Genomic DNA, 47,467 nt, shown 5'->3' on the forward strand with positions numbered 1-47,467 from the left:
CCGGCATGCTCCGCATCCTCCCTGGGATCAGAGCCTGCACCGCACCCGGGGCGCATCACCCGTTAGCTTGGGGGTCATCCCGTCGCCTGATGGCGTCTCGATCACACCGTGGCGGAGCCGCATCCCTCGTCCGATCCGCCGGCCGAATTCGCCAAGCTTGCGGCTCCGGCGCGGTGTGATAGCCATCAGTCAGGCGACGGGATGACCACCAAGCGCCCTCACCCTGCCAACGCAACCCCGCCTGCGCTATCCCGGCCATCCCGGAGCCTGCCTGCCCGGCCAATACCGCTAAGTTAGTACGTTTTACCTGGTCAGGGCGTTACCGGAGGCTCTGTTCAGTCGTTCCCGCCGGTTAGGCGGTTCTCCACTTGAGACAGTCGCCGTTGCGGTTGAGGGGAATCTTCAATTGAGGCAACTGTTCTGTCGGGGTGTGACCGCTCTGTGGGCGACGCCTCCAAACGCCTCTGAGCTGCGGAAACTCGCCTAAACTTAGCGGTATTGCCTGCCCGGCGAGGGCATCTTTTCCTCTTGCGGCGGCTGTGGGGCCGCCTGGCCTCCGTCGAACCGCCACGCGGGACCGGCGCCAGCCGCACGCCCGCGTCTGGCGGTTCGACAGGATGAGGGCCGGATCAGCGGCCCCGCAGGGGCCGCCTTGACCGTGGAGAGCGACGAGATCGCGGGCTGGCACCGGGCACAATCAAGACACGCTTCAACAACATCCGGGCGGTGTTTCGCGGTGCGGTTCGAGACCGACTGATCGCGTCCGATCCCACAGACGGTGTTCGGCTTCCCCGTACCCGTCGTTCCGAGGCTGCGATGGCCCTCCCCACGCCCGAACAGGTCAGGGCTCTACTGGCTGCGGTTGATTCGAAGTTCAAGCCCTTCGTCGCGCTCTGCGCGTTCGCCGGGCTCCGGCTCGGTGAGGCTACCGCTCTCCGGCTCGCAGATTTCGACTTCGACCAGGGCAGCATCAGGGTTGCTCGGCAGGTCCAGCGCGAAGGTCGCGGCGGTGTGGAGATTCGAGCACCGAAATACGGGTCAGAGCGTGTGGTACACGTCTCAGACGACCTGCTGGCGTTGATCGAGGACTATGTCGCCATGCATCGATCGACGGGTGAGCCGGACTCGTGGCTGTTTGAGGGCGAAAGCGGAAATCCACCTCATCAGAACACCGTGGGCTACTGGTGGCGGCTGACTCGCAAGGCGGCTGGATGCCCGACGCTCCGCCTGCACGACCTTCGACACTCCTTCGCCTCGGGGGTCATTGCGGAAGGATGTGACGTCGTCACCGTTCAGAGGGCACTCCAGCGCGACTGTGACACTCAACACCTACGCGCATCTGTGGCCGAGCGCGGAGGACCGAACCCGGCTCGCGTCTGCCCGGTTGTTTACGGACGTTGTGGGTCGCTCTGACGATCCACTGACGCATCCGGAAGTCGCGTCGGCGCCTGACCTGGGCGAACAGCCTCGGTTCAGACGTTGAAGCGGAACTCGACCACGTCGCCGCGGTTGGCGAATGTTTGTTGACCTCGCGCCCCGGTGGCTCCGTAGCTCGCCCGTGACGGAGTCCGGGACCTCGGCCAACTTCCGCTCCTTATGCACGCCGTTGGGGCGCGTCCGATCCGCGGGCCTGGCCTCGATCGTGGACCGCGTCACGGACTTGCAGGTCGGCGCTACGGGCCAGGACCGCCGCGAGACCTCGAGGGCGTCGGCGGCGTCCACGGCGAGGCGCTGTGGAGTCGAACGTGTGCTCGCCTCTCGATCAATGCGGGCGGTCAGGAGACTTCCCTGCTCAACTTGCCCAGCCATTCGACGAGCAGCTGAGTCTCGGTGGCGCCCAGGATGTGTGGATGTGCAGCGGCAACCTCGATCGCCGCGTTGAGGGCGTCTCCCTGTCCGGTCGCCGTGCCGGTGATCGCCGCCATCACTCCCTCGCGCACAGCGTGGCTCAACTCCGGGTCCGGCTGCGCAAGGATGATCTGGCGCAGGGTGACGCCGATGTTCGAGACGAGGACATGGGCTGCGGCCTGATCCGGCGACACCGCCAGGCGACCCTGATCAGCGGCCCGCGAGGTGAGCCCTTTCAGTATCTCGTTCGCTCTCGACTGGCCGGCGGGCGAGTGGCCCGGGCTGACCTTGCCGTACATGAGGGTGTAGAAGCCCGGGTTGGTCAGGCCGAATGCGACGTGGGCATCCCATCCGGCCCGTATGTCCTGGATCGGGTCTCCTGAGGACTCCATCGCCGCCTTCTCGCCGAGGTAGAGGTCGAAGCCGTGCTCGACGACGGCGTCGATCAACCCCTGCTTGGAGCCGAAGAAGTGGTACAGGGTCGGCATCTTCACGCCCACCGCGTCGCATACCGCGCGCAGGGAGAAGTCCTCGCCGGGCGAGGCGGCGATGAGGTCAGCGGCAGCGGAGATCAGCCTCTCCCGTGTATCACTCGACGCCATTTCCATAATGTCGCTATAGTACCGTATGTAGCCACGCTACATTGATACATACTGGTGACACAGAGGAAGCACGATGACCGAGCACACTCTCGCAGGAAAGAACGTCCTCATCGCCGCGGGCGCGAAGAACCTCGGCGGCCTGATCGCCCGCCAGGCGGCCGAGGCCGGGGCGAACGTCGCGATCCACTACAACTCCGATTCGACGCGCCCGGACGCTGAGCGGACCCTTGCCGCTGTCGAGGCCGCCGGGGTCAAGGGCGCGATGTTCCAGGGTGATCTCACCGTCCCGGCCAACGTCGAGCGGCTGTTCGCCGATGCGGAGGCGGCGATCGGGAAGATCGACGTCGCCGTGAACACGGTCGGCAAGGTGCTGCGCAAGCCGATCGTCGAGACGACTGAAGACGAGTACGACTCGATGTTTGACATCAACTCCAAGGCCTCGTACTTCTTCATCAAGGAGGCCGGCAGGAAGCTTGCCGACGGCGGGAAGGTCATCACAATCGTCACCTCGCTGCTCGCGGCGTTCACCGACGGGTACTCGACCTATGCCGGCGGCAAGTCCCCTGTGGAGCACTTCACCCGTGCAGCGGCGAAGGAGTTCGCTGAGCGGGGCATCTCGGTCACCGCGATCGCGCCGGGGCCGATGGACACCCCGTTCTTCTACGGGCAGGAGACCCCTGAGCGGGTCGAGTTCCACAAGTCGCAGGGCATGGGGAACCAGCTGACCAAGATCGAGGACATCGCACCCATCGTGCGCTTCCTCGCGACCGAGGGCTGGTGGATCACCGGGCAGACGATCTTCGCCAACGGCGGCTACACCACTCGCTGACAGGGAGGGATGAGATGACGGACCTGACGATCCCCGAGCCCGTGTCGTCGTTCATCGACGCCGTCAACCGACACGACGAGGCGGCGTTCCTCGGAGCGTTCACCCCGGACGGCGCGGTCGACGACTGGGGCCGCGTGTTCACCGGACGCGACGAGATCAAACGATGGAGCGACAAGGAGTTCATCGGGGCGCGCGGCACGCTCGCCGTCGAGGAGGTCGACGTCGCGGGCAGCACGATCACCGTCGTCGGCGACTGGCGTTCGAACTACGCCAACGGACGCTCCACGTTCATCTTCGACATCGCAGGCGACAAGCTCGCGAAGATGACCATCCGCGAGGGCTGAGAACGCTTCTTCGTACCTCGAGCGGGCGTCTAGCATCCGGACGCCCGCTCGAGGTGCGCCACCACAGCTTTTCCCACGACCCGGAGGTATCCTTGATGGCCACCGCTGCACTCGCCCGCCCCGGGCACCGCCGCTCCGAGGTGGGCCCCGTCGAGCTCTTCTTCGACCTGGTCTACGTCTTCGCGATCATCCAGCTGTCGCACCTGCTGATCGAGCATCTCTCCTGGGAGGGGGCCGCACAGACCGTCGTGGTGTTCGCCGCGGTGTGGTGGGGTTGGAACTACACGACCTGGGCGATGAACTGGCTCGACCCCGGTCGCACACAGGTCCAACTGCTTTGCGGAGTGCTCATGCTCACGGCGCTGGGCATGTCCATCGCCATCCCACGTGCGTTCGAGGATGCGGCCTGGCTCTTCGTCGGCTGCTACCTGCTCATGGGCGTCATCCGCCCGGTCTTCATGATGATCGCGTACCGCGGTCACCGTCTCGCGGCCAACTACCGGATGCTGCTGCTGTGGACCCTCCTGGCGGGTGTGTTCTGGGTGCTCGGGGCGGCACTGCCCGCAGAATCGAGACTCGCCCTGTGGGTGGTTGCGGTCGTGGTCGACTATGCCGCGCCCCTCGCGCAGTACCGCATCCCGGGGCTCGGCTCCGCTCCGATGGAGCACTGGGACACCGATGCCGACCACCTCGCCGAACGCAACCGCCTCGTGTTCATCATCGCGCTCGGAGAGTCGATTCTGCTCATGGGCGGCAGCATTGTCGCCAGCGGACAGCTCACTGGATCACTTGCCTTGAGCGCAGTGATCGGTTTCGCGTCGCTGTTCGTCCTCTGGTGGAACTACTTCGCACTCGCAGGCCCGGAGACTCGCGGCGGCGATTCCTCGACGGCGGCACTGCGTTCGGCGTATGCGTACGCTCACGCGCTCATGGTCCTCGGCGCAATCCTCGTCGCGGTGTCGATCGAGCTGAGACTCTCGCACGACCACCTCACCCCTGCCACCGTCCTGGTGACATCGGCCGGACCGCTCGTCTACCTCGTCGGCAACATCCTCTTCCTCCGATCCCGCTTCGGACGCCTCGCCCGATCCCGCTTCATCGCCGCCGCAGTGCTCATGGTGCTGACATTCGTCGCGATGCCGCTGGCCAGACACCTCCCAGTGAGCGCCTTCAGCGTCGCCGTGCTCGCCGTGACCGCCACCCTCGCAGCACACACGGCCTACACCGCGCGACGCCAGGCGCAAGAGGACTCTCCACAGCAAACTTGACCGGTCATTCAAGAATGGCTGTTCTTGGAGCATGGTCGGGGTTGCGCAGTTCGATCGGCACGAGATGCTGCTGTCCTCCGCGCGCACCTTCGCCGAGCACGGCTTCGAAGCGTGCAGCGTGAATCGACTTGTGGACGTGAATCGCCCTGGGTTTCGTTCCGTTCTTCGAGCAAGGATGGAATGCGATGAATCAGAAGTACTCGCCCGAGATGCGCGAGCGCGCGCTGCGGATGCTCGCCGAGGCCAAGCTCGAGCATCCGAACCTCATGTCCGCGGTGCGACATGTCGCGAGCCTGCTCGGCATGAGCCCGGAGACGCTGCGCGTGTGGCACCGCCGCCGCGAGATCGACGCCGGGCAGCGCCCCGGCGTGCCGACCGACGTCGCCGAGGAGAACAAGCGACTTCGCCGTGAGAACGCCGAGCTGAAGAAGGCGAACGAGGTCCTCAAAGCCGCGAGCGTGTCTTTCGCGAAGGAACTCGACCGTCCCTGACGAGCATGATCCGCTTCATCGACGAACACAGGGATCAGTTCGGGGTCGAGTTTCTCTGCCGCGTCCTCCGCGACGCGGTGCCGAGGTTCCTCACCTCGCGCGGGTATCGCGCGGCGAAGACGCGCGTGCCCTCCGTCGCCGGGACGCTGCGCGCGGAGGTGCTGCCGTTACAGGCGTTGAACATGGCCGCGTGGGGCGCGCGCGGGTCGCTCGATGACCTCGTCCACCACGCCGATCATGGGTCGAACTACCTCTCGGTCGTCTACACGGATCGCATCAACGAGATCGGCGCGACCCCGTCGACAGGGAGCGTCGGTGACAGCTACGACAACGCCCTCGCCGAGGCCGTCAACGGGCTCTACAAGACCGAGCTGATCCGTCGGAAGGGCCCGTGGCGGACGGTCGAGCAGGTCGAGCTCGCGACGCTCGAGTACGTGTGGTGGTGGAACAACGCTCGTCTCCACGGCGAGCTCGACTACCGCACGCCGGTCGAGGTCGAGGAGGCGTACTACGCTGGCCTCGAATCAGCCCAGCCAGCGCTCGCTGGACAGGGAAGCAGGTAGGAACGAAACCCAGGGCGATTCATTACGTGCAGGCCACGTCGGATGCCGCTGAGGTGCTGTCTGCAATAGGGCATCGTGTCGTGCGTGTGCGGCCCACCGAAGAGGCCAGGAGGGTCGGCTCCGTCTTCGGCGCGATCGCCGGGGCACATCTGGCCAGGCTCCTGAGCGATGGAGAAGGCCTCGATCCGGACGTGCTCGAACCGGTGACTGCAGAGGTCGTGCGGGCGGGGCGGAGCATGACAGCCGTCGAACTCCTGCGTGTCCTGACGGAACTGCACGCTCTCAGCTACGCCTTCGCCGATCACTTCTCGGGCGTCGACGTCGTCCTGTCCCCCACGACAGCTCAGCCTCCGCCGCTCATCGGGACGATGAGCACGGACCGCCCCGCAGCGGTGCACTTCGCAGAGCTCTTCTCGGTCTCTCCGTTCGCTGGCATCTTCAACGTCACCGGGGGTGCCGCTCTCTCCGTCCCGTGGGGCCTCGATCAGCGTGGTCTGCCTGTGGGAATCCACCTCGGCGCCGCCATCGGTGACGACGAGCTCATACTCACGCTGGGGGAACAGTTGGAGAACGCTCGCCCCGATCTGACGCGACTGCATCCGCCGGATGCTTGTGGGCCCGGGAATGGGCGACTCCAAACAACACAGGACAGGCCGGCAGACAGAGCCGGCAAGTAGCCCGCCATCGACGCCGAGAAGGTCACCGCGATGACTCTCTGGCAAGTGCATCCCGACATGCGCTGAGCAGTGCGTGGAGCTCGTTGCGCTGCTCCTGCCCGAGGTGCTCGGTCATGGCGCCGACGACGTCCGACACCGCGTTGTCGGCGCGTGCCAGGATCTCGGTTGCCGCGTGAGTGAGCATGGCTCCGCGTTCACGACGCGGGCCGGGCTCGGGGGCCCGCTCAACGAGGCCCTGCCTCTCCAACCCTTGAACGAGCACGTTCATCGACTGGCGCGACACGAAGGTGCGCCGAGCCAGCTCTGATCCGGTGATGCCGGGCTCTTCGTGCAGGTTCCGCAGGCAGGCGTACTGAGAGACGCTGAGCCCGAGTGGACGCAGCACCTCATCCATCCGCTGGTTCAAGACGGCCTGGGTCTCCTTGATCAGCACGCCCAGCTGATCCGGAGACACGTATCCTCCCGACTTCATGTCAACAGTTTGACACACAATCCAGTCAGTGTCAGTATGTTGACACCCCGATGATTGGAGAAACTCATGAACAGCACGACCAGCGGCCCGGACTTCGTCTCGTTTCAGGTGCGCGATCTCGAGGCCTCCGCAGCGTTCTACGAGCACACCGTAGGCATGGTGCGGCTGCCTGCGCCGAACCCGGACGCCGCGGTGTTCTCGGCAGGGGACGCGACCTTCGCAGTGCGCGTCCCATTGCCTGGTGTCGACCTCGACGCCATCCCTCAACCGGGCGCCGGCATCGGCGTCTGGTTTCGCAACGAGGACGCGGCTGGCCTCCACGAGCGCCTGAGCACCCAGGGCGTGGTGATCGTGCAGGAGCCACTCGAAGGACCGTTCGGCACGCAGTTCTCCTTCCGAGACCCCGACGGCTACATCGTCACGGTGCACTCGAAGGGCTGATCCGCCGGTCGGCGCCGGCCGGCGCGCTCGCGGTCGGCGCCGACGCGAGAAGCCGCAGCGCGTGCTCCGACGGGCTTACCGTCTCAGCGCGGTAGACGAACACCGTCTGTTCGGGGTCGTCTCCGGGCGTGAGCGCCTGATAGGTGATGGTGAGCTCGCCGAGGAGCGGATGGCGGTAACTCTTGGTGCCGGCGCTGCGTCGGTGGACGCGGTTGCGCGCCCAGATGCGTCAGAAGTCGGGGCTGTGGATCGCTAGCTCGCCGACCAGGCGGCCGAGCGCCGGATTATCGGGGTGGTCCCCGGCGTCCATGCACAGCATCGCGGCGGTATCGGCCGCGACCTGTCCCCAGTCGGCGTACAGGTCTCGTGCATGCGGATCAAGGAAGACGAACCTGGCCTGGTTGCGCTCGGACACGGGCATGCCCTCGAAGTCCGCGATGAGCAGGCCGGCGAGGCGGTTGTGCGCCAGAACGTCCAGGCGTCGGCCGAGGACGAAGGCCGGTCGCAACGAGGCCTCGAACACGTCCAGGAGCGCCCGTGTCTCCGGATGCAGCCGCTGCGGTTTGTCCGAGCGCGGACGGGCTGGCCGCTGCCTGGCGATGGCGTGCATATGCATGCGCTCGGCGTCGTCGAGCTGAAGCGCTCCGGCGATCGCGTCAAGGACCCTCTGGTGATGCGCTCTTGCTGCGCCCCTGTTCCAGGCGGGTGTAATAGTCGACGCTCACGCCGGCCAGTATCGCGAGCTCCTCCCGCCGCAGCCCCTCCACCCGGCGACGCCCGGCAGCATCGGAGATCCCAGCACGCTCGGGTGTCAGACGACCCCGTGCTGCGCGAAGGAAGTCCGCCAGTCGGGGTTCCGGGTGCTCGGGCATGTGAGCCGCTGCACCGCTTCCTGCCGCGCCGACCAACGAGCGTCGGCGGCGGCGCGTCGCGACCCAGCAAGCGCCTCCTTCGAGCGCCTGTTGGACCAGTAGGTGCCGATGCCGGCGACGACCAAGGAGAGGCCCGAGATGATGAGGGCGGCGATGTCCATGAGCTGATCATTTCATCGGCGAGACCGAACGCCCGTTGTACGACTCATTGCAGAAGGCCTGCCAAGTTCGCCGATCACGGAGGCTCGGCACGCGCCTCGGTGCGCCCGACCGAGCCTTCGAGTGCTACTTGCGAGGCGACACCCGCCACGAATATGAACCCGGAAAAACTGTGGCCCCGAGAGTCCGGACCCGAAGGCCCGACTAGTCACCGGGGCGTACGCCTTCGACCCTATCAGTGCCGGCTACTCGGCCGGTCCTCCGCGACTTCAGGTTCTGCAGGTACCCCTCGGCCATCGCCAGGGCCACCTCGGCCTGCACGAGCTCATGCTCGCCCTCGCGGATCCGGCCCTCAGGCACCATTTCCTGATTGGCTGTCGGCAAAAGCAGACCCCACGGGACAGGCGGGGCGACTCGGCCCTCATGCACTGGCGGCGCTTTCGTTGCCGGCGTCATGAGCTCGGGTCAGGCCTCAGGCGCTGTTGCGCGGGTCGAAGCTCGCGTCCCAGTACGGCTTCGGGCACCCGTCGGCACTCGCCCCCTCGCGCAGTTCGAAGTGCCACGGTTCGTTGTCGAAGATCTGGCACAGGTCGTAGCGCGCGCCGTTCTCCTGGAGCCACGCGGCGGCATCCCAGTAGCCGATGTCGATGGCCTCGCCGGTCGTGTGCGCCGATCCCTCGGGCGTCGCGACCCAGCGGGCGGCGGCCGACTCGGACCCGTGCTCTTGGACCGCCTCCTCATAGAGGCGCTGCTGATGCTCGACCGAGCGCCAGCCGCTGTTGACGAAGAACTCGATGCCCTCCTCGGCGGCGTCGGCGGAGGCCGCCCGCACGGCCGCGACGAGGTCGGGATCGAGGTTCGTGATGCCGGGATACGTGTCGTCGAGCGTCGCCTCTTCCGGCAGGGTCCCGTCGGCGAACCGCGGATCCGCGGAGTCGGGAGCCGCCCCGCAGGCGGCCGCGCCGAGCATCACTGCCACAAGGGCACTGGCAGACAAGATGCGCTTCGTGAATGTCATACCCCCAGCTCACGCAAGCGCGTGTTGCGAGAGCGTATGCCGTTTTCGATACGCGGACGATATGTGCGCGTTCGTACGATGGGCGCATGCGCGTGCTGATCGTCGAAGACGAGCCCCTCCTCGCCGAAGCGGTCCGTGACGGGCTGCGCCTGGAAGCGATCAGCGCCGACATCGCGCGCGACGGCGACTCGGCGCTCGAGGCGCTGTCGGTCACGGAGTACGACATCGCGCTGATCGACCGCGATATCCCAGGCCCATCCGGCGACGAGGTCGCCCGCCGGATCGTCGCCTCAGGGGAAGGACCGGCGATCCTCATGCTGACGGCCGCCGACCGGCTCGACGACAAGGAGACCGGCTTCGAGCTCGGAGCCGACGACTACCTCACGAAGCCGTTCGCGATGCGCGAGCTCGTGCTGCGGATCCGCGCCCTCGCCCGACGCAGAGACCGACGGCGACCGCCGATCCTCGAAGCCGCAGGACTGCGCGTGGATCCCTTCCGCCGCGAGGTCTACCGTGACGGCCGCTACGTCGCCCTCACCCGCAAGCAGTTCGCCGTCCTCGAAGTGCTCGTCGACGCCGCCGGGGGCGTGATCAGCGCCGAGGAGCTGCTCGAACGCGCATGGGATGAGAACGCCGACCCGTTCACGAACGCCGTGCGCATCACCGTGTCATCCCTGCGCAAACGCCTCGGCGAACCGATGCTCATCGAAACAGTGCCTGGCGTCGGATACCGCATCGCGGTGCCGTCATGACGCTTCTACGCAGCGCCCGTGCGCGCCTCGCCCTCAGCTACGCGCTGATCGTCATCGTCGCCGGCGTGATCCTGCTCGCGCTCGTGTGGCTGTTCTTGCTGCGCTATGTGCCCGACGACGCGATTCCCATGCGAAGCGGGTTCGTGCCGAACCGGTCGGACCTGGGCCGCGCGTTCTGGCCGCGCGCTACGTGGGCCTTCGCCTTCCTTGTGGCGTTCGGGCTCATCGGCGGATGGTTCCTGGCCGGACGGATGCTCTCGCCTCTGCAGCGCATCACCGCCGCGACGAGAGCCACGGCCGCGGGGTCCCTGTCGCACCGAATCCGGATGACCGGGCGCGACGACGAGTTCGGCGAGCTCGCGGACGCGTTCGACAGCATGCTCGCCCGCATCGAATCACACGTCGCCGAGCAGAGGCGCTTCGCCGCGAACGCCTCACATGAGCTGCGCACGCCCCTGTCGGTGATGCGATCGGTGCTCGACGTCGCACGTGACGACCCTGACGCGGATCCGCGCGTCGCCCTCGAGCGCCTCGCCGCGACGAATGACCGCGCCATCGCCGTGGCAGAGGCGCTGCTCGCTCTCGCTTCTGCCGAGCGGGGCATCGACAAGCGTGAACCCATCGATCTGTCGTTGGCTGCCGAGGCGGCGGCCGAAGAGCTTCTGCCGCTTGCCGAGCGCAGCGACGTCACGTTGGACCTGTCAGGCGACCGCGCCGACGTGCGCGGGGACCCTGCCCTGCTGAGCCAGCTGGCGACGAACCTGCTGCACAATGCGATCGTCCACAACACAGCGGGCGGCTGGGCACGCGTGGCGACGTCGTCGACCCATGGCGAGGTCACCCTCGTGGTGGAGAACACCGGCGAGGTCCTCGACGACGCGACCGTGTCGACGCTTGCGGAGCCGTTCCAGCGCGGATCCGAGCGCACACGACGTGACGACCACTCGGGAACGGGACTCGGCCTGGCGATCGCACGCGCGATCGTCGACGGCCACGACGGCACCCTGACATTGCGGGCCCGCACAGCTGGCGGCATTCGGGTCGAAGTACGACTGCCGGCCGCCGATCAACGGCCGACCTCTGCACCGGAGGACCAACGCGGTGGACGATGGTGATGCCGTCGGCCGTCACGACCGGCGTCAGGCGGCCTTCCCGGCCCGCCGCGCCTCGAGGTGCTCGGCCTTCGCATCCCAGGGCACGCGGTCCGGCGAGAGGAAGACCGCGCCGATGCGGCGCGCATCCCGCAGACCGGCAGCGCGGTTGGCGGCGGTGTGCTCGCCCTCGACGTCGTAGAAGGCCGGCCGAGCACACCAGCAGCCGCAAGACGATCGAGCACCCCGAGGTCGGTGCGATCACACTCGACTGCGACGTCCTCTCCGTCCCGGGAGCCGATCTGCGCATCGTCGCTCATACCGCTGCCGCAGGTTCTACGGACGAGAACAAGCTCGATCTCCTCCGCGTCACCGCAGCGACCTGAATGACCTGCAAGCTTGGGCCTTGATCGGCTCTGGGCCCGCACGCTCGAACGGTCGTGACCCGCGATTCGCACGGCCCTCGCGTCAGCGAACTTCCCAGCCCGGCATCTGTCCGAGCGAACAAGAAGCCGCCCATCGCGGCACGCACTCTGCGGCCACCTGCGGAGAGAATTCATGCAGACATCGCAAGAGCAACTCGCACGTGCTTATACGTTGAACCTGAATTCAACCACGTCGCCGTCGGCCATGACGTAGTCCTTGCCCTCCATGCGGACCTTGCCCGCGGCCCGGGCGGCGGCCATCGACCCGGCCTCGATCAGGTCGTCGTAGGACACGATCTCGGCCTTGATGAACCCGCGCTCGAAGTCGGTGTGGATGACGCCGGCGGCCTGCGGAGCGGTGGCGCCCTTGGGGATCGTCCAGGCGCGCGATTCCTTCGGCCCCGCCGTGAGGTAGGTCTGCAGGCCGAGCGTGTGGAACCCGGCCCGCGCGAGGGCGTACAACCCGGGCTCGTGCTGGCCGACCGACTCCAGCAGTTCGCGCACGGACTCCTCGTCGTCCAGCTCCAGCAGCTCCGCCTCGATCTTCGCGTCGAGGAAGACGGCGTCCGCGGGCGCGACGAGCTTCGTCAGCTCCTCGCGCTTGGCTTCGTCGGTGAGGATGCCCTCGTCGGCGTTGAAGACGTACAGGAAGGGCTTGGTGGTCAGGAGGCTCAGCTCACGCAGGAGGGTGGTGTCGACCTCCTTTTGGGCGGAGAACAGGGTGCGGCCGCTGTCGAGGATGTCCTTGGCCTGCTGCGCGGCTTCCAGCGCGGGCCGGTTCTCCTTCTTGGTGCGGGCTTCCTTTTCCAGGCGCGGCAGGGCCTTTTCGAGGGTCTGCAGGTCTGCGAGGATCAGCTCGGTGTTGATGGTCTCGATGTCGGCCGAGGGGTCGACGCGGCCGTCGACGTGCACGACGTCGGGGTCGTCGAAGACGCGGATGACCTGGCAGATGGCGTTGGCCTCGCGGATGTTGGCGAGGAACTTGTTCCCGAGCCCCGCGCCCTCGGAAGCCCCCTTGACGATGCCCGCGATGTCCACAAAGGACACCGTGGCGGGCACGATCTTCTCGGAGTGGAACAGCTCGGCGAGCTTGTCCAGCCGCGCGTCGGGCAGCGGCACGACGCCGACGTTGGGCTCGATCGTCGCGAACGGGTAGTTCGCCGCGAGGACGTCGTTGCGGGTCAGCGCGTTGAACAGGGTGGACTTGCCGACGTTGGGCAGCCCGACGATGCCGAGGGTGAGGCTCACGGACGAACAGTCTAGTTGCGCACAGACCACCACCCCGCCCCGGTCGCCGAGGCCCCGATCGGGCCGCGTGGCCGGGGGCCGGTCCACACCGGGGCGACTCGCCCAGCCCGACCGAGGACTGGCCGACGGCTGGGCGGCGAGGCGGCGGGGCGGCGGTAGCGGCCGGGCTGGCGAGAGCGGCGGCTACGACTGCGGCGGCTCGCCCTGTCCTGGCTCGAGGGCTGGGCGACGGCCGGGCTGCGGCAGCGGCCCGGCTGGCGAGGGCTGCGGCAGCGGCCCGGCTGGCGAGGGCTGCGGCGGCTCACCCTGCCCTGGCTCGCGCAGCCACCTCCCCGACAGCCGCCGCCATCACTCACCGGCCCCGCACACCCGGCCCGAGCTAGCTCCTCACCTGACCCCGCCCACCAGCGAGTTCACTCGCCACCAGGCCCGCCCTCGCTCCCGGCTCAGCTCATCGGTCGCCCCCGCCTCCGCCACCCACCGACCTCCTCGCCCAGTCGCACGCCCGTCGCCGAGCCCGCGAAAGCACCCCCGGGACCCCCGCCACGGCCATGTCGGTTTTCCGCCAGTCAGGGCCCTGGCCTGCTGGCAGTATCGAAGCCATGACAGCCGTAGCCACCTCCGCCGGGCAGGCGCTCTGGCGCGACGCCGAGCGCTGCTACCGCGCCGTCGCCTCGCGCGACGCCCGCTTCGACGGGCAGTTCATCGTGGCCGTCAAGACCACCGGCATCTACTGCCGCCCCTCCTGCCCCGCACTGACCCCGAAGGCCTCGAACGTGCGGTTCTACCCCACGTCGGCCGCCGCCCAGTCGGGGGGCTTCCGCGCGTGCCGCCGCTGCCTGCCCGACGCCGTCCCCGGCTCGCCGGAGTGGAACCTCCGCGCGGACCTCGCCGCCCGCGCGATGCGCCTGATCGCGGACGGCGTCGTCGAGCGCGAAGGCGTGCCCGGTCTGGCCAGGCACCTCGGCTACTCCGAGCGCCAGCTCGGCAGGGTGCTGACGGCAGAACTCGGCGCGGGCCCGCTCGCCCTGGCCCGCGCGCACCGCGCCCACTCGGCCCGCCTGCTGATCGAGCTCTCCGAGCTGCCGCTGGCCGACGTCGCCTTCGCCGCGGGGTTCTCCAGCGTCCGCCAGTTCAACGACACGATCCGCGAGGTCTTCGCGCGCACGCCATCGCAGCTGCGTGCCGCCGCGACGGCCGCGCGCGGACGCCAGGGCACCCCGCTCGCCGACGAGCCCGCAGGCACCAGGCTCAGCCTGCGCCTGCCCTACCGCAAGCCGTTCGACGCCGCGGGCATCTTCGGCTTCCTCGCCGCCCGCGCAGTGCCTGGCGTCGAGTGGGCGGAGGACGGCGGCTACGGGCGCACCCTGCGCTTGCCCCACGGCCCCGCGACCGTCGACCTGACTCCCCAGGACGGTCACATCCGCTGCGAACTCCGGCTCGCGGACGTGCGCGACCTCGGGAGCGCCGTGGCTCGCACGCGCAGGCTCCTCGACCTGGACGCCGATCCCGAGGCCGTCCTGCGTGTGCTCGGCGAGGACCCGGCGCTCGCGCCCGCGGTCGCCGCCGCACCGGGCATCCGGGTGCCGGGCGCGGTGGACGGCTCGGAGCTGCTGCTCCGCACCATGCTCGGGCAGCAGGTGTCCGTCGCCGCCGCTCGGACGGCCGCGGGCAGGCTCGCGGAAGCCCTCGGCGAGCAGCTGCCCTGGGGCACGCTGTTCCCCACGCCGGAGGCTGTCGCGGAACACGGTCAAGACGTGCTCCGCGGCCCTCGCCGCCGCGTCGAGGCGATCCTCGCCGCCGCCGAGGCACTCGCCACGGGCAGCCTCGAGGTCCACGTCGGCCGCGACCCGGACGAACTCCGCGCCGAGCTGCTGGCTCTGCCCGGCGTCGGACCGTGGACCGCGGACTACGTGCTCATGCGCGTCCTCGGCGTTCCCGACCTGCTCCTCGCAGACGACCTCGTGGTCCGCAAAGGCGCGGCTGCACTCGGCATCACCGACCTCGCCGGGCACTCGCAGGCCTGGCGCCCCTGGCGTTCGTACGCCGGCATGTACCTCTGGCGAAGCGCCTGACCCGATCGAAGGAGACCCCCATGAGCATCGCCCACTGGTCCACAATGGACACCCCCATCGGCCCCTTCACCGCGATCGTCGCGAGCGATGGAGCCGTGCTGGCCTCCGGCTGGACCGCCGACCTCGACAAGCTGACGCCGCAGATCTCGCGCTCCCTCCTACCGGGTGAGCTGCGCGAAAAGCGCGACCTCGGTGCCGTCAGCACGGCCACCCGCCGCTACCACGAGGGCGAACTGGACGCCATCGACGACATCCCCGTCCGCCAGCGGTCCGGCGAGTTCCTGCAACACGCGTGGGACGTGCTGCGGACCGTGCCCGCAGGCAAACCGGTCACGTACAGCGACTACGCCGCGCTCGCCGGACGGCCCGCGGCCATCCGGGCGGCCGCGTCCGCCTGCGCCCGCAACGCGGCCGCGTTGTTCGTGCCCTGTCACCGGGTGCTGCGCATCGGTGGCGCGATGGGCGGCTTCCGCTGGGGCGTCGACGTCAAGCGCTGGCTGCTCGACCACGAGTCCCCCGAGCTGCGTTAGCTCACATCTGCACCTCCAGCGTCGATCCGGTCCGCGCCTTGCGCACCCGCAGCCGGGTCGGGATGCGCTGACGCAGCTCCTCGACGTGCGAGACGAGGCCGACGACCCGCCCACCGGCCCGCAGCTCGTCGAGGATGTTCATCACGACGTCGAGGGTTTCGGCGTCCAGCGTGCCGAAACCCTCGTCGACGAACAGGGTGTCCAGCAGTGCTCCGCCGGTCTCGGCGGCGACCACGTCCGCCAGGCCGAGCGCGAGCGAGAGCGACGCGAGGAACGACTCGCCCCCGGACAGTGTCTTCGCCGGCCGGACCGTGCCGGAGTAGTCGTCGAGCACGTCGAGACCGAGTCCGCCTCGCGTCCCACGGGCCCCGGCCCGGTCCGAGTGCACGAAGGAGTAGCGCCCCTGGCTCATCGCCTGCAGGCGCGCGGTGGCCGCGACGGCGACCTCCTCCAGCCGGGCGGCGAGCACGTACGAGCGCAACGACATGTGCCGGGCGTTCTGGCCCCGGCCGTTGACCACGTCGGTCAGCGCGTCGAGCTCCTCGAACTCCTCTTCCAGCGGCCTGATCGCTTCGGTTTCTTCCGTCAGCCGCCCGGCCAGCCGCTCCAGCTCCGTCGCGCGGGTCGTGGCCGCCTCCAGCTGCGCGACCGCGGTTTCCGCGGCGGCCCTGGCGGCGCGTGCGTCTTCGACCGCCGAACCCACGTCGACCTCGTCGTCCGGGGATACGTCCGCCAGCTCGGGTTCGGCGAGCACGGCACGGGCGGCGGCCTCCTCGTTCGCCGCGTCGGTGAGCCGTTTCTCCAGCCGGGCGATCACGTCGTCGGGACGCGCCGCCGCACGCATCTCGTCGACCGTCTCGAACTCCGCCTGGGCGAGGCAGGAACGCAGCTCCTCCTCGCGCTCCGCCACCTGCTCCTCGGCGGTCGCCCTGGCCAGGCGCGCCTCCGTCAACGCGTCGAGTGCCTGCACGACGCCCACGAGGTGCGCCCGCCGCGTCCTCACGTCCGCGTGCTCGCCGCGCGCCTCGTCCAGCCGCCGCTCGCGCTTCTCGACCTGCTCCTGCAGGGCCAGGCGCTGGGTTTCCGCCGCCGCGACGGCCTCCTTCGCAGCGACCAAGTCGTCGGTCAGCGAGCTCTTCTCCGCTTCGGCGGACCGCAGCTCCGCAGCGAGCCGGGTCCGGCGCTGCGCCTGGCCTTCCACCTCCGCCAACTGCGTGGTCACCTGGTGCAGCTCGGCCTCGAGTTCCTCGCCGCTGCGCCCCCGCAGCCGCTCCCGCAGGGCGGTGAGCGCGGTCTCCGCACGGTGTTTCGCGGCTTCCGCGGCACTGCGCGCCTCTTCCGCGCGCCGGACCGCCGCTTCGGCCTCGGCTTCCTGCTCACGGTCGACCGAACCCGAGGCGGGCCGCGCAGGCGCCGGATGCTCGGCGGACCCGCAGACCGGGCAAGCCCCGCCGTCGACCAAACCGGCCGCCAGCTCCGCCGCCATCCCGTCCAACCGCAGCTCACGCAGCTTCAGCTGGTGCTCGCGGGCTTCCTGGTGGGCGTCGACCGCGGCACGCACCCGTTCCTCGGCCTCGGCGACCGCTCGCACCGCCGCGGGCAGACCGGTCGCGTCCTGCACGGCAGCGGTCAGTTCAGCCTTTTTGGTTCGCAACCCCTCCAGCCGACCGGCCGCGGTCGTCGCCGCGTCGAGTTGTTCGCGCAGTTCCGCCGCCAGCTGGGGAATCCCGTCGAGTTTGTCGGTGAGCACGAGCACCGTCGACCTGGCCTGGTCGGCTCGCTCGGCCAGCTGGGCGATCATCCGGCGATCACGCGACTGCTGCTCCGCCTCCGCGACCAGCCCCGCCAGCGCCCCGGCCTCCTCACGGAGTTTCCCGGCCTGTCTGCGCAACTCGACGGCGTCAGCGTCCGTGTCCGCGTATCCCAGAGCAGCCAGCTTCCGGACGCGTTGCTGCTCGACGGTCCGGGCATCCTCCAGCTGCCCGGCACAGCGTTCGGCCTGTGCCGCCACACGTAGGACAGTCGCCGCACGACGGGCCGCAGCGAGTTCCTCCTTCCAGCGCAGGCGTTCCGGTTCCTGCTCGGCCAATGTGGACAAACGATGATGCGCGGCGCGCAGGCGTTGTACGCGTTCGGCGGCTGTCCGTCGCGCCTGCAACACCTTCTCGGCACTGTCCAAAGCAGACCGAGCTTGGCGCTCAGCGGATTGCGCCTCCTCGACGGCCTTTTCCGTATGCAGCCTGACTTCCCCGACCCACTCGGCGAGGTTGTCCTCCGGGATGTCCTGCCCCGCCACCTGGGCGAACCGGGCCACCCACTCGCGAATCCCCTGACGACGGCTTTCCAGCTCCCGCCGCTTGTGCACGCGCAGGTCCCGGAACCACGCTTCGACGTCGGCGAACCGCTTGGTGCCGAACAACCGCTCCAGCAGCTTCTCGCGCTCGTCGGTGTCCGCGCGCAGGAACTTGGCGAAATCTCCCTGCGGCAGCAGCACGACCTGGAAGAACTGCTGGTGGGTCATGCCGAGCAGCCCCTGCACTGTGCGGCTGACCTCGTCGATCCGCACGAGACCCTCCGGCGGATGCCCGGCCGGAGCGCCGTCGAGCCAGGTGAGCGAAGCCTTGGCCTGCTGGGTGGTCGTTCCCTCGCCACGACGTTTCGGACGCTCGTACTCCGGACTGCGCACGAGCCGCATCCGTTGCCCATGCACGGTCAGTTCGAGCACGACCTCGGTGGGCTCGTCCGGCTCGGCGAAGTCACAGCGCAGGCGCTTCACCTCGCCGCGGGCACCGGGAACGACGCCGAACAACGCGAAGGCCACCGCGTCGAGAAGCGTGGTCTTGCCCGCGCCGGTGTCCCCGTGCAACAGGAACAGCCCGTCCGAGCCGAGTGCGTCGAAATCGACGACCTCGCGCTTGCGGTACGGCCCGAACGCGGCGACCTCCAGTCGATGCAGCCTCATGACTCACCTCTGCCCGCGACTTCCAATGCCTTGCGCAGCAAGCGTTCCTCGCGTTCGCTGGGTGGCGCGCCCCGGCAGTCGTCGAGGAAGTTCCGCGTGATCTCGGCGTCCGACCGCCCGCGCACCGCCTCCGCGTACCGCAACGTGGCGGTCGCCTTTCCGTTCTCCGGCTGCCATTCCAGGTGCACGGCGTACGGGAAGCGCTCGCGGAGCCGGCGCATCGCGTCGATCGGCCGGACGGAGTCGGTGAGCGTCACCGACAGGTAGCAGTCGGCCAGATCCGCGTGCTCCTCCGCGGTGAGCAGCCACTCGATACCGCCCCTCAGCGTCGCGAGCCGCCGCGGCACGGGCAGCTCGTGCCTGCGCACCTCCGCGAGCCCGTTCGCGTCGAAGTCCACGAGCCACACCGATTTCCGTTGCTGCGCCTCGGAAAACGAGTAGGCCAGCGGACTTCCCGAATACCTGAGGTGTTCCGCGAGCGTCTGCGGCCCGTGCAGATGGCCGAGTGCGACGTAGTCGACTCCCGCGAAGACGTCACCGCTCACCTGCTCGACACCGCCGACGGCGATCGTGCGTTCCGAATCGGTGCCCTGCCCGCCCGTCACGAACGCGTGCGCGAGCACGACGGACCGCGTGCCGCGCTCCCTGCCCCGCAGGTCTTCCCGGATGCGGCGCATCGCCTCGGTCAGCACTCCGTTGTGCCCCTTGGCTTCCGGCACGCCGAGCGCGTGCCGGGCCGGTTCCGGCTCCAGGTAGGGGATGCCGTAGACGGCGACCGGACCGTGTTCGTCCCGCAGCAGCACGGGATCGGCGATCCGGGCGATCGTCGTGCGCAGGTGCAGCCCGCCCGCGGCGGCGAAATCACCGAAGGCACCGAGGCGTGGCGCCGAATCGTGGTTCCCGGACGTGAGCACCAGTTGCGCGCCTGCCTCGCGCAGCCGCGCCAGCGCCCGGTTGGCGACCTGCACCGCCTCGGCCGAGGGCACGGCGCGGTCGTAGACGTCCCCGGACACCAGCACGACATCGACCGCCTCGGCGGCGACGAGGTCCGCGAGGTGGTCGAGCACGGCGGCCTGCTCGGCGAGCAGATCCGCGCCGTGGAAGGTGCGTCCGACGTGCCAGTCGGAGGTGTGCAGGAATCTCACGTCGCCCAAGCTAGAGGCGATCACCGACAGAACGACGGAGACATGCCGGAGTAGTTCACTCGAACGTGTGTTCGACTCCGTGACATCGCCGTTTTTGTCGGTGGCATCCGACATGATGCGTGCGACCGAGGAGAACGAGAGGAAGGAGGCGAGGCGTGGCATCCACCGTGATCAGCACGGCGGCCGTCGTCATCGCTCTGGCGGCGCTGGTGGCGATCGCCCTGCTGTGGCGGCTCTACACGGACAGCATGCGCCGTGCGGACGCCGCCGCGCGGCAGGTCGAGGTCGAGCGTTCACGCGTGGATCAGCAGCAGGCGGCCCTGCGCCGGTACGAGGTGGCGTTCGCCTCGATCAGCGGCAGGGGCGAACTGGGGGAACAGGTTCTGGTGGAGACGGCACGCGCGCTGGGTCTGCGGGAGGGGCTGCACTTCACCCTGCAGACCGACCTCGCCGGCGGCGGGGCGGCGAAACCGGACATGGTGCTCCGGGTCGGTGGCGATCGCACCGTCCCGGTGGACGCGAAGGCGAGCATGGCGTGCTGGGCCGAGGCCGTCGAGACGGACGACGCCGACGAACGGCTCGACGCACTCCGGGTGCACGTCCGCAACCTGCGCTCGCGCGCCGCGGAGCTGGCGGGCAAGGGTTACCAGCGCTGGGCGGACGCCATCTACGGCACGATCATGTTCGTTCCCTCCGACGCGGCCGTGGTGGCCGCGCTCGACACCGATCCCGAGCTGTTGCGGTGGATGCTCGACCGGCGGGTCTTCCTGTGTGGCCCGACGGGTTTCGCGGTACTGGCTTCGGCCGCGTTGTTCGCGGCGAGCGACCGGGCGGTCGTCGAGGACATCGAACGGGTCCGGGCCGGGGCCAGTGCCGCACACCGGGCGGCGGGGAACGCGGTGGAGGCGCTGAACCTGTCGAGCACGCACCTGCAGCGTTTCCTGTCCGCCCGGCGGCGTGAGCTGGAGGCTTTGGAGGGATTCCGGGCGACAGTCGCCCCGCTGTCCGAAGCATCCGGATCGCCGACGGAACTGCCGACCGTGCGGAAGGGGGACGAACTGGCCGCGAGCTGAAACGCGACCGAACCGGGTCCAGACCATTGCTGACCGGGGTCGATCGTGTAACCAGCACATTGCCGACAGCGTCGGCACCGGCAAAACCGCTGGTCGTGGTGGTCCGAACGGTCCATCTTGGCCTGCCTGGAGGCCCAACTGCACGGTGGGGCGGGCGGTTGGCGGCTCGAACGAGTTACCGTGTTGCCCTGTGACCGCCATTCGCGATCGGCAGAGCGACACCGACGCCGACGAGGTAGCCGTTCCCTGGGACGCGCGTCCCGTCGTCGGCGAGCGCCGCGGCCTGCCGTGGTGGGGTGCCGTCCTGCTGGCCTTCGGGCTCGCCCTGGTGGGAGCGATTGCCGACATGCAGCTGCAGAACGCCCTGGGCTGGGTGTTCAACCTCTGCTACGTCGTCGGCGCGGTGGTCGCGATCTGCGCGGTGCAGCGGCGCAGTCTGTTCGGGCCGATGGTGCAGCCGCCGTTGATCCTGGCGATCACGGTTCCGCTCGTCGTGCTGCTGATCACCGGCGTGCCCGCCAACAGCGACACGCTCGCCAAGGCGCTCGCGGTCGGCACCCCGCTGATCAACGGGTTCCCGGTGATGGCGATCACCACGGGCCTCACGCTGGTCATCGGCATCTTCCGGCTGTACCGGGAACGCAACCCGGAGGCCGCCGCGAAGGGCGCCGACGGAACGTCGGACCCGGACAAGAAGCGTCCGGCTCGCCAGGGCCGGCCGCGTGCCGGAGCCGCTGACCGTCCAGGCAAGTCGGCACGCGACGCGGCGGTGGCTGAGGACGCCGCTGAGCGTGGTGCGGGTGCCACGCGCCTTCGTCGTCCCGCGGACGGGCGCGGCGCAGCCGGGCGACCCGTGGCCGGTGATCCGCACCCGTCGCTGCCGCTGACACCTCGCCGTCGCCCGGAGGACCCGCCGCGGCGGGGCGAGGGCGGCGCTCGTGGCGACCGCAGGGAACGCGGCGGTGAGCCCGGAGCGCGCGGCAAGTCGCCGCAGGGGCGGCAGGGTCGCGTCCCGCGCGGCGCCAGGGACGACAGCGAGCGGCGGCGCGGTGCCCCGCGCGACGAAGGAGACCGTCGCCGTGGTGCGTCCCCGGACGAAGGCGACCGCCGTCGCGGCGCTTCGCCAGACGACGCCGACCGCCGCCGAGGCGGCGAGGGCCGGGGCGTGCCCGGCGACCGTCCACGACGGCTACCGCCGCGGGGCGGGAGCTCGCGTGGCGGCGCCGGCGAACCTCCGCGCCGCGCGCCAGGGCGCCGGAGCGGGCCTCCTCCGCGCGGCCGCCGTCCCTGGGATGAGGACGAAGCCTGACGTCGTGACCCACGCCGCGGCTCGGGGGCGTCTCGACGTGTCGCGCCCCGGGTGGCATCTCGCCGTGCCGCGCCCAGGTGGTGTCTCGCCCTGTCGCGCCCCGGGTGACGTCTCGGCGCATCGCTGCTCGGGCGGCGTCTCGGCGCGTCGCGCCCCGGGTGACGTCTCGACGTGTCGCCGCTCGGGCGGCGTCTCGGCGCGTCGCGCCCCGGGTGACGTCCCGACGTGCCGCGCCCCGGGCGGCGTCTTGACGTGCCGCGCCCCGGGTGCCGTCTCGCCTTGGTGCTGCGGCCGGGGACAGGGTGGGTCGTGCGGCCGGGAGCGCGCTCTGCTCGCCGCCGGGTCGGTGAGCGCCCAGTCCGTCTCACCCAGCTCGGCTCGGTAGCTGCCTGAAGCAACGGCCGCAGAGCGGCTAGTGGCGGCAAGGCAGATCGGCAGCAGCGCTACGGCTTGCGGCGGCGCCGGATCCCGACCAGGCCGCGGGCCGCTGCTCCCGTCCCACGCCGCGGACGGTCGCCGCCTCTGGCTGCGGCCCTACCCACGGCCCCAGCAGGCGTCACCCCGCCGCACCGCTCAACCCAACGCCACAGCTCCCTCAACGACCGCACGAAACGACGATGGCGGCTGCCCGAGCCAGGGCAGCCGCCATCTCACACTCCAGGCCCCACCTACTTGGCCGCTTTGCGAAGCTCCCGCGGCAGCGCGAAGGCGATCTTCTCGTTCGCCGTGGTGACCTCTTCGACCTCGCCCCAGCCGCGGTCGGCTAGCCACTGCAGGAGGTCCATCACCAGGACGTCCGGCACCGACGCCCCACTCGTGACGCCGACAGTCCCGACGCCCTCCAGCCAGGCTTCGTCCACCTCGCTGGCGTAGTCGATCAGGTGGGCGTCGCGGGCACCGGCCTGCAGCGCGACCTCGACGAGGCGCTTGGAGTTCGACGAGTTGCGCGAACCGACCACCAGCACCAGATCGCACTCGCCCGCCATCGCCTTGACCGCTGTCTGGCGGTTCGAGGTGGCGTAACAGATGTCGTCGCTCGGCGGGTCGATGAGGTTGGGGAACCGGGCGCGCAGCTGGTCGACCCGCTCCATCGTCTCGTCCACGCTCAGCGTCGTCTGCGAGAGCCACACCACCTTCGACGGGTCACGCACCTCGGCCTTCGCCGCGTCCTCGGCCGTGTCGACGAGCTGGACGTGGTCGGGCGCCTCCCCCGACGTGCCCTCGACCTCCTCGTGCCCCTCGTGACCGATGAGCAGGATGTCGTAGTCCTCCTTGGCGAACCGGTTGACCTCCTTGTGCACCTTCGTCACCAGCGGGCACGTGGCGTCGATGGTGCGCAGGTTCCGCTCGGCCGCCTCGGCGTGCACCGCCGGCGAGACCCCGTGCGCGGAGAACACGACCAGCTCGCCCTCCGGCACCTCGGACGTCTCGTCGACGAAGATCACGCCGCGCTCCCGCAGCGTGTCCACCACGTGCCGGTTGTGCACGATCTCCTTGCGCACGTACACCGGCGGCCCGTACAGCTCGAGGGCCTTCTCGACGGCGATCACCGCGCGGTCGACCCCGGCGCAGTAGCCGCGGGGTTTGGCCAGCAGTACGCGCTTGGTGGCAGGGCTCGCTGCACTCATGCCCCCAGGGTACGGCCCGCCGTCGTGTGCGGCCGATCACGTCAGGTGCGCCGTTTCCCTCGCCGGGTTGGGCAGGATGGCGCATGTGCGGCACGCTGTACGCATGAAGCCGCTCCCGCTCCCCCTCCGCGTGGCCGCGGGCCTCGCCGTCACGGCCGCCGAGCGCGCCCGCGAGCTGCCCAAGAACGTGGTGGGCCTGCCGGTCACCGTCGTCTCGCAGGTGCTGCAGTTCTCCATGCGGCTGCAGCAGCACGTCACCGAGCTGGCCATCAAGGGCGACGAGGTGCTGTCCGCACTGCGCCCCGTCGAGGAGACGCCCAGCTGGGCGACCTTCGACGAGGACCTGCCCCCTGCCGACGACGCGCCCGCCCGCCGCAACGGGCAGACGCCGGGCAGCGTGAGCGAGGCCTCCCGCGATCCGTGGGAGCAGGAGTGGGAGCAGGAAGAGCGCGCGCTCGCCGAGGGCGACTTCGACGACGACACCTCCGCGACCGCTGAGGGCGACGCACCCGGGGCCACCAGCCCCAGCGACCTCCCGCAGACCAACGGCACCCCCATCGACACCGGCAGCACGCCGCTCGCAGACACCGAACCCGCGGAGAAACCCGCCCCGAGCACGGATTTCGGCAGCAGCGGGGCCACCCCCGCGACCTCGGACGACGACCTCGACGAGTCCGATCCCGAGAGCATCGTCGGGCCGAGCGGTCTGGGCAACTACGACGAACTGACCCTGCCGCAGCTGCGCGCCCGGCTGCGACACCTCACCCTGGAACAGCTGGAGGAACTCCTCGCCTACGAGCGCGCCCACGAGAACCGCCCCTCCTTCGTCGGGATGCTGGCGCGGCGGATCGGCAACGTGCAGCGCCAGTCCGGCAACAGCGACGCGGGCGGCACCTCCGGCCCGGACACCTCCTCCCAGTGAGCACCGAGCAGGCCACGGCCAAGGATCAGACCAGTGCGGAGAACCCCTGGCCGGTCCGCACGGTCGCCCGCAAGATCGCCGACTGGATCCACCGGCTCGGCGCCGTCTGGGTCGAGGGCCAGGTCACGCAGATCTCCGCCCGCCCCGGCACGCAGACCGCTTTCCTCACCCTGCGCGACCCCTCGGCCGACGTCTCGATGACCGTCACCGCCCCGATGCGGCTCGTGCGCGCCATCGAACCTCCGCTGCGCGAGGGGGCGAGCGTCGTCGTCTTCGCGAAGCCCACCTTCTTCCTCGGTCGGGGCACGATCAGCCTGCGTGCCGCCGAGATCCGCGCCGTCGGCATCGGGGAACTGCTCGCGCGCATCGAACGGCTGCGCCGCCTGCTCGAAGCGGAAGGCCTGTTCGCACCGGAACGCAAGCGCAGACTTCCCTTCCTGCCCAAGGGAATCGGCCTGATCACCGGCCGGGCGTCCGTCGCGGAGCACGACGTGCTCGTCAACGCGCACAACCGCTGGCCCGCCGCGCCGATCCAGGTGGTCAACACCGCGGTGCAGGGGCCGACCGCGGTGCCGCAGATCCGCAAAGCACTGTCCATTCTGGACGCCGACCCGACCGTCGACGTCATCGTGATCGCCCGCGGCGGCGGCAGCGTCGAGGACCTGCTGCCGTTCTCGGACGAAGCGCTCTGCCGCGCCGTGGCCGCGTGCCGCACCCCCGTCGTCAGCGCGATCGGGCACGAGCCCGACACCCCGCTGCTCGACCACGTCGCCGACCTGCGGTGCTCCACGCCCACCGACGCGGGCAAGCGGATCGTGCCCGACGTCAAGGAGGAGACCGCGCGCGTCCACCAGATGCGGGACCGCGCGCGCCGCGCACTGCACGGCTGGGTGGACACGCAGTGCCGCCTGCTCGACCAGCTGCGCAGCCGCCCCGTGCTCGCCGACCCGCTCGGCCCGATCGACCGGCGCGCGGACGACGTCGAGCTGCACCGCGAACGCGGCAGGCGCGCGATGCTGAACACGCTGTCCCACGAGCAGGCCGCGGTGGCCTCCGCCCGGGCGCGGCTGACCGCGCTGGGACCGGCGGCGACCATGTCCCGCGGCTACACCGTGGTGCAGTACCCCGACGAGGCAGGCAACCTTCAGGTGCTCCGATCCATCTCTGAAGTAGCGGAGGGAACTCCGCTGCGCGTGCGCGTCGTCGACGGCGCCGTGCACGCGGTGGCCCAGTCCGTCGAACCGGGAGAGTAGGAAGTGCGCTGCCCCACGTTCCTGCCGCTCACCACCGAGGCGGCCGTGCACGCCGGCGCCCACGCCGTGCTGCACCGCGCCACCGAAGCCGACCGCGCCGCCGACGCGTGCTGGTCCTCGCTGCTGGCCGGCGCCGAGGCGAGCCGGTGCGGGCTCGACGTGCGGTTGCGTCGCCTGTCCGAGGCCACGTCGGACTACGTGGGCACCCGGTGGTGGTTCCGTGAGGGCTCCACGTACCGCCGCCGGGTGGCGCGGGCCCAGGGCTTCATCGAGGACGCGATCACCGAGGGTGACGGACAGGAGTTCGCGCAGTCCTTCATGGGTTACGACCACGCGCTGGCGAGCGCGCTAGTCTGCACCGGTGAGCGAGGCCGCGGAAAACACAGAGCTCGGCTATGAACAGGCCCGTGACCAGCTCGTCGAGGTAGTGCGGGAACTCGAGGCCGGCGGGCTGTCGCTGGAGCAGTCGCTGGCGCTCTGGGAGAAGGGCGAGCACCTCGCGAAGGTCTGCGAGCGGCACCTGGACGGCGCGCGTGAGCGCATCGAGGCGGCGCTGAAGTCCGTCGAGGACGAGGACGGCGAAAACGCCCAGTGACCTTCGCCATGCGGCAGATGTCCTGCACGACGCGTCCGGTCTGAGAGAATCGGTGTCCGCCCAGCACCCAACCGGGAGGCCACCGATGTCCAGCGTCACCCCGTCCCCCAGCTCCCCCAGGCGCAAGGAAGCCCCGGACCGCAACCTCGCCATGGAGCTGGTGCGGGTCACGGAGGCCGCCGCCATGGCGGCGGGCCGCTGGGTCGGCAAGGGCGACAAGAACGGCGGGGACGGCGCGGCCGTCGACGCGATGCGCCAGCTCGTCTCCACCGTTTCGATGCGCGGTGTCGTCGTCATCGGCGAGGGCGAGAAGGACGAGGCGCCGATGCTCTACAACGGCGAGGAGGTCGGCAACGGCGACGGCCCGGCCTGCGACGTCGCGGTCGACCCCATCGACGGCACCACGCTGATGGCGAAGGGCATGCCGAACGCGCTCGCCGTGCTGGCGGTCGCCGAGCGGGGCGCGATGTTCGACCCGTCCGCCGTCTTCTACATGGAGAAGCTCGCCGTCGGGCCCGAGGCCGCGGGCAGCGTCGACCTGTCCGCGCCGATCGCCGAGAACATCCGCCGCGTCGCCAGGGCCAAGAACAGCAGCGTCTCCGACGTCACCGTCTGCATCCTCGACCGCCCCCGCCACGAGCAGATCATCAAGGAGGTCCGCGAGGCGGGCGCCCGCATCCGGTTCATCTCCGACGGCGACGTCGCGGGCGCGATCGCCGCGGCGAGGCCGACCACCGGCGTCGACCTGCTGCTGGGCATCGGCGGCACGCCCGAGGGCATCATCGCCGCCTGCGCGATGAAGTGCCTCGGCGGTGAGCTGCAGGGCCGCCTGTGGCCGAAGGACGACGCCGAGCGCGAGAAGGCGCTCGCCGCCGGGCACGACCTCGACCGGATCCTCACCACGGACGACCTGGTGCGTGGCGACAACGTGTTCTTCTGCGCGACCGGCGTGACCGACGGTGACCTGCTGCGGGGCGTGCACTACCGGGCGGGTGGCGCCACGACCCAGTCGATCGTGATGCGGTCGAAGTCCGGCACAGTGCGGATGATCGACGGCTACCACCGGCTGACCAAGCTGCGTGCCTACTCGTCGATCGACTTCGACGGCCAGCCCGAGGACGAAGACTCCGTCCCGCCGCTGCCGTGAAACGAGCGCTCGTCTGCGCCGCGTCCTGCCTGCTCGCGGTGCTGGTCCTGGTGCAGCCGGGTTCCGCCGCGGAACCCCGGCTGGTCGGTGGCGTCGCCGCGGACCAGCCGCACGCGTTCACGGCCGCGTTGCAGACCACCCAGGGCGAGTTCTTCTGCGGGGGTTCGCTGGTCAACCCGTCCTGGGTGGTGACCGCCGCGCATTGCGTGGAAGGACGCGCCGCGACGTCGTTCACCGTGCGCGTGGGCAGCAACGACCGGACGCAGGGCGGTGAGCTCGTGACGCCGGACAGGCTGGTGACGCACCCGGACTACACCGACACCGGCACCGGCGGGGACATCGCCCTGGTGCACTTCCCCGCGCCGGTGCAGGCCGCGCCGGTCCCGCTCGGTACCGCGACCGCGGTCGGTACGCCGGTGCGCCTGCTGGGCTGGGGGCAGACCTGCCCGACGCCCGGTTGCGGGACGAGCCCGAACGTCCTGCAGCAGCTGGACACCCAGCTCGTCGACGCGACGAAGTGCACCGCGCCGATCAACGCGAGCGTGGAGCTGTGCACGGACAACCCGGGTGGCAACGCGGGCGCCTGCTACGGCGACTCGGGGGGCCCTGAGGTTTCGCAGGTGGACGGGCACTGGGTGCTGCTGGGCGTGACGAGCCGTCCCGGCAACAACTCCTCGACCTGCGCGACGGCACCGTCGATCTACACCTCCGCCGTCGCCTACGCCGGGTGGATCAACCAGCAGCTCGCGCCCCCACCGCCTCCGACGCCGACCCCGACGCCCACTCCGACGCCGTGAGCCTCACTCCACGTTGCTGGAGTGCCCAGGGAACAGGTGCGCCTGCGGGTCCAGCGCCACGGCGATGTTGTTGACCGCCGTCGCGGCCTCGCCGAAACCGGTCGCGATCAGCTTGACCTTCCCCGGGTAGGCGGCGACGTCACCCGCCGCGTAGACGCGGGGCCGCGCCGTCGCCATCGTCGAGTCGACGGTGATCGCGCGGTGGTCGATCTCCAGTCCCCAGTTCTCGATCGGCCCGAGATCCGCGGTGAACCCCAGTGCCGCCACGACGGTCTGCGCGGGCACCACCTGCGGGCCGTCCTTGGTCGTCACGACCACCTCGCAGAGCGCCCCCGAGGCGTCGGCCCGCAGCTCGGCCACCTCGGCGTCGGTGATCAGCGGGACGCCGAGGCCCCGGGCTTCGCGCACGATCGACTCGGCGGCGCGGAACTTCGCGCGCCGGTGCACGAGGGTGACGCTCGCCGCGACGGGGTGCAGCGCGAGCACCCAGTCGAACGCCGAATCCCCGCCGCCGACCACCACCACGTCCTGCCCCGCGTGCGCGTCCAGCGACGGCACGAAATGCACCATGCCGCGGCCGAGCCAGCCGTCACCGGCGGGCAGGGGGCGGGGCGTGAACTCGCCGATGCCCGCCGTCACCAGCACCGCGCGAGCGTGCACGACGTCCCCGCCGTCGAGCAGCACGTCGAGGCCGTCCCCGGTTTCCCGCAGGGCTTCCGCCTTGCGGCCCAGCAGGTACGTCGGCTGCCACGGCGCCGCCTGCTCCACCAGCCCCTTCACCAGGTCCCGCCCGCGCACGGCGGGGAAACCGCCCACGTCGTAGATCATCTTCTCCGGGTACATCGCCGTGACCTGGCCACCCGCTTCGGGCAGCGAGTCGACGAGCGCCATCGACAGCCCGCGGAACCCCGCGTAGTAGGCGGCGAACAAACCGGTCGGCCCGGCTCCGACGATGAGCACGTCCACCGATAGCTCCATCGCCGCGCCACCCTTTCCGTTGTGATCAGGCCCACTTCGATCGTAGCCATGTCGCGTGCCCAAGCACACGGAGCGAACGCTTCGCGGCTGCGCGAAACTGGCGTCATGGCTGAACAGGAATACCGGATCGAACACGACACGATGGGCGAAGTGAAGGTGCCCGTCGACGCGCTGTACCGGGCACAGACCCAGCGCGCCGTCGAGAACTTCCCGATCTCCGGCCGCGGCCTCGAGCGCGCCCAGATCCGCGCGCTCGGCCTGCTCAAGGCCGCCGCGGCCCGCGTCAACGCCCGCCTCGGGGTGCTCAAGCCCGAGCTGGCCGAGGCGATCGCCGAGGCCGCGGACGAGGTCGCCGAGGGCAAGTACGACGAGCACTTCCCGATCGACGTGTTCCAGACCGGGTCCGGCACCTCGTCGAACATGAACGCCAACGAGGTGATCGCGACGCTGGCCAGCCGCAAGCTGGGCACCGACGTGCACCCCAACGACCACGTCAACGCGTCGCAGTCCTCCAACGACACGTTCCCGACGACGATCCACGTCGCCGCGACCGAGGCCGTGCTGACCGACGTGATCCCCGCGCTCGGGCACCTCGCGGCGACGATCGAGCAGCGGGCGGCGGAGTGGCAGGACGTCGTGAAGTCCGGCCGCACGCACCTGATGGACGCCGTGCCGATCACGCTGGGGCAGGAAGCCGGTGCGTGGGCGGCGCAGGTGCGCTACGGCATCGAGCGGCTGCAGTCGGGTCTCGAGCGGCTGGGTGAGCTGCCGATCGGCGGCACCGCCGTGGGGTCCGGGCTGAACGCGCCCGAGGGCTTCGGCGCTTCGGTGGCCGCGGAGCTGGCGCGCGTCACGGGGCTGCCGCTGACCGAGGCGCGCAACCACTTCGAGGCGCAGGCGACGCAGGACAGCGTGGTCGAGACCTCCGCGAACCTGCGCACGGTCGCGGTTTCGCTGCACAAGATCGCGAACGACCTGCGGTGGCTGGGTTCCGGCCCGCGCACGGGTCTCGCCGAACTGGCGCTGCCCGACCTGCAGCCGGGTTCGTCGATCATGCCGGGCAAGGTGAACCCGGTCATCCCCGAGGCGACGCTGCAGGTCGTCGCGCAGGTGATAGGCAACGACGCGGCGGTCGCGTTCGCGGGCTCGCAGGGCAACTTCCAGCTGAACGTGAACCTGCCGGTGATCGCCCGCAACGTGCTCGAATCGGCTCGTCTGCTCGCCGCCGTGTCGCGGCTGCTGGCGGACAAGGTGTTCGCCGGGGTCACCGTGAACACCGAGCGCACCAAGGCGTACGCCGAGGGCTCGCCGTCGATCGTGACTCCGCTGAACAAGTACATCGGGTACGAGGAAGCGGCGGCCGTCGCGAAGCAGGCGTTGAAGGAGCTGAAGACGATCCGCGAGGTCGTGATCGAGCGCGGGTACATCGCGCAGGGCAAGCTGACCGAAGCTCAGCTCGACGAGGCGCTCGACGTGCTGCGGATGGCGCGCGGCGGGCGCTGACGCGTCCTCCGGCGGGTGAGCGGCGGGCTCGCGCGCGGAAATTGTCGGTGCCCGGGGGCATGATGTTCCCGTGTTGCTCGCCGATGTCGTCTCCGCCTCCGCGGCGCTCGCCGCCACGCGCTCGCGGAAGGCGAAGATCGCGACGCTGGCGGAGCTCATCAACCGTGCAGGGGAAGATGAGCTGCCCGCCGTCGTCGCGTTCCTGACCGGTCAGCCCAGCCAGGGGCGGATCGGCACCGGCTGGCGCACGCTCGCGGACCTGGGTGCGGCGCCGGCGGCCGAGCCCGGACTGACGGTCGCCGAGGTGGACGCGGCGCTCGGGGAGGTCGCGGGCCTGTCGGGCAGCGGATCGGCGAAACGCCGCGCCGAGGCGCTGCACGCGTTGTTCGCCCGTGCCACGGCGGACGAGCAGCGGTTCCTGTTCCGGTTGCTCACCGGCGAGCTGCGGCAGGGCGCGCTGGAGGGCGTGATGGTGGACGCCATCGCCGCCGCGGCGGACGTGCCCGGCGAGGCGGTGCGGCGTGCTTTCATGCTGTCCGGGCGCCTGCCGGTGACGGCGCTGGCGGCGGTCACCGGCGGCGAGCAGGCGCTGGGCGAGTTCCGGCTGCGGCTGGGCAGGCCGCTGCGGCCGATGCTGGCCTCGCCCGCCGAGTCGCTCGACGAGGCGTTGCGGGAGCACGGTTCCGTCCTCGTCGAGTACAAAATGGACGGTGCACGCATCCAGGTGCACCGGCAGGGTGACGAGGTGCACGTGTACACGCGCACGCTGCGGGAGATCACCGCGAACGTCGCCGAGCTGGTGCGGCTGGTGCGGGAGCTGCCGTGCGAGTCGGTCGTGCTCGACGGCGAGACGCTCGCGCTCACCGACGACGGCAGGCCGCGGCCGTTCCAGGAGACGATGAGCCGGTTCGGCAGCAGCCGGGAGGAACAAGTGCGGGAGTTGTTGCTGCGCCCGTACTTCTTCGACTGCCTGCACCTGGACGGGGTGGATCTGCTGGACTCCCCGTTGCGTGAACGCAATGCCGCGTTGCGGTCGGTGGTCGGCGAGCACCTGATCCCCGGCGAGGTGGAACCGGAGGACGCGTCGGCGATCCTGGACGCGGCGCTCGACGCCGGGCACGAGGGCGTCATGGTGAAGTCGCTGGATTCGGTGTACGCGGCGGGCCGGCGAGGGCGGGCCTGGCTCAAGGTGAAGCCCGCGCACACGCTGGACCTCGTGGTGCTGGGCGCGGAGTGGGGGCACGGGCGGCGCACCGGGTACCTGTCGAACCTGCACCTCGGTGCCCGTGATCCGGACGGCGGGCCGCCGATCATGGTGGGCAAGACGTTCAAGGGGCTCACCGACGAGCTGCTGGCGTGGCAGACGAAGCGGTTGCAGGAGATCGAGGCCCGGCGTGACGACTGGACCGTGTACGTGCGCCCGGAGCTGGTGGTCGAGATCGAGCTGGACGGCGCGCAGGTCAGTCCTCGCTATCCCGGTGGCGTGGCGCTGCGGTTCGCCAGGGTGGTGCGGTACCGGCCGGACAAGGAACCGGCCGACGCCGACACGATCGACGCCGTCCGCGCGACGCTGAAAGGGGGTGCATGAGGCCGGAGGAACGGTTCGAGGAGCTGGTGGGCGAGCTGTCCGGGCTCCCGGAGGTCACCTCACCCGGAGCAGCGGACGGGCGCTTCGGCACGCAGGCGCTGCGGGTGCGGAACAGGATCTTCGCGATGTACGTGCGTGGGCAGCTGGTGCTCAAGCTGCCGAAGTCCCGCGTGGACGACCTCGTCGCCGCAGGCGAAGGCGCCCGCTTCGACGCGAACAAGGGCACGCCGATGAAGGAGTGGCTGGCGCTGCACCCGGACTCGGCCCTGCCGTGGCGTGCCCTGGCAGAGGAGGCGATGGCTTTCGTCGGAGGTGCATGAGGGGGTTCGTGGGGGCCCTGCAGCGTGGGCAACGGCTGGCGCGTCGGCACGCAGGGGCCCTATGTCGCCCGCGCGGGGACGTGGCGTGGCCAGCGGCCGGGACGTGGCACGGCCCGCCAGTGGAGCGCGGCACGGCTCGCCGCCGGAGCGAGGCGCAGCGCGGGCTCCGGACGTGGCGGGGCCCGCCGCCGGAGCGCGCCGCAGCGCGGGTCCGGACGTGGCACGGCCCGCCACCGGAGCGCGCCGCAGCGCGGGTCCGGACATGGCATGGCTCGCCGCCGGAGCGCGCCGCAGCGCGGGTCCGGACGTGGCACGGCCCGCCACCGGAGCAGGCCGCAGCGGCGGGATCCGGACGTGACACGGCCGCCACCAGAGCGCGGGACGGCCCGCCACCGGAGCGCGGCGTGATCCGCGGCCGAGGCACGGCGTCGTCCGCGGGCTGGGGCGCGGCGTCGTCCCCGCCCGGGGCGTGGCCTGGCCTCGCCTCGCGCCCGAACCGGCACCGCGGCGCAGCCACAGGCACACGCGGCCACCGTCCGGCGGTCGCGCATGCCACCGCGCCCCCACCTCGCCGCCCCGCGGCCACCACACGGTGGTCGCGCGCTTCGCCGTGCCCTGACACCGTCCCGGCGCCCGCAGCCTCAGCGGCCGCCAGGGCAGGCCGCCTCCCCCAGGGCAGGCGGCCACCCCGAACCCCCTACCTCCCGAGGAAGATCGGGTTCGTCATCGCCGCCATGGGGCCGAAGTTCAGGCCCGGCGAGAGCGCCGGCGCGCCCGCCGTGCCGTCCGCGAGTGGGTGTCGCACCTCGGCGCGCACGTACTTCGACACCGCGGGCGTCGTCAGCCAGGTGACGGTTCCGGTGCCGCTCGCGGGCAGGCTCTGCTGCAGGATCTGCCCCTCATCGGTGATCAACCGGACCGTGCCGTTCGGCACGCCGCGCACGTCCAGCCGCACCGCGACCTTGTCCCCGTCCGCGACCGCCAGCCGCTCGCCGATACCCGCCGACTGGCCGCGCGGACCCGACGCGCTGAAGGACAGCTCGACGTCGGCGGACTCGGCGAGCCAGTTCCGCCCCGCCTTGATCCCAGCCAGGATCGCGTCACGACTGAGATCGTCGGCCAGTACGACGTTCTGCGGCAGCCCGATCACGTTGCCCGGGTTGTGCGCGTCGCTGTTGCCCATCGCCGGCAGCCAACGTCCCTTGCCCCGCACCGAATCCACGAGCAGGTTGTCCCAAGTGGACACTGTCGCGTCGTCGTCCCACGTCCATGGGCCGTTCCACACCTCGACGGCGTCGAACTCCTCGTAACCGAACTTGAAGTTGCACGCGACCCACGGGCAGTACGGGTGCGCGGCGACCGAAAGCCCGCCCACGCGGCGGATCGCGCGCTGGTAGTCGTCGATCTTGTTGTCCGTCGCGCGGTACCGCCAGTCGATGAACTGCCCCGGCTCCAGCCCGAGCGCGAGCCAGTGCCCGTTGCGGGTCGTGACCTCCTCGCCCAGCATGATCAGCAGATCCGGCCCGGCGAACCGGCCCCACACCCCGTGCGAGGACGACGTGTTGTGGTCCGTCGACGTGATGAAGTCCAGCTTCGCCTCACGCGCGCCCGCGGCGACCTCCTCCGGCAGGCGTTTCCCGTCCGAGTACACGGTGTGCAGGTGGCAGTCCCCGCGGTACCAGGCGCGCCCACGGCCCCGCGCCCGCTTCGGCGGATAAGCCGGCTTGAACGGCTCGCCCGGCGCGCCGAAGGTCAGCGTCACCTCGACGTGGTAGTTCATCCCCTGCGGCGCCACCTGGTACGGCCCGAGCACGATGTTCCACGTCCCCGGCATGACGTCGCCGGGCAGGTACCCCGGCGTCGCCTCGGTGCGGCTGATCGAGAACCGGTCGCGGAACCCGCCGGACCAGCCGCGGAACCCGGCACCGCCGAGCCCGGTGCCGCGTGCGTCGAACACCCCGATGTCACACGAGTTCCCCGGCGTCCCCGCGGGCACGGCCGGCTTGTCGTAGCTGTAGACGACCGAGATCTCCCGCACGCCCGGCGGCACCTGCACGGGCAGGTACACGAAGTCCGGCACGCCCGGCTCCAGGTGCCCTGTGATCACCTTGGTCTGGCTGCCCTCGGCGGCCTCCGCGAAGCTCACCGGCGCGAGCGCCATCCCCGCACCCGCTCCCGCCGCCGCCAGAAAACCACGGCGCGACAGACCTTCCCCGCAATTCATGCACATGCCCGCACGTTTTCATCCGCAGCCGTCCAGCGAGTGACGGCGAGTTGAACCTTCAGAGCTACGCTCGCCACGTGACGTACACCGCGGCCGAGAACCGCTACGACGAGATGCGCTACCGCCGGACCGGCCGTAGCGGGCTGAAGCTGCCCGAAATCTCCCTGGGCCTGTGGCACAACTTCGGCGACGACCGTCCCCTCGAGACACAGCGCGCGATCCTGCGCCGCGCGTTCGACCTGGGCATCACGCACTTCGACCTCGCCAACAACTACGGCCCGCCCTACGGCTCCGCGGAGGCGAACTTCGGGAAGCTGCTGAAGCAGGACTTCCTGCCGTACCGGGACGAACTGGTCATCTCCACCAAGGCCGGTTACGACATGTGGCCGGGCCCGTACGGCGAATGGGGCTCCCGCAAGTACCTCCTGGCGAGCCTTGACCAGTCGCTGACCCGCATGGGCCTGGACTACGTCGACATCTTCTACTCGCACCGCTTCGACCCCGAGACCCCGCTCGAAGAGACGATGGGCGCGCTCGCTTCCGCCGTGCAGCAAGGAAAAGCGCTCTACGTCGGCATCTCCTCCTACAACGCGCGCCGCACCAGGGAGGCCGCCGCGTTGCTGCGCCAGCAGGGCGTGCCGCTGCTGATCCACCAGCCGTCGTACTCCATGCTCAACCGCTGGGTCGAGGAGGACGGCCTGCTCGACGTCCTCGCGGAGGAGGGCGTGGGCTGCATCGGCTTCGCGCCGCTCGCGCAGGGGCTGCTCACCGACCGGTACCTCAACGGCATCCCCGAGGGTTCCCGCGCCACGCAGGGCAAGTCGCTCGACCCGGCCGCGGTCGAGCAGAACGTGGACAAACTGCGCAAGCTCAACGAGATCGCCCAGCGGCGGGGCCAGTCCCTGGCACAGCTGGCGCTGAGCTGGCTGCTGCGCGACTCGCGGGTCACCTCCGCGCTCATCGGCGCGTCCTCCGTGCGCCAGCTGGAGCAGAACGTGGGCGCACTGCGGGGCCCGGCACTGACCGACGACGAGCTGACCGAGATCGACGAGTACGCCACCGACGCGGGTCTGAACCTGTGGGCGCGCTCCAGTGAGTCGTAGGGTCGGAGCATGACGGCAACGGTGCGGAACGTGGTCACGTCGGGCGTGTTCGAACTCGACGGCGGCAAGTGGGACGTCGACAACAACGTGTGGCTGGTCGGGGACGACAGCGAGGTCCTGGTGATCGACGCGGCGCACGACGCGGACGCGATCGCGGAGGCGGTGGGCGGCCGGACCGTGCGCGGGATCATCTGCACCCACGCCCACAACGACCACGTCAACGCCGCGCCGGCGCTGTCGGAGCGGACGGGTGCGCCGATCCTGCTGCACCCCGACGACCGCGTGCTGTGGGACCTCACGCACTCCGGCATCGTGCCGGACGCCGAGCTGGCGGACGGGCAGATCCTGACCATCGCCGGCACGGACCTGACGGTGCTGCACACGCCGGGGCACGCACCAGGCGCGGTGTGCCTGTACTCCCGGGACCTGGGGGTCGTCTTCACCGGCGACACCCTGTTCCAGGGCGGTCCCGGCGCGACGGGCCGGTCGTACTCCGACCACCCGACGATCGTGCGGTCGATCCGCCGGAAGCTGTTCGAGCTGCCCGACGAGACCGTGGTCAACACCGGGCACGGCCCCTCGACGACGATCGGCGCCGAGAAGGCGAACGTCCCGGACGAGGCGTAGGCGCCGAGGGGGGCTCACCGCAGCCGCGGCCGGTCCCCCTCGGCGGCGCCCGCACGCACCCACGCCACCAGCCCGCGGACATCGAGGCCGTGGGGCGCGTCCGAGGCGAACGGCTCGATTGCCTCGGCGCCGCGGGCCAGCAGCGCCTCCGCGCCCTTCGCGTTGCCGCGCGCCCGGTGGGTGAGGCCGACCGCCACCTGCGCGAGCCCCTTCCACAGGTCCCGCTCGGGGCCGTCGGCGGACTTCCACGCGTCCTCGAACACCTCGTGCGCGTGGAACGGTTTGCCCTCGTCCAGCAGCCTCTGGGCCTCGGCGATCGTCTCGTCCGGGGTGCGCACGACGCCTTCCGGCTGCCTCGGTACGCCCGGCGCGCCATACGGCAACGGCCTGCCGAGCCCGTCACGCGGACGGGCGTTGCGGGCACGGCCTTCGGTGTCACGATCCCGGTCAGACATGCCCCCACTGTCGCATGACGTAATCTGGGGACTCGTGCGCTTCCTCGATGGCCACCGGCCCGCCCACGACCTGACCTACGACGACGTCTTCCTCGTCCCCAACCGGTCGGACGTGGAATCCCGCTTCGACGTCGACCTCTCGACCGTGGACGGCACGGGCGCGACCATCCCGATCGTCGTGGCCAACATGACCGCCGTCGCCGGCCGCCGGATGGCCGAGACCGTCGCCCGCCGCGGCGGGCTCGTCGTCCTGCCCCAGGACGTCGACCCGGCCGCCGTCGCGGAGATCGTCGGCTGGGTGAAGAGCCGCCACACCGTCTGGGACACGCCGCTCGTGCTCACCGGCGGGGACGCGGTCGCGGACGCGCTGAACCTCGTCGGCAAGCGCGCGCACGGCGCCGTCGTCGTGGTCGACGAGGAGAACCGGCCCGTCGGGATCGTGGACGAAAACGCTTGCGCCGGTGTCGACCGGTTCTCCCGGCTGTCCGAGGTGGCCGAGCCGCCCGCCGTCACGCTGCCGCTGGACACCCCCGCTCGCGAGGTCTTCGAGCGCCTGCACGCCGCGGGTGCGCGGCTCGCGCTCGGCGTGGACGGTGACGGGAAGCTCGTCGGCGTCCTCACCCAGACCGCGGCCCTGCGCGCCGAGATCTACACGCCTGCCGTGGACGACCGGAACCGGCTGCGGGTCGCCGCCGCCATCGGGGTGAACGGGGACGTCGCCGCCAAGGCCGAGGCCGTGCTGAACGCCGGGGTCGACGTGCTCGTCGTGGACACCGCACACGGGCACCAGGAGAAGATGATCGCGGCGCTCAAGGCCGTGCGGTCGGTTTCGCCGCAGGTGCCGGTCGTCGCGGGCAACGTGGTCACCGCCGAGGGCACCCGCGACCTCATCGAGGCCGGGGCGGACGTGGTGAAGGTCGGCGTCGGCCCCGGCGCGATGTGCACCACGCGGATGATGACCGGCGTGGGCCGCCCGCAGTTCTCCGCCGTCGCCGAATGCGCGGCCGCCGCGCGTGAGCTGGGCAAGCACGTGTGGGCCGACGGCGGGATCAGGCACCCGCGTGACGTCGCGCTGGCGCTGGCCGCCGGTGCCTCCGCCGCGATGGTGGGCTCCTGGTTCGCCGGCACCCACGAGTCCCCCGGCGACCTCCGCTACGACGAGCAGGGCCGCCCGTACAAGGAGTCGTTCGGCATGGCGTCGAAGCGGGCCGTCGCGGGCCGGACGCGCACCGACAACGTCTTCGACCGGGCCCGCAAGGCCCTGTTCGAGGAGGGCATCTCGTCGTCGCGGATGCTGCTCGACCCGGCCCGCCCCGGCGTGGAGGACCTGCTGGACTCGATCTGCTCCGGCGTGCGCTCCTCGTTCACGTACGCGGGCGCGCGCAACGTCGAGGAGTTCTACGAGCGCGCGACACTGGGCATCCAGTCCGCCGCGGGCTTCGCGGAGGGCCGCCCCCTGCCCGCCGGCTGGTGAGCAGGGGACGGCCCCGGCCGTCAGCCGTGGTCCTCCAGCATCTCGGTGACGAGCGCGGCGATCGGGGACCGCTCGGACCGCGTCAGCGTGACGTGCGCGAACAGCGGGTGGCCCTTGAGCTTCTCGATCACCGCCGAGACGCCGTCGTGCCGCCCGACCCGCAGGTTGTCGCGCTGCGCCACGTCGTGCGTCAGCACCACACGTGACGCGGTGCCCAGCCGCGAGAGCACGGTGAGCAGCACGTTGCGCTCCAGGGACTGCGCCTCGTCGACGATGACGAACGCGTCGTGCAGCGAGCGGCCGCGGATGTGCGTCAACGGCAGGACTTCCAGCATCCCGCGGTCGAAGACCTCGTCGAGCACCTCCTGGCTCACCAGCGCGCCGAGGGTGTCGAACACCGCCTGCGCCCAGGGCTGCATCTTCTCGCTCTCGGAGCCGGGCAGGTAGCCGAGGTCCTGCCCGCCGACGGCGTAGACCGGCCGGAACACGACCACCTTGCGGTGCTCGCGCCGCTCCATCACCGACTCCAGGCCGGCGCACAACGCGAGCGCCGACTTGCCGGTACCGGCCCGGCCGCCGAGCGACACGATGCCGACCTCGGGGTCGAGCAGCAGGTCCAGCGCGATGCGCTGCTCGGCGGACCGCCCGTGCAGGCCGAACGCCTCGCGATCGCCCCGGACCAGCCGCACCTGCTTCTCGGCGGTGACGCGGCCCAGTGCCGCGGAACCGCCGCCGAGGAGCCGCAAGCCGGTGTGGCAGGGCAGTTCACCGATCTCCGGCAGGCCGAAGTCCGCGAGGTCCATGCTGCCGTGCTGGAACAGCGCGTCGATGGCCTCCACCGGCACCTCGACGTCCGCCATCCCGGTCCAGCCGGACGGGGTGACCTCCTGTGCGCGGTACTCGTCGGCGTCCAGTCCGACGGCACCGGCCTTCACCCGCAGCGGGATGTCCTTGGTGACCAGGGTGACCGTCGTGCGCTCCACGGCGAGGTTGAGCGCGCACGCCAGTATCCGGTGGTCGTTGGAGTCCGTGCGGAAGCCGGGCGGCAGGACGGTCGGGTCGGAGTGGTTCAGCTCGACGTGCAGGGTGCCCCCGGCGTCGCCGATCGGCACGGGCGCGTCCAGGCGGCCGTGGGTGCGGCGCAGGTCATCGAGCAGGCGCAGGGACTCCCGCGCGAACCAGCCCAGTTCGGGGTGGTGCCGTTTCGCCTCCAGTTCGCTGATCACGACCAGCGGCAGCACGACGGCGTGCTCGGCGAACCTGGTGACCGCCCACGGGTCCGAGAGCAGGACCGAGGTGTCGAGCACGTAGGTGTGCCGCTGGGAGTCGGGGGATAGCGGACCAGCCGCTGAGTCTCCGGTGCTTTCGGCACCGTTCGAGGCCATTCGGGGCGAACGCTGCGCAGTCACGACGGCATCTCCCTCGTGGGCGTGGCACCACGCCCGCACTCGCTGGGCCGGGCACCGCCCTGGCTGGTCGTTCCCGCTGTTCAGCGGGTACGGCCACGAGGGCCGGGTGCCGGCCCCCTCGTGCGTTGCGCGAACGACGTCACGGCTGGTACCGCCGTCGTTCCCTCAACTACCGCCACGTCCAGGGCCTCCCGGGATGGCCCGCAAGGTCACGGACCATCACTTCGGAAGTTACCTGCGAATCGGGAATCGTGCAGGCAGCCAGGCAGGTGATTCGCCGAATGGTCGTTTCACCGACGGTAGATCGACAACCCGCGTTCGATCACGAGCGGTGATGTCAAGTACCGAACCGGCGGTGCCGCCACGCGTAATCACGCAGCGCGCGCAGGAAATCCACCCGGCGGAACGCGGGCCAGTAGGCCTCCGTGAACCAGAACTCTGAGTGCGCGGACTGCCAGAGCAGGAACCCGGACAGGCGTTGCTCGCCCGACGTCCGGATGATGAGATCCGGGTCCGGCTGGCCGGAGGTGTAGAGGTGCTCGGAGATGTGGTCGACGTCGAGGATCTTCGCCAGCTCGCGGATCGAGGTGCCCTCGTCGGCGTGCTGCAGCAGGAGTTTCTTGACCGCGTCGGCGATCTCCTGGCGGCCGCCGTAGCCGACCGCGATGTTGACCTCCATGCCGCGGCGGTCCTCGGTGCGGGCCGCGGCGGCCTTGAGGCTGCGGGCCATGTCCGCGGGCAGCAGCTCCAGCGCGCCGACCATCCGCAGCCGCCACGGGTTCTCGGGCGCGGCGAGCTCGTCGACCACGTCGACGATGATCTTCAGGAGCGCTTCGACCTCCTCGTGCGCGCGGCCGAGGTTGTCCGTCGACAGCAGCCACAGCGTGACCACCTCGACGTCCGCTTCGCGGCACCAGCACAGGAAGTCGGCGATCTTCTTCGCCCCGGCGCGGTGCCCGTCGGCGACGTCGGTGAAGCCCGCTTCCCGCGCCCACCTGCGGTTTCCGTCGAGCATGATCGCGATGTGCCGCGGATGCCGCCCGGCGGCCTGCTGGATCAGCCGCTTGCTGTAGATGCTGTAGACGAGGCGCGACCCGATGGAGCGAAGACTCACGTGGATCGAGCGTACGCGCCCCGGACGTGGTCCCGACCACGGGGACTGGCGCTCAACCTACGCTTGCGTAACCTGAGAACGTGACCGCAGCAACCGATTCCGAGTTCGTCGACACCCGTCCGCGCCTGCGCGGCCATCTCCACTTCTGGTCGTTCTTCGTCGCGTTCGCGGCGGCCGTGGCGCTCGTCGTGTGCGCGGCGGTGGCGGTGTCCGGGGTGGCCGCGGCCGCCACCGCCGTCTACGGACTGACGGTGATGGGGGTGTTCGGCGTGAGCGCCCTGTACCACCGCCGGTTGTGGAGCCCGCGCGCCTACCAGTGGATGAAGCGCGCGGACCACTCGATGATCTTCCTGTTCATCGCCGGGACGTACACACCGTTCACCGTGCTGTCCATGTCGAAGCCGACGGGCTGGGTGATCCTCGGCGTGGTGTGGGGCGGTGCGGTCGCGGGCGTGGCGCTGAAGATGCTGTGGCCGACGGCGCCGCGCTGGCTGGGCGTGCCGATCTACATCGCGCTCGGCTGGGTGGCGATCTTCGTGCTGCCGGAACTGGCGCGCAGCGCGGGGATCGCCGCGCTGGTGCTGCTCCTGGTCGGCGGCCTGTTCTACACCGTGGGCGCGGTGTTCTACGGCGTCCGCTGGCCCAACCACTGGCCCAACACCTTCGGCTACCACGAGTTCTTCCACGCGTGCACCGTGCTGGCCGCGATGTCCCACTATATCGCGATCTGCCTGGCGGTGTTCGGCTAGCCGGAAACTGCCTCGGCCTGTCGTTCCACGGCCGCGCGCAGTCGTGAAAACCCGGGAACGCCGACCCGGCGGCGAGCGGACGTGGCCCGCGCGCGACGACATCACGACAGCCGAGCGCGCGGACCACCAACGACCCGAAAGACGAAAACGACTGCTCCACAACGCGCGACAGCGCGTCCCACACGGCTTACGGCGGCGCGCCGACCGTCACGGAGTGCTCGTCGATCCGCGCCAGGTCCCGGCTGGCTACCACCGGCGGATACTAGCCGAAGTAGTGCCCCTGTTCGAGGTCCTCGAGCAGGCCCGGGTGCGCCGGCTTCCAGTCCAGCGCCTGCCGGGTCCGCTCGGCGGACGTCGGGTTGTCGAGGGTGACCGCGCCGGCCAGGAAGCCGAAGTGCGACTGCACCTCGTCGGCCGGGATGGGCTTCACCGGGACGTCCAGGCGGCGCCCGATGGCCTCCGCGATCTCCCGCACGGGGATCCCCTCGTCACCCAGCGGGTGCAGGCGCGAGCCCGCCGGGGCCTTCTCCAGCGCCAGCCGGTAGACGTGCGCGGCGTCGAGCGTGTGCCCCGCGGGCCACCGGTTCGAGCCGTCGCCGACGTAGCCGGACACGCCCTTCGCCCGCGCGATGCCGATCAGGGTCGGGATGAAGCCGTGCTTGTCGAACTCGCTGTGCACCACGGGCGGCAGCCGGACGACCGACGACCGCACCCCGTGCTCGGTGAGCCCGATCACGAGGTTCTCCGCGTCCACGCGCGGTCCCGCGGGCACCACGTCGTCCTCGGTGCCGGCGCGGTCCAGCCCGGCGTAGGTCAGCATCAGCGTCCCCGACGTGCCGACCAGCGGCTTGCCGCTGCTGCCGAGGCCGTCTGCGATCGCCCGGACCGCGGCGAGATCGTCGGCGACCGCCTTCTCGTAGTCCCCGGCCACCATCGCTTCATGGTTGAACGCGAGGTGGATGACACCGTCGGCTTCCACCGCCGCCTCCCGCAGACCGTCCAGGTCGAACAGGTCGCCGCGGCGCGCCGACGCACCGGCCGCCTCCAGCTTGGCGGCCGAGGCGTCCGACCGCGCCAGGCCGACGACCTCGTGCCCGGCCCGCAGGAGTTCGGGTACGACCGCCGAGCCGAGGTGTCCGGTCGCTCCGGTGACGAAAACACGCATGACACAAATCCTTCCGAGCAGTGATGACACCTGGTGACATGACTATAGCACGCGACGACACCAGGTGTCATGACCTAGGCTGGGCACATGGGCCGATGGGAGCCGAACACGCGTCAGCGGCTGGAGCTGGCCGCGCTCGAGCTGTTCGCCGAGCGCGGGTACGAGAGCACGACGGTCGCCGAGATCACTGAGCGGGCGGGGGTGACGAAGCGGACGTTCTTCCGCTACTTCGCCGACAAGCGCGAGGTCCTGTTCTCCGGCCAGGAAGCGCTTTCCCAGCTGTTCACGGACGCGATCGAGGGCGCACCGGAGTCCGCGACACCGATCGAAGTCATGGCGGCGGGACTGGACGCCGTGTCGGTGCTCTTCCCACCCGAACGGCTGGAGCTGGTCCGGCGCCGGCAGGCGATCATCGCGGCCAACACCGACCTGCAGGAACGCGAGTTGCTCAAGCTCGCCACCGTCACCACGGTGATGGCGGCCGCGCTCGGCGAACGCGGCCTGCCCGGGCCCGTGGCGCGCCTGACGGCGGAAGTCGGCAGCCTCGCCTTCACGACGGGCTTCGCCCGCTGGATCGCCCCGGACAACAACCGCCCGTACGCCGAACTCGCGCGCGAGGCGCTGGAGGAGCTGAGGGTCGCTTCCGCCGCCCTCAGCTGAACGCTTCGGTCCCCGCCCGCACCCGGAACGGCTCCAGCTCCGCCCGCTGCCGCGCGGCCCGCTCGATCAGCTCGTCGAAGTCCACGTCCGGCAGCGGGGTCCCGAAATCCGCGAGGTCCCGCAGCGTCGTACACATTGCGGTCGACGCCCATGACCAGGATTTCGAGCTCCAGGAACCGGCTCAGCGGCGAGTAGGACAGCAGACGCCCGTTCGGTTTGAGGCGCTCGACGCGTTCCGCCGCGACGGCCAGCGCCGTCTTGGCCGGATCGGTCCGCACGCCGAGCCGCCGCACGATCGACCGGAACGCGTGGAAATCGTTCATGGTTCCAGCATTTCCGCCTTCAGGAACGCCTCCGGGATCGCGAACGCGTCCACCAGGAGCCGGGCGTGCGGGCGCAGCCGGCCGCACAGGTCGTTGACCGCGGCGACGACCTGCTTCGCCCGCGCCGCGGTGAGCCTGCCGTGTTCGAGGAACCACGCGCGGTCCTCCTCGATGTTCGACAGCACGTACAGGTCGCACAGGCTGCTCAGCAACTCCCGCGCCTCGGCGTCGCCACACCGTTCGATCGCCGCGACGAACGCCTCCAGCACCACCCGGTCCACGTGGACCTGCGCCGCCCGCAGGATGTGGTCCTGCGCGGAGTTGAACGCCTCGAACGGATCGCCGTCCGCCGCCGCCCGCAACCGCCGGGCCGCGCCTTCCAGCACGTGCTTCTCCCGGTCCTCGAACAACGTCACCTGCCACGCCCGGTCGAACAGCACGCCCTCGTCGTCCCGGCCCGGCGCCGCGTCGGCGAGGCGGTCGATCACCTTCCGCGCGGCCGTCCGCTCGATCACCGTCCCCACGACCTGCTCGGCGACGAACCGGGCGGTGCCGAGCGGGCTCAGGTCGGCGAAGTGGTCGCGGTAGTTGGTGAGCAAGCCCTTCGCGACGAGCTGCAGCAGCACCGTGTTGTCACCCTCGAACGTGGTGAACACGTCGGTGTCGGCCTTGAGCCCGGCGAGCACGTTCGCGGCGAGGTACCCCGCGCCTCCACAGGCTTCCCGCGTCGTCTGGATCGTGCGGGTCGCGTTCCACGTCGCCGTCGCCTTGATACCCGCCGCACGCGACTCCAGCTCCCGCTGCGTGTGGTCGTCGACGTCATCGGCGCCCTGGATCTCGTGCAGCGTGCGGACGAGCTCCTCCTGCGCGAAGTGCAGCGCGTACGTCCGCGCCAGCGCGGGCAGCAGTTTCCGTTGGTGCGCGAGGTAATCCAGCAGGACCACCTCGCCGGAGCCATCCGGCCGCTCGAACTGCCGGCGCCGCTCGCCGTACCGGACGGCCAGCGCCAGCGCCCGTTCCGTCGCGCTGATCGCCGCGCCGGCGACGCTGATCCGGCCGCGGATGAGCGTGCCGAGCATCGTGAAGAACCGGCGGCCGTCGCTTTCGATCGGGCTCGAATACGTGCCGTCCTCGGCGACGTCGCCGTACCGGTTGAGCAGCGCCTCGCGCGGCACCCGGACCGAACGGAACGTCAGCCGCCCGTTGTCGACGCCGTTGAGCCCGGCCTTGCGGCCGCAGTCGCCGATCTCCACGCCCGGCATCGGCTCGCCGAGCTCGTTGCGGATCGGCACCAGGAACGCGTGCACGCCACGGCCTTCGCCCCGCGTGATCAGCTGCGCGAACACGACCGCCATCCGGCCGTCACGCGCCGCGTTGCCGATGTAGTCCTTGCGCGCCAGCTCATCCGGGGTGTCGATGATGAACTGGCGCGTCCCGGGGTCGTACGTCGCGGTCGTGCGCAGGTGCTGCACGTCCGAGCCGTGCCCGGTCTCGGTCATCGCGAAGCAGCCGGGCAGGTCCAGGTCCATGATCCGCGAGAGGTAGCGCCGGTGGTGCTGCTCGGTGCCCAGGAGCTGCACCGCCCCGCCGAACAGCCCCCACTGCACCCCGGACTTGACCATCAGCGACAGGTCGCCGTAGCCGAGGATCTCGAACGACACCACGGAGCCGCCGATGTCCCCACCGCCGCCGTACTCCCGGGCGAAGCCGAGCCGCGGGTGCCCGGTCTTCGCCAGCACGTGCAGCTGGTCGAGCACCCACTCCCGGTACTCCTCGGTACTCAGGTCACGAGGCTCCTCGTAGGCGTTCTCCGCCATCTTCTCCCGGACGTCACGCCGCAGTGCCGCCCACTGTCCATCCAGAACGACCGTCAACGCATCGGGCTTCATCTCCCAAGCTTCACCCAGACAGCGGATCTTCGCAGCGCTCAGCCCAGGTCAGGCCCCTTCGCGCGGAGATCGTCCACGTGGGACATCGCCTCGCGCAGCTCGGCCAGCCAGCTGTCCGCGTGCTGCCCGACGAGCCGAACGGCCCAGGCCAGCGCGTCGGAACGCGAGCGCGCGACCCCGGCGTCGACGAGCGTGTCGAGCACCTGCCGCTCCGGCTGGCGCAGCCGCGTCATCACGGGCACGGAGAGTGTGGTGAACAACTCCTCGGTTCCGCCGATCCGGGCGCCCCACGCGACCTTGCGCTGGTAGCGGTGTTCGGCCTGCCGGGCGATCTCGATGCGCTGCTCGCGCGTCTCCTCCCGGAACCGGCTGATCCGCCCGGCTTCGGCCGCCGCGCGGGCCGCGTCGTCGGCGAACTCCTCGGTCAGCGGCGGCAGCTCGCCCACGACCAGGATCTCCTCCCGGTCGACCGTCAGCTCCGGCGCGCCGGTGAACCAGCCGTCGGGCAGCCGCCCGGCGAACCAGCCCGCCGCGTCCGCCGCCGACGGGACCTCACCCTGCTGCCAGCCGCCCCGGCCCTTCCAGCCTCTGTGCCCTCGCATCGTGACCTCCGTTGATTACACGATTACATCGCTACTGACGCTACGCCCGGGAAGCGCTTTCCGGCAGGCGTTCCGCGCAGGGCGAACCGGCTAGGCGCTGGACATGCTCGCGCGCGTCGCCATCCGCCTCGGGCACCTCGACGAAGGCCGGGCGCACGCGGAGCAGGCGCTGGCGGTGGCCCGGCGAACCGGGGAGAAGGGCCTCGCACAGCAGCCGCTGCACCTGCTCGCCGGCGTCGCCCGGCTGGCCGGGGACCTCGACCGGGCGCGTCCCCTGGCGGCGGAAGCCATCGCGGCCCACGAAGCGCTCGGAGACCTCCGCATGCTCGCGATCGAGCAGCACAACCTCGGGCACCTCGAACTGCACGACGGCCAGGTCGACCGGGCGCGCGAACTGTTCGCGAGCGCCCGCGAGAACGCCGCGAAAGCCGGTGCCGACGAGTTGGTGCCCGAACTCGCGCTCGGCGTCGCCGCCGTCGCCACCCTGGACGGCGAATTCGCCCGTGCCGCAAGGATTCTGGGCGCGATCGACAGCTTCCTGGCCGCCGCGAACCTCGTCCTCGACCCGGACGAGTTCCTCGAGGAGCAGTCCGTGCGCGACAAGCTCGAAGCCGCGCTCGGGGGATCCTTCGCCGAGTTCTACCGCGAAGGTGCGGGCAAGGACCTCCGCGAGGTCTCAGCGGGCTAGGTCATGTCTGACAATGTTGTGGTCCAGGTGATGACGGCGTGCAGGAGGATGGCTGCTCGG

At 70.6% G+C, this 47,467-nt stretch carries 46 protein-coding genes and 2 pseudogenes; 29 read left to right on the top strand and 19 right to left on the bottom strand.

Translation table 11 applies throughout. The features are described 5' to 3' along the window. Positions 1-816: 816 nt before the first annotated feature. A complete protein-coding gene (locus tag ABFX51_RS06065; RefSeq protein ID WP_245783298.1) occupies positions 817-1,413 on the top strand; it encodes a tyrosine-type recombinase/integrase in 597 nt (198 codons plus the stop codon). 362 nt (positions 1,414-1,775) lie between these two features. Here ABFX51_RS06065 and ABFX51_RS06070 read toward each other — a convergent pair whose 3' ends face one another. Further along, positions 1,776-2,456 (bottom strand): TetR/AcrR family transcriptional regulator, encoded by a 681-nt coding sequence (locus tag ABFX51_RS06070; protein ID WP_179628897.1) that lies wholly within the window; start codon positions 2,454-2,456, stop codon positions 1,776-1,778. Positions 2,457-2,523: 67 nt separating this feature from the next. Here ABFX51_RS06070 and ABFX51_RS06075 point away from each other — a divergent pair, with 67 nt between their 5' ends. From ABFX51_RS06075 to ABFX51_RS06100, 5 genes and pseudogenes are all read left to right on the top strand, one after another. Beyond that, entirely contained in the window at positions 2,524-3,279 is a 756-nt protein-coding gene (locus ABFX51_RS06075) for an SDR family oxidoreductase (RefSeq protein ID WP_179628898.1), read from the top strand. Between the two features lie 14 nt (positions 3,280-3,293). After that, entirely contained in the window at positions 3,294-3,623 is a 330-nt protein-coding gene (locus tag ABFX51_RS06080) for a nuclear transport factor 2 family protein (protein WP_091513676.1), read from the top strand. Positions 3,624-3,718: 95 nt separating this feature from the next. Then, the gene (locus tag ABFX51_RS06085) at positions 3,719-4,891 is read left to right on the top strand and encodes a low temperature requirement protein A (RefSeq protein ID WP_091513674.1); all 1,173 of its coding nucleotides are present in this window, start codon (positions 3,719-3,721) and stop codon (positions 4,889-4,891) included. Positions 4,892-5,076: 185 nt separating this feature from the next. Further along, positions 5,077-5,945, top strand: a pseudogene (locus ABFX51_RS39595) (integrase core domain-containing protein). A 26-nt stretch (positions 5,946-5,971) separates the two neighbouring features. Next, on the top strand, positions 5,972-6,622 hold the full coding sequence (locus ABFX51_RS06100) for an amidase family protein (protein WP_177228903.1): 651 nt from the start codon (positions 5,972-5,974) through the stop codon (positions 6,620-6,622). Between the two features lie 22 nt (positions 6,623-6,644). On the opposite strand, the gene ABFX51_RS06105 is transcribed toward ABFX51_RS06100, so the two are convergent. Next, positions 6,645-7,094, bottom strand: a complete 450-nt coding sequence (locus ABFX51_RS06105) for a MarR family winged helix-turn-helix transcriptional regulator (protein WP_091513669.1) — start codon at positions 7,092-7,094, stop codon at positions 6,645-6,647. A gap of 66 nt (positions 7,095-7,160) precedes the next feature. Here ABFX51_RS06105 and ABFX51_RS06110 point away from each other — a divergent pair, with 66 nt between their 5' ends. Beyond that, a complete protein-coding gene (locus tag ABFX51_RS06110; RefSeq protein WP_067243721.1) occupies positions 7,161-7,535 on the top strand; it encodes a VOC family protein in 375 nt (124 codons plus the stop codon). Here the strand turns inward: ABFX51_RS06110 and ABFX51_RS06115 are convergent. The 4 genes and pseudogenes from ABFX51_RS06115 to ABFX51_RS06130 form a co-directional block, all read right to left on the bottom strand. After that, positions 7,513-8,151, bottom strand: a pseudogene (locus tag ABFX51_RS06115) (MmyB family transcriptional regulator). The gene ABFX51_RS06110 and the pseudogene ABFX51_RS06115 overlap by 23 nt on opposite strands. Positions 8,152-8,191: 40 nt before the next feature. Further along, a complete protein-coding gene (locus tag ABFX51_RS06120) occupies positions 8,192-8,407 on the bottom strand; it encodes a helix-turn-helix domain-containing protein (protein WP_346052671.1) in 216 nt (71 codons plus the stop codon). Continuing rightward, positions 8,347-8,568, bottom strand: a complete 222-nt coding sequence (locus tag ABFX51_RS06125; RefSeq protein WP_346052689.1) for a hypothetical protein — start codon at positions 8,566-8,568, stop codon at positions 8,347-8,349. Before ABFX51_RS06125 ends, ABFX51_RS06120 begins: the two co-directional genes overlap by 61 nt. A 470-nt stretch (positions 8,569-9,038) precedes the next feature. After that, on the bottom strand, positions 9,039-9,584 hold the full coding sequence (locus ABFX51_RS06130) for a M15 family metallopeptidase (protein WP_091513667.1): 546 nt from the start codon (positions 9,582-9,584) through the stop codon (positions 9,039-9,041). A gap of 86 nt (positions 9,585-9,670) precedes the next feature. Between ABFX51_RS06130 and ABFX51_RS06135 the strand changes: the two genes are divergently transcribed. From ABFX51_RS06135 to ABFX51_RS06145, 3 genes are read left to right on the top strand one after another with little or no spacing between them, the layout of a single operon-like run. Further along, complete coding sequence (locus ABFX51_RS06135; RefSeq protein WP_091513665.1) at positions 9,671-10,336, top strand: response regulator transcription factor; 666 nt, start codon at positions 9,671-9,673, stop codon at positions 10,334-10,336. Then, on the top strand, positions 10,333-11,451 hold the full coding sequence (locus ABFX51_RS06140) for a sensor histidine kinase (protein WP_091513662.1): 1,119 nt from the start codon (positions 10,333-10,335) through the stop codon (positions 11,449-11,451). Before ABFX51_RS06135 ends, ABFX51_RS06140 begins: the two co-directional genes overlap by 4 nt. Next, positions 11,451-11,813 (top strand): MmyB family transcriptional regulator, encoded by a 363-nt coding sequence (locus tag ABFX51_RS06145; protein WP_346052687.1) that lies wholly within the window; start codon positions 11,451-11,453, stop codon positions 11,811-11,813. The genes ABFX51_RS06140 and ABFX51_RS06145 overlap by 1 nt, the downstream gene beginning before the upstream one ends. 204 nt (positions 11,814-12,017) lie before the next feature. Here the strand turns inward: ABFX51_RS06145 and ychF are convergent, their stop codons facing one another. Then, entirely contained in the window at positions 12,018-13,100 is a 1,083-nt protein-coding gene (gene ychF / locus ABFX51_RS06150; RefSeq protein WP_091513661.1) for a redox-regulated ATPase YchF, read from the bottom strand. A gap of 602 nt (positions 13,101-13,702) precedes the next feature. On the opposite strand from ychF, the gene ABFX51_RS06155 reads away from it, so the two are divergent. Both ABFX51_RS06155 and ABFX51_RS06160 read left to right on the top strand, forming a co-directional pair. Next, positions 13,703-15,175, top strand: a complete 1,473-nt coding sequence (locus tag ABFX51_RS06155) for a DNA-3-methyladenine glycosylase 2 family protein (RefSeq protein ID WP_091513658.1) — start codon at positions 13,703-13,705, stop codon at positions 15,173-15,175. A gap of 20 nt (positions 15,176-15,195) precedes the next feature. Next, positions 15,196-15,705, top strand: a complete 510-nt coding sequence (locus tag ABFX51_RS06160; protein WP_091513655.1) for a methylated-DNA--[protein]-cysteine S-methyltransferase — start codon at positions 15,196-15,198, stop codon at positions 15,703-15,705. Position 15,706: 1 nt separating this feature from the next. Here the strand turns inward: ABFX51_RS06160 and ABFX51_RS06165 are convergent, their stop codons facing one another. Then, positions 15,707-18,667: an AAA family ATPase gene (locus tag ABFX51_RS06165; protein WP_091513654.1), complete on the bottom strand. Its 2,961-nt coding sequence runs from the start codon at positions 18,665-18,667 to the stop codon at positions 15,707-15,709. Further along, entirely contained in the window at positions 18,664-19,812 is a 1,149-nt protein-coding gene (locus tag ABFX51_RS06170) for an exonuclease SbcCD subunit D (RefSeq protein WP_177228902.1), read from the bottom strand. The genes ABFX51_RS06165 and ABFX51_RS06170 overlap by 4 nt, the downstream gene beginning before the upstream one ends. Before the next feature lie 155 nt (positions 19,813-19,967). Here ABFX51_RS06170 and rmuC point away from each other — a divergent pair, with 155 nt between their 5' ends. Both rmuC and ABFX51_RS06180 read left to right on the top strand, forming a co-directional pair. After that, a complete protein-coding gene (gene rmuC / locus ABFX51_RS06175; RefSeq protein WP_091513650.1) occupies positions 19,968-20,885 on the top strand; it encodes a DNA recombination protein RmuC in 918 nt (305 codons plus the stop codon). Positions 20,886-21,075: 190 nt separating this feature from the next. Then, positions 21,076-22,194, top strand: a complete 1,119-nt coding sequence (locus tag ABFX51_RS06180) for a DUF6542 domain-containing protein (protein WP_091513646.1) — start codon at positions 21,076-21,078, stop codon at positions 22,192-22,194. 668 nt (positions 22,195-22,862) lie between these two features. On the opposite strand, the gene ABFX51_RS06185 is transcribed toward ABFX51_RS06180, so the two are convergent. Beyond that, entirely contained in the window at positions 22,863-23,822 is a 960-nt protein-coding gene (locus ABFX51_RS06185; protein WP_091513644.1) for a 4-hydroxy-3-methylbut-2-enyl diphosphate reductase, read from the bottom strand. A gap of 103 nt (positions 23,823-23,925) precedes the next feature. Between ABFX51_RS06185 and ABFX51_RS06190 the strand changes: the two genes are divergently transcribed. From ABFX51_RS06190 to ABFX51_RS06215, 6 genes are all read left to right on the top strand, one after another. Then, a complete protein-coding gene (locus ABFX51_RS06190) occupies positions 23,926-24,744 on the top strand; it encodes a lipid droplet-associated protein (protein ID WP_091513641.1) in 819 nt (272 codons plus the stop codon). Continuing rightward, the gene (gene xseA / locus ABFX51_RS06195; RefSeq protein WP_091513639.1) at positions 24,741-25,997 is read left to right on the top strand and encodes an exodeoxyribonuclease VII large subunit; all 1,257 of its coding nucleotides are present in this window, start codon (positions 24,741-24,743) and stop codon (positions 25,995-25,997) included. Before ABFX51_RS06190 ends, xseA begins: the two co-directional genes overlap by 4 nt. A 3-nt stretch (positions 25,998-26,000) precedes the next feature. Next, the gene (locus ABFX51_RS06200) at positions 26,001-26,396 is read left to right on the top strand and encodes a hypothetical protein (RefSeq protein ID WP_091513637.1); all 396 of its coding nucleotides are present in this window, start codon (positions 26,001-26,003) and stop codon (positions 26,394-26,396) included. After that, positions 26,359-26,592, top strand: coding sequence for an exodeoxyribonuclease VII small subunit (locus ABFX51_RS06205; RefSeq protein WP_091513633.1), 234 nt, complete (start codon positions 26,359-26,361; stop codon positions 26,590-26,592). Before ABFX51_RS06200 ends, ABFX51_RS06205 begins: the two co-directional genes overlap by 38 nt. An 85-nt stretch (positions 26,593-26,677) precedes the next feature. Beyond that, positions 26,678-27,739 (top strand): class II fructose-bisphosphatase, encoded by a 1,062-nt coding sequence (glpX, locus tag ABFX51_RS06210; RefSeq protein WP_091513630.1) that lies wholly within the window; start codon positions 26,678-26,680, stop codon positions 27,737-27,739. Next, positions 27,736-28,536: a S1 family peptidase gene (locus ABFX51_RS06215; protein WP_091513627.1), complete on the top strand. Its 801-nt coding sequence runs from the start codon at positions 27,736-27,738 to the stop codon at positions 28,534-28,536. The genes glpX and ABFX51_RS06215 overlap by 4 nt, the downstream gene beginning before the upstream one ends. Before the next feature lie 3 nt (positions 28,537-28,539). On the opposite strand, the gene ABFX51_RS06220 is transcribed toward ABFX51_RS06215, so the two are convergent. Then, positions 28,540-29,514: an NAD(P)/FAD-dependent oxidoreductase gene (locus ABFX51_RS06220; protein WP_091513625.1), complete on the bottom strand. Its 975-nt coding sequence runs from the start codon at positions 29,512-29,514 to the stop codon at positions 28,540-28,542. 105 nt (positions 29,515-29,619) lie between these two features. Here ABFX51_RS06220 and ABFX51_RS06225 point away from each other — a divergent pair, with 105 nt between their 5' ends. From ABFX51_RS06225 to ABFX51_RS06235, 3 genes are all read left to right on the top strand, one after another. Beyond that, complete coding sequence (locus tag ABFX51_RS06225; RefSeq protein ID WP_346052679.1) at positions 29,620-31,017, top strand: class II fumarate hydratase; 1,398 nt, start codon at positions 29,620-29,622, stop codon at positions 31,015-31,017. A gap of 70 nt (positions 31,018-31,087) precedes the next feature. Further along, entirely contained in the window at positions 31,088-32,605 is a 1,518-nt protein-coding gene (locus ABFX51_RS06230) for an ATP-dependent DNA ligase (RefSeq protein WP_346052681.1), read from the top strand. Then, positions 32,602-32,925, top strand: a complete 324-nt coding sequence (locus tag ABFX51_RS06235) for a hypothetical protein (protein ID WP_091513618.1) — start codon at positions 32,602-32,604, stop codon at positions 32,923-32,925. The genes ABFX51_RS06230 and ABFX51_RS06235 overlap by 4 nt, the downstream gene beginning before the upstream one ends. A gap of 697 nt (positions 32,926-33,622) precedes the next feature. Here ABFX51_RS06235 and ABFX51_RS06240 read toward each other — a convergent pair. Beyond that, positions 33,623-35,086, bottom strand: coding sequence for a CehA/McbA family metallohydrolase (locus tag ABFX51_RS06240; protein WP_091513617.1), 1,464 nt, complete (start codon positions 35,084-35,086; stop codon positions 33,623-33,625). 140 nt (positions 35,087-35,226) lie between these two features. Between ABFX51_RS06240 and mgrA the strand changes: the two genes are divergently transcribed. Further along, the gene (gene mgrA / locus ABFX51_RS06245; protein ID WP_091513615.1) at positions 35,227-36,252 is read left to right on the top strand and encodes an L-glyceraldehyde 3-phosphate reductase; all 1,026 of its coding nucleotides are present in this window, start codon (positions 35,227-35,229) and stop codon (positions 36,250-36,252) included. Positions 36,253-36,261: 9 nt separating this feature from the next. Beyond that, positions 36,262-36,879 carry an MBL fold metallo-hydrolase gene (locus ABFX51_RS06250; protein WP_091513612.1) on the top strand — a complete coding sequence of 206 codons (618 nt, stop codon included), beginning with the start codon at positions 36,262-36,264 and terminating at the stop codon, positions 36,877-36,879. Positions 36,880-36,893: 14 nt separating this feature from the next. On the opposite strand, the gene ABFX51_RS06255 is transcribed toward ABFX51_RS06250, so the two are convergent. After that, a complete protein-coding gene (locus ABFX51_RS06255) occupies positions 36,894-37,334 on the bottom strand; it encodes a DUF309 domain-containing protein (protein WP_091513610.1) in 441 nt (146 codons plus the stop codon). 34 nt (positions 37,335-37,368) lie between these two features. Here ABFX51_RS06255 and guaB1 point away from each other — a divergent pair, with 34 nt between their 5' ends. Next, on the top strand, positions 37,369-38,808 hold the full coding sequence (guaB1, locus tag ABFX51_RS06260; RefSeq protein WP_091513608.1) for a GMP reductase: 1,440 nt from the start codon (positions 37,369-37,371) through the stop codon (positions 38,806-38,808). A gap of 20 nt (positions 38,809-38,828) precedes the next feature. On the opposite strand, the gene phoH2 is transcribed toward guaB1, so the two are convergent. After that, positions 38,829-40,115 (bottom strand): RNA 5'-3' helicase PhoH2, encoded by a 1,287-nt coding sequence (phoH2, locus tag ABFX51_RS06265; protein ID WP_091513814.1) that lies wholly within the window; start codon positions 40,113-40,115, stop codon positions 38,829-38,831. A 439-nt stretch (positions 40,116-40,554) separates the two neighbouring features. Next, positions 40,555-41,331, bottom strand: coding sequence for an isoprenyl transferase (locus ABFX51_RS06270; RefSeq protein WP_091513605.1), 777 nt, complete (start codon positions 41,329-41,331; stop codon positions 40,555-40,557). Between the two features lie 80 nt (positions 41,332-41,411). Between ABFX51_RS06270 and trhA the strand changes: the two genes are divergently transcribed. After that, the gene (gene trhA / locus ABFX51_RS06275) at positions 41,412-42,080 is read left to right on the top strand and encodes a PAQR family membrane homeostasis protein TrhA (RefSeq protein ID WP_091513604.1); all 669 of its coding nucleotides are present in this window, start codon (positions 41,412-41,414) and stop codon (positions 42,078-42,080) included. 262 nt (positions 42,081-42,342) lie between these two features. Here trhA and ABFX51_RS06280 read toward each other — a convergent pair whose 3' ends face one another. After that, on the bottom strand, positions 42,343-43,245 hold the full coding sequence (locus ABFX51_RS06280; protein WP_091513601.1) for an SDR family oxidoreductase: 903 nt from the start codon (positions 43,243-43,245) through the stop codon (positions 42,343-42,345). Between the two features lie 87 nt (positions 43,246-43,332). Here ABFX51_RS06280 and ABFX51_RS06285 point away from each other — a divergent pair, with 87 nt between their 5' ends. After that, positions 43,333-43,905: a TetR family transcriptional regulator gene (locus tag ABFX51_RS06285; protein ID WP_091513599.1), complete on the top strand. Its 573-nt coding sequence runs from the start codon at positions 43,333-43,335 to the stop codon at positions 43,903-43,905. Here ABFX51_RS06285 and ABFX51_RS06290 read toward each other — a convergent pair. The 3 genes from ABFX51_RS06290 to ABFX51_RS06300 all read right to left on the bottom strand — a co-directional run bounded on the left by ABFX51_RS06290 (position 43,898) and on the right by ABFX51_RS06300 (position 46,719). Beyond that, on the bottom strand, positions 43,898-44,041 hold the full coding sequence (locus ABFX51_RS06290; RefSeq protein ID WP_177228901.1) for a hypothetical protein: 144 nt from the start codon (positions 44,039-44,041) through the stop codon (positions 43,898-43,900). The two genes, ABFX51_RS06285 and ABFX51_RS06290, sit on opposite strands and share 8 nt — an antisense overlap. A gap of 183 nt (positions 44,042-44,224) precedes the next feature. Next, positions 44,225-46,117 carry an acyl-CoA dehydrogenase family protein gene (locus ABFX51_RS06295; RefSeq protein ID WP_091513598.1) on the bottom strand — a complete coding sequence of 631 codons (1,893 nt, stop codon included), beginning with the start codon at positions 46,115-46,117 and terminating at the stop codon, positions 44,225-44,227. Positions 46,118-46,155: 38 nt separating this feature from the next. Beyond that, positions 46,156-46,719, bottom strand: coding sequence for a hypothetical protein (locus ABFX51_RS06300; protein WP_091513596.1), 564 nt, complete (start codon positions 46,717-46,719; stop codon positions 46,156-46,158). Between the two features lie 103 nt (positions 46,720-46,822). On the opposite strand from ABFX51_RS06300, the gene ABFX51_RS06305 reads away from it, so the two are divergent. Further along, positions 46,823-47,407 carry a hypothetical protein gene (locus tag ABFX51_RS06305; protein WP_091513593.1) on the top strand — a complete coding sequence of 195 codons (585 nt, stop codon included), beginning with the start codon at positions 46,823-46,825 and terminating at the stop codon, positions 47,405-47,407. The last annotated feature ends 60 nt before the right edge of the window (positions 47,408-47,467 follow it).

It is taken from the genome of Amycolatopsis dongchuanensis (assembly GCF_039542405.1).
Taxonomy (GTDB): Bacteria; Actinomycetota; Actinomycetes; order Mycobacteriales; family Pseudonocardiaceae; genus Amycolatopsis_E; species Amycolatopsis_E sacchari.

What these genes read in the sequence shown, in the direction of transcription:
- ABFX51_RS06065 (WP_245783298.1), top strand. Translation starts at nt 817, where the DNA reads ATGGCCCTCCCCACGCCCGAACAGGTCAGGGCTCTACTGGCTGCGGTT.
- ABFX51_RS06070 (WP_179628897.1), bottom strand. Translation starts at nt 2,456, where the DNA reads ATGGAAATGGCGTCGAGTGATACACGGGAGAGGCTGATCTCCGCTGCC.
- ABFX51_RS06075 (WP_179628898.1), top strand. Translation starts at nt 2,524, where the DNA reads ATGACCGAGCACACTCTCGCAGGAAAGAACGTCCTCATCGCCGCGGGC.
- ABFX51_RS06080 (WP_091513676.1), top strand. Translation starts at nt 3,294, where the DNA reads ATGACGGACCTGACGATCCCCGAGCCCGTGTCGTCGTTCATCGACGCC.
- ABFX51_RS06085 (WP_091513674.1), top strand. Translation starts at nt 3,719, where the DNA reads ATGGCCACCGCTGCACTCGCCCGCCCCGGGCACCGCCGCTCCGAGGTG.
- ABFX51_RS06105 (WP_091513669.1), bottom strand. Translation starts at nt 7,094, where the DNA reads ATGAAGTCGGGAGGATACGTGTCTCCGGATCAGCTGGGCGTGCTGATC.
- ABFX51_RS06110 (WP_067243721.1), top strand. Translation starts at nt 7,161, where the DNA reads ATGAACAGCACGACCAGCGGCCCGGACTTCGTCTCGTTTCAGGTGCGC.
- ABFX51_RS06120 (WP_346052671.1), bottom strand. Translation starts at nt 8,407, where the DNA reads ATGCCCGAGCACCCGGAACCCCGACTGGCGGACTTCCTTCGCGCAGCA.
- ABFX51_RS06125 (WP_346052689.1), bottom strand. Translation starts at nt 8,568, where the DNA reads ATGGACATCGCCGCCCTCATCATCTCGGGCCTCTCCTTGGTCGTCGCC.
- ABFX51_RS06130 (WP_091513667.1), bottom strand. Translation starts at nt 9,584, where the DNA reads ATGACATTCACGAAGCGCATCTTGTCTGCCAGTGCCCTTGTGGCAGTG.
- ABFX51_RS06135 (WP_091513665.1), top strand. Translation starts at nt 9,671, where the DNA reads ATGCGCGTGCTGATCGTCGAAGACGAGCCCCTCCTCGCCGAAGCGGTC.
- ABFX51_RS06140 (WP_091513662.1), top strand. Translation starts at nt 10,333, where the DNA reads ATGACGCTTCTACGCAGCGCCCGTGCGCGCCTCGCCCTCAGCTACGCG.
- ABFX51_RS06145 (WP_346052687.1), top strand. Translation starts at nt 11,451, where the DNA reads ATGCCGTCGGCCGTCACGACCGGCGTCAGGCGGCCTTCCCGGCCCGCC.
- ABFX51_RS06155 (WP_091513658.1), top strand. Translation starts at nt 13,703, where the DNA reads ATGACAGCCGTAGCCACCTCCGCCGGGCAGGCGCTCTGGCGCGACGCC.
- ABFX51_RS06160 (WP_091513655.1), top strand. Translation starts at nt 15,196, where the DNA reads ATGAGCATCGCCCACTGGTCCACAATGGACACCCCCATCGGCCCCTTC.
- ABFX51_RS06165 (WP_091513654.1), bottom strand. Translation starts at nt 18,667, where the DNA reads ATGAGGCTGCATCGACTGGAGGTCGCCGCGTTCGGGCCGTACCGCAAG.
- ABFX51_RS06185 (WP_091513644.1), bottom strand. Translation starts at nt 23,822, where the DNA reads ATGAGTGCAGCGAGCCCTGCCACCAAGCGCGTACTGCTGGCCAAACCC.
- ABFX51_RS06190 (WP_091513641.1), top strand. Translation starts at nt 23,926, where the DNA reads ATGAAGCCGCTCCCGCTCCCCCTCCGCGTGGCCGCGGGCCTCGCCGTC.
- glpX (WP_091513630.1), top strand. Translation starts at nt 26,678, where the DNA reads ATGTCCAGCGTCACCCCGTCCCCCAGCTCCCCCAGGCGCAAGGAAGCC.
- ABFX51_RS06220 (WP_091513625.1), bottom strand. Translation starts at nt 29,514, where the DNA reads ATGGAGCTATCGGTGGACGTGCTCATCGTCGGAGCCGGGCCGACCGGT.
- ABFX51_RS06225 (WP_346052679.1), top strand. Translation starts at nt 29,620, where the DNA reads ATGGCTGAACAGGAATACCGGATCGAACACGACACGATGGGCGAAGTG.
- ABFX51_RS06235 (WP_091513618.1), top strand. Translation starts at nt 32,602, where the DNA reads ATGAGGCCGGAGGAACGGTTCGAGGAGCTGGTGGGCGAGCTGTCCGGG.
- ABFX51_RS06240 (WP_091513617.1), bottom strand. Translation starts at nt 35,086, where the DNA reads ATGGCGCTCGCGCCGGTGAGCTTCGCGGAGGCCGCCGAGGGCAGCCAG.
- ABFX51_RS06250 (WP_091513612.1), top strand. Translation starts at nt 36,262, where the DNA reads ATGACGGCAACGGTGCGGAACGTGGTCACGTCGGGCGTGTTCGAACTC.
- ABFX51_RS06255 (WP_091513610.1), bottom strand. Translation starts at nt 37,334, where the DNA reads ATGTCTGACCGGGATCGTGACACCGAAGGCCGTGCCCGCAACGCCCGT.
- ABFX51_RS06280 (WP_091513601.1), bottom strand. Translation starts at nt 43,245, where the DNA reads ATGCGTGTTTTCGTCACCGGAGCGACCGGACACCTCGGCTCGGCGGTC.
- ABFX51_RS06285 (WP_091513599.1), top strand. Translation starts at nt 43,333, where the DNA reads ATGGGCCGATGGGAGCCGAACACGCGTCAGCGGCTGGAGCTGGCCGCG.
- ABFX51_RS06290 (WP_177228901.1), bottom strand. Translation starts at nt 44,041, where the DNA reads ATGTGTACGACGCTGCGGGACCTCGCGGATTTCGGGACCCCGCTGCCG.
- ABFX51_RS06295 (WP_091513598.1), bottom strand. Translation starts at nt 46,117, where the DNA reads ATGAAGCCCGATGCGTTGACGGTCGTTCTGGATGGACAGTGGGCGGCA.
- ABFX51_RS06300 (WP_091513596.1), bottom strand. Translation starts at nt 46,719, where the DNA reads ATGCGAGGGCACAGAGGCTGGAAGGGCCGGGGCGGCTGGCAGCAGGGT.
- ABFX51_RS06305 (WP_091513593.1), top strand. Translation starts at nt 46,823, where the DNA reads ATGCTCGCGCGCGTCGCCATCCGCCTCGGGCACCTCGACGAAGGCCGG.